Genomic DNA, 56,301 nt, shown 5'->3' with positions numbered 1-56,301 from the left:
ACCGACCATCCACGTCAACAATGTGGCGTTCTTCGGGCCGGTGCTGTCCAAGATCCCGCGCGGCGAGGAGGCGGGCAAGCTGTGGGACGCCTCGGTGGCCTTCGCGTCCTACCCGCACTTCTTCGAGCTCAAGCGCAGCCGCACGGAGAAGCCCGAATTCGACTAGACCGGTAGGGCGCTGCCCGCCTCCTCGCCGCGCGGGATCTTGGACAGCACCGGCCCGAAGAACGCCACATTGTTGACGTGGATGGTCGGTGTGCCGACGTCGTCGCCCACCGCGTCCATGCCGGCGTGGTGGCTCTTGCGCAGCGCCTCGTCGTAGGCGTCGCTGTTCGCGGCGTCCGCCAGCTCCGAGGGCAACCCCACCTCCGCCAGCGACTGCTTGATCACGTCGTCGAGATCTTTGTTGCCCTTGTTGTGGATCTGGGTGCCCATCGCGGTGTACAGCGGCGCGAGCACCTCGGCGCCGTGAGCCTGTTCGGCGGCGATCGCCACCCGCACCGGACCGAAGGCCTTCGACAAGCGTTCGCGGTATTCGTCGGGCAGGCCCTCGCGGTTTTCGTTGAGCACCGCCAGGCTCATCACGTGAAAGTTCACCTCGATGTCGCGAACCTTTTCCACCTCGAGGATCCAGCGCGAGGTGATCCACGCCCACGGACACAGCGGATCGAACCAGAAGTCTGCTTTGTTCTTCGCGGCGGCGGTGTCAGGCATGGCTGATCCTCTCGTTGGTGGAAAGTCCGATCTGCACAACCGTAGGCCGCTGCGTCCTGTTCCCGGTTTGCCCGACCCGTAAGTTGGACACGTGGCACTTCCGAACCTCACCCGCGACCAAGCCGTCGAGCGCGCTTCGCTGATCACCGTCACCAGCTATCAGATCGACCTCGATCTCACCGACGGTTCCGGGCCTGGTGGCCCACCCGGCGAACGGACTTTCCGCTCGATTACCACCGTGGTGTTCGACGCGCTCGCCGGCGCCGACTCGTTCATCGACATTGCCGCCGACACCATCCGCAGCGCCACCCTCAACGGGCGGGACCTGGATGTCTCCGAATACGACGAGTCGACCGGCATCCCGCTGCGCGGGCTGACCGACCGCAACGTCGTCGTGGTAGACGCGGACTGCCGCTACTCCAACACCGGAGAGGGCCTGCATCGGTTCGTCGACCCGGTCGACAACGAGACCTACCTGTACTCGCAGTTCGAAACCGCCGATGCCAAGCGCATGTTCGCCTGTTTCGACCAACCCGACATGAAGGCGACCTTCGACGTGCGGGTGGCCGCGCCTACGCATTGGAAGGTGATCTCCAACGGCGCGGCGGTGTCGGTGACCGACGGCCTGCACACCTTCGCCACCACACCACGGATGAGCACCTATCTGGTCGCGTTGATCGCCGGCCCGTACGCCGAGTGGAACGACTCCTACACCGACGAGCACGGCGAGATCCCGCTGGGGATCTATTGCCGATCCTCGCTGGCCCAATACATGGACGCCGAGCGGCTGTTCACCCAGACCAAGCAGGGATTCGGCTTCTACCACAAGCACTTTGGCCTGCCCTACGCGTTCGGGAAGTACGACCAGCTGTTCGTCCCCGAATTCAATGCCGGCGCAATGGAAAACGCGGGCGCGGTGACCTTCCTGGAGGACTACGTCTTCCGCAGCAAGGTCACCCGGGCCTCCTACGAGCGGCGCGCCGAGACCGTGCTGCACGAGATGGCGCACATGTGGTTCGGCGACCTGGTCACCATGGCGTGGTGGGACGACCTGTGGCTCAACGAGTCGTTCGCGACCTTCGCATCGGTGCTGTGCCAAAGCGAGGCAACGGAATTCACCGAGGCGTGGACGACGTTCGCCACGGTCGAGAAGTCGTGGGCCTATCGGCAGGACCAATTGCCCTCGACGCATCCGATCGCCGCCGACATCCCCGACCTGGAAGCGGTCGAGGTCAACTTCGACGGCATCACCTACGCCAAGGGCGCTTCGGTGCTCAAGCAACTCGTCGCCTACGTCGGGTTGGAGCACTTCCTGGCGGGACTGCGGGATTACTTCCGCGCGCACGCCTTCGGCAACGCCACGTTCGACGACCTGGTCGCCGCGCTGGAGCAGGCGTCGGGTCGTGACCTGTCCGACTGGGGTCAGCAGTGGCTGAAAACGACCGGGCTGAACACGCTTCGACCGGAGTTCGACGTCGACGCTGACGGTAAGTTCACCAGGTTCGCGGTGACCCAGAGCGGCGCCGCCCCGGGCGCCGGTGAGACCCGGGTGCACCGGCTCGCGGTCGGGATCTACGACGACAGCGATTCCAGCGGAACCGGAAAGCTGGTGCGGGTACACCGCGAGGAACTCGACGTTGAGGGCCCGGTCACGGAAGTCCCTGCACTGGTTGGTGTTTCGCGGGGCCAGTTGATTCTGGTCAATGACGACGACCTGACATATTGCTCGTTGCGGCTGGACGCCGAGTCGCTGCGCACCGCGCTGGAGCGCATCGCCGACATCGCCGAGCCGCTGCCGCGCTCGCTGGTCTGGTCGGCCGCCTGGGAGATGACGCGCGAGGCCGAGCTACGAGCACGCGACTTCGTGGCCCTGGTCACTGGCGGCGTGCACGCCGAATCCGAGGTCGGGGTGGCCCAGCGGTTGTTGCTGCAGGCGCAGACGGCGCTGACGTCCTACGCCGAGCAGGGCTGGGCGCGCGAGCAGGGCTGGCCGCAATTCGCCGACCGGCTGCTGGAGTTGGCGCGGGCCGCGCAACCCGGCTCGGATCACCAGCTCGCCTTCGTCAACACGCTGTGCTCGTCGGTGCTGTCGGCCGACCATGTGGCGACGCTGGCCGACCTGCTCGACCGCGACCCCGCCCAGTTGGGCCTGGCCGGCCTCGTGGTCGACACGGACCTGCGGTGGCGGATCGTCACGGCGCTGGCCACCGCCGGCAAGATCGACGCCGACGGGCCCGCCACGCCGTTCATCGACGCCGAGGTCGAACGCGACCCGACCGCCGCCGGCAAGCGGCACGGCGCCCAGGCCGCGACGGCCCGACCCCAGTTGCAGGTCAAGGAGGATGCCTGGACGACGGTGGTCGAGGACGACACCCTGGCCAACATCAGCGCCCGCTCGATCATCGCGGGCATCGCCCCCGCCGGGCAGGCCGAGTTGCTCAAGCCGTTCACCGAGCGCTATTTCGAGGCGATCTCCGGTGTCTGGGCGCGCCGGTCCAGCGAAGTGGCCCAGACGGTGGTGATCGGCCTGTACCCGCACTGGGATATCAGCGACGACGGCATCGCCGCCGCGGACAGGTTCCTGTCCGACCCCGAGGTGCCCGCGGCGTTACGCCGCCTGGTACTCGAGGGCCAGGCCGGAGTGAAGCGTTCGTTGCGGGCGCGCCGTTTCGACGCCGGCGAGGGCTCGGCCCCCACCGACTAAGGCGGAGCCTAGGCCGGATGGTGGCGACCCGCTACGCCCGGCTCCACCGCGCTTGCGATCGCCACTAGGCCGGATGGTGGCGACCCGCAGCGCCCGGCTCCACCGCGCTTGCGATCGCCACTACGCCATATGGTGGCGACCCGCAGCGCCCGGCTCCACCGGGCTTGCGATCGCCATCAGGCCGGATGGTGGCGACCCGCTACGCCCGGCTCCACCGGGCTTGCGATCGCCACTAGGCCGGCGAAATGCCGGCGCTGAGCACGCGGATCGCGCTGACCAGGCCGTCGACCAGGTCGCCCCGCTCGAACGCCGAGGACGCCGCCGCCACCCCCAGCGGCGCGGCCGACTCGGCACCACGGCCACGGACCTGGGTGCCGTAGACCACCTCGATGACCCTCTGGTCGGGCGAGACGGCCAGCAGCACCGCGTTGTCCGGCGTCGGAACGTGGGCCAGGAGTTCGCGGGCCCGCGCGGCGGTGTCGCTGCCCAGGTCGCCCAGATAGATCGCGAACCGCGTCTTGGACGCCCGCGAGCCGAACTTCAGCGCGTCATCCACGGCGACGAGATCTTTGGTCGAGAACGGGAACTGCACCGAGAGCTCGCCGGGCTCGGTGACCCCGGAGATCCGTCCGCTGGTGGTGATGACCCAGCCGCGGGGCAGCTCGGCGGGTTCTCGCGTCGCTACTTCACCACGTGCCACTGGCGCCACCTCCAACTGAGAACTCCGACGTGCCGTGCCCACCATGTCCGCCGTGCGCGTGGCCGACGTCTTCGCCGGTGGCAGCCCACAGGATGGGCGGGTGCGTCCACTTCTCGCCCAGCTTGTAGGACGCCGGGTGCGGACCCTTGCGGGACCAGATGAGCACCGACAGCGCGACTACCAGCAACAGCGGTATTCCGACGATGAACAGGTGGAGATGCATCTGACTCACGAGCCAAACCGTATCCCACGAACCGATCTACCGGCGCGACCGGACACCGGATTGGCGGTCAGGCCGCGCCTTCGCCGAGATAGCGGGCCCAGGCGGGATCCAGTTCCTTGACCGTCGACAGCAGCCGCCAGTGTTGCCCCGTCGGCGGCTGCGGCGGCCGGCGCAGCGCCCAGCCGAGCTCGCTGAGCAGCTTGTCACCCTTGCGGTGGTTGCAGGTCGAGCAGCACGCGACGCAGTTCTCCCAGGAATGGTCGCCGCCGCGGCTGCGCGGCAGCACGTGGTCGACGGTGTCCGCCTTCGCCCCGCAGTAGGCGCAGCAGAACCGGTCGCGGTGCATCAGCGCGGCCCGGGTCATCGGGACGCGCGCGCGATAGGGAACGCGGACGTAGGACCGCAGCTGGATCACCGAGGGCACCACGATGGAGCTGGTCGCCGAGTGGATGACCGGGCCGGCCGGATCGTGGTGCACCACGTCGGCCTTGCCGCAGATCACCATGACGATCGCGCGGCGCATCGGCAGCGCGGTCAGCGGCTCGTAGGTGGAATTCAGCAGCAGGACCCGCCGACGACTCCAGATGGACGCGCTCTCCGAGCGGGCGGGTGGATGGATTTCAACACTGTGCAGGGACGACGCGGTTGTGGGCCCGGTTAACCCTGCCGCGGCTACCGGACTGCGGTGGCTGCGGCGTCTCTTGCCCTGCGCCATAGATCCTCCGCGAACAGTCCACCATGATTCGCCGACAATCGCACCCCTATTGCAGGTGAAACGCCGTGTCCAGCCGGTGAACAGCGGGCATGGGGTCGGGCCGGCTGGGCTCGGCGCCGCCGCGATGCACCACAATGGACGGCGATGGATCAGGTCAGCTTTTACGACGCGATCGGCGGCGCCGAGACGTTCCACGCGATCGTGTCGCGCTTTTACGCCCAGGTCCCTGAGGACGAGATCCTGCGTGAGCTGTATCCGCTGGACGACCTGGAGGGTGCCGAAGAACGGTTGCGGATGTTCCTCGAGCAGTACTGGGGCGGCCCGCGCACCTACTCCGACCGGCGCGGACATCCCCGGCTGCGGATGCGTCACGTGCCGTTCCGGATCACTCCCCTGGCACGTGACGCGTGGCTGCGGTGCATGCACACCGCCGTCGCGTCCATCGATTCGCAGACACTCGACGACGAACACCGTCGCGCGTTGCTCGACTATCTGGAAATGGCTGCGCACTCACTCGTCAACGCGCCCCTGTGAGGGCGAACCTATCGGCCCACGAAACGAAGCGGGGTGGAATGGAGTCCAAGCCGTGGTGGTCAAGCGCGGTGTTCTATCAGGTGTACCCGAGGTCCTTCGCCGACAGTGACGGCGACGGCGTCGGCGATCTGGACGGGGTGACGGCGCACCTGGACCACCTGGAGCGACTGGGTGTGGACGCGATCTGGCTCAATCCGGTCACCGTGTCCCCGATGGCCGACCACGGCTATGACGTCGCCGATCCGCGTGACATCGACCCGCTGTTCGGCGGGATGGCCGCCATCGAACGGCTGATCGCCGCCGCGCACGAGCGGGGCATGAAGATCACCATGGACGTGGTGCCCAACCACACCAGTTCGGCGCATCCGTGGTTCGCCGCGGCGCTGGCCGCCGGGCCCGGCACCGACGCGCGGGAACGCTACTTCTTTCGCGACGGCCGCGGCGAGCTCGGCGAGCTGCCGCCGAACAACTGGGCCTCGGTGTTCGGCGGCTCGGCGTGGACGCGCGTGGTCGAACCCGACGGCAACCCCGGCCAGTGGTACCTGCACCTCTTCGATGCCGAGCAGCCCGACCTGAACTGGGAGCACCCGGACGTCTTCGACGACTTCGAGAAGACGCTGCGGTTCTGGCTGGAGCGCGGCGTGGACGGTTTCCGCATCGACGTGGCGCACGGCATGGCCAAGCCGGCCGGCCTGCCCGACTCCCCCGACGTCGAGTCCAGGGTGCTCAGCCACACCGACGACGACCCGCGCTTCAATAACCCGAGCGTGCATGACATCCACCGCGACATCCGCAGGGTGGTCAACGACTATCCCGGGGCGGTGACCGTCGGCGAGGTCTGGGTCACCGACAACGTCCGCTGGGCCGAGTATCTGCGTCCCGACGAACTGCACCTGGGCTTCAATTTCCGGTTGACCAAGATCGACTTCGACGCCGCCGAGATTCGCGACGCGATCCAGAACTCGCTGGCCGCCACCGCCCTGCAGGACGCAGTCCCGACCTGGACGCTGTCCAACCACGACGTCGGCCGGGAGGTCACCCGCTACGGCGACGGCGAGGTCGGGCTGCGCCGCGCCCGCGCGATGGCCCTGGTGATGCTCGCCCTGCCGGGTGCGGTGTTCATCTACAACGGCGAGGAGCTGGGGCTGCCCGACGTGGACCTGCCCGACGAGGTGCTGCAGGACCCGACGTGGGAGCGCTCCGGCCACACCGAGCGCGGCCGGGACAGGTGCCGGGTGCCGATCCCCTGGTCGGGTCAGGAGCCGCCGTTCGGGTTCTCCTTCTCGTCCGAGACGTGGTTGCCGATGCCGGCGGAATGGGCGACGCTGACCGTCGAAAAGCAGAGCGGTGATCCCGACTCCACCTTGTCGTTTTTCCAGCGGGCGATCGAATTGCGAAAGCGCCGTGTGGAATTCGACGGCGTGGGCGTCGAATGGCTGGACGCGGCCGGCGATGCGGTGATCTTCCGGCGGCCCGGTGGGCTGGTCTGCGTGCTCAACAGCGGCGACTCGCCGGTGCCGCTGCCGGCGGGCGAGCTGATCCTGGCGAGCGCGCCGCTGCTGGAGGGCAAACTCCCGCCGGATGCCGCGGCCTGGCTGGCGTAGCCGGCCCGGCCGCCCCGCTGCAGCCACGGTGAGCATTTCCCGGCTGACTGCTCTATATGTGGTGGATGGCTTCCTACGAGTGGACAGTGATCGGCGCCGGCCCGGCGGGCATCGCCGCGGTGGGAAGGTTGCTGGATCACGGGGTCGCGGCCGAACGGATCGCCTGGGTCGATCCAGCCTTCGCTGCCGGAGACATCGGCCAGAAGTGGCGGTCGGTGTCGAGCAACACCCACGTCGCGCTCTTTCTCGAATACTTCAACGGCTCCAAGGCGTTTCGGTTCTCAGAAGCGCCACCCATGCCGCTCAAGGAGGTCGATCTCCAGGAGACCTGTGCGCTCGGCCTGCTGGCCGAACCCTTGGTGTGGGTCACCGAGCAGCTGCGTGAGCAGGTCGACGACTTCACCACGACCGCCACCGAGTTGTCTTTGCAGGACCGCCAGTGGCGGGTCCAGACCGAACAACGGGAGATCTTTTCCAGGAACGTGATCCTGGCCGTGGGCGCGGACCCCAAAAAACTTCGCCACGCCGATCTCGAGGAGATCGAAGTCCAGGTCGCCCTGGATCCCGAGAAGCTCGCCCAGGAGCCGCTCGAGGGGGCGACGGTCGCCGTGTTCGGCTCGTCACACACGTCGATGATCGTCCTGCCCAACCTGCTGCGCCATCCCGTCAAGCGGATCATCAATTTTTACCGGAGCCCGCTGAAATACGCTGTCTATCTTGACGATTGGATACTGTTCGACGACACGGGGCTGAAGGGCCGGGCGGCTGTTTGGGCGCGGGAGAACATCGACGGGGTGCTTCCGGACCGCCTGGAGAGGTGCTGGGTGTCCAGCCCGCAATTCGCGGAGAAACTGGCGCAATGCGACCGGGTCGTCTACACCGTCGGCTTCGAACGCAGGAAGTTGCCCGAGACCCCGCAATGGGGCCAGCTGGATTACCACCGGACCAACGGGATCCTTGCCCCCGGACTGTTCGGGGTTGGCATCGCGTTCCCCCAGTACGCCGAAGACCCCTACGGGTACGGGCAGTTTCGGGTGGGCCTGAAGAAATTCATGGACTATCTCGACGCCGTCCTGCCGCTGTGGCTGCTCTACGGCCCCTGATCTTCGCGGACGGTCCCGGCCCGCGGCGGCTTTAAACTCAGCCTGATCCGTTTGCGACGTCGCCCGCGACCGGGCGCGTCAGCCCAGCAGCAGCGCGGGATCGCCGCGGCGGCGATACACCGAACCGAACCGGGCGTCGAGGCGCAACCACGTCGGCAGTATCCGGACCCGGATCAATTCGTCGGCGCCGACCGCATCAGGCGACTGCGGCAGAAAACCCATCGCGGTCAGCGCGAACACGCAGCGCATCGGCAGCCCGACCTGAACGTCGGCCGAACTGACCTGAATGACCTCCTGGTCGAGCAGCGACACCGGCGGCCCGTGAGAACTGCTGTGCTCCTTGGCAAGTTGGGCTCCGCGTTGCGCGAGGTTCAGCATCACCCGGGCCGGGATGTCCTCGAGGTGGGTGAAGCCGGATTCCGGCGGCAACGCACCCCGCCACGCCGAATCCATCGCGAAGCCCGGATCGACATGCCCCGAGTCGTCCATCGCGGACAGGCCACGCGCCAGCGCGTCGGCGCCCACCGACAGATCGGCGGGCCGCACCTCGCCGACCACTACCCGGCTCGCCAGCACGTCGAAACCCGTTGCGACCCAGGCGGTCAGCAGACCCGGCGACCGGGTCCGGAATCGGATGATCGCGGCGTCATCGAGTCGCAGGGCGCGGTCGACGAACGCGGCCAGATCCTTGCGGTGTGCGGCCCTGGCATCGGCACCCAGCCAAAGTCCGCGGTCGGCTACCTGATCCACCGTTGTAGATACTCCCGATGCTGTGGCGAGAGTCGCACCAGGCGCTCCTCCTCGATGTGGACGGCGGCCAGTTGCGTCTCGGCGATGACGGCGGGCTTCGACGCCGGGTCCGCGGAGACCGATCGCACCTCATAGCCCAGCGTGAAGTCGACGGCCCGCAGCCGCTTGGTCCACATCGTCACCTGCAGCGGTGAATCGATCAGCCGCAGCTGGCCTTTGTAGGTCACCTTGACCTCGGCGATGAGCAAACCGATGGTCATGATGTCCACCTCGAACGCTTCGCGCAGGAACTGGACGCGCGCCTCCTCGAGGATGGTGACCATGGTGGCGTGGTTGATGTGCTGATACATGTCGATGTCCGACCAGCGCACTGGCACGGGCGCGACGAAGCCGAAGCTCAACTTGATGATCCTCTTCCACTGGTGCGGGTCATGCGACGTATTTGTCGGGCGGCGACGGACAGCGTCGCGAGATCCTTGTTTCCGCTTTCCTGGATCTCGATGAGTGTTCGGCGGGCCCGCTCGACCCGGGAGGCACTCAGGTGTTCCCACTCGGCGATCTTCTCTTCACCACTTTCGTCCGGCTCGCCCACGGCGAGCACATCGAAGCACAGCGACCGCAACGAAGCATAGATGTCGTCACGAATCGCCAACCGCGCCAAGGAGTGCCAGCGGTCTCGCCGCGGCAGTTCGGATACCGCCGTCAACAGCCTGTCGGTGCCCAGCCGGTCCATGAGCGCGAAATAGGTGTCCGCGACCTCGGCGGCGTCGATGTCGTTGATGTCACCGATGTCGATGATGTCGAGCAGGCTGAAGCGGTAGAGGCCGGCGGCCACCATGTAGGCCAGGTCTTCCGGCGCGCCCTGCGAGGCGAATTCGGCGGCTTCGGACTCCACGATCGCCTTGTCGTCGCCGCGCAGCCACTCCGACATGCGCGGCGTCAGCGCCTGGACCTTGGCGGCGAACCGGTTGATCTCGGCCCCGACCGCCAGCGGCTGCGGACGGTAGTTGAGCAGCCACCGCCCGGCACGGTCGATCAGCCGCCTGGTGTCCAGCGTGAGCCGATCCGACAGTGCCACCGGCAAATTCGCCGCGCGGATGCGCCGCCAGATCTCCCCCACGCCGAAGATCGCGTCGGTGGCGACGTAGGTGCGCACCGCGTCGACCGACCCGACGCCGACGTCTTCGGTGATCCGGAACGCGTAGCTGATCCCCGCGGCGTCCACCAGGTCGTTGATCAGCATGGTGGTGACGATCTCGCGGCGCAGCTGATGCGTGCGAATCTCCGCAGTGAACCGTTCCCGCAACGGCTTTGGGAAGTACAGCGGCAGCCGGGACGCGAAGACGTCCTGTTCGGTCAGCTCGGTTTGGAGCATCTCCTCCTTGAGGCCCAGCTTCACGTGCGCCATCAAGGTGCACAGCTCCGGTGAGGTGAGCCCGATGCCGGCCTCGGCGCGGCGCCCGATCTCCTTCTCCGTGGGCAGCGCTTCCAGCTCGCGGTGGATGCCGCGCTCGTCCACCAGGTACTGGATCAGCCTGGCGTGCACGGGAAGCAGGCTGGCCGCGTTGGCGCGGCTGGTGCCGATCAGGTCGTTCTGTTCCTCGTTGTCGGTGAGCACCAGCTGCGCGACCTCGTCGGTCATCGATTCCAGCAGCGGCTTGCGCTCTTCCGGCTTGACCTTGCCCGCGGTCACCAGGGCATCGATCAGGATCTTGATGTTGACCTCGTGGTCCGAGCAGTCCACGCCGGCCGAGTTGTCCATGGCATCGGTGTTGATCCGGCCACCCGCCAGATCGAACTCCACCCGGCCCAACGCCGTCACCCCGAGGTTGCCGCCTTCGCCGATCACTTTGGCGCGCACCTGGTTTCCGTTGACCCGCACCGGATCGTTGGCGCGATCGCCGACGTCGGCGTCGGACTCGGACTCCGCCTTGATGTAGGTACCGATCCCGCCGTTGAACAGCAGATCGACCGGCGCCTGCAGGATCGCCTTGATCAGATTGGGTGGTGTCATCTCGGTGACCCCATCCTCCGAGCCGTCGATGCCCAACGCCTCGCGAACCTGGGGGCTGACCGGAATCGCCTTCTGCTCACGGCTGTACACCCCGCCGCCCTCGCTGATCAACGACGTGTCGTAATCCTCCCAGCTGGAGCGCGGCAGGTCGAACATCCGCTGGCGTTCCTCCCAGGAAGCCGCGGCATCGGGATCGGGATCCAAGAAGATGTGCCGGTGGTCGAAGGCGGCGAGCAGCCGGATGTGCTTGCTCAGCAGCATGCCGTTGCCGAAGACGTCGCCGCTCATGTCGCCGATTCCCACCACGGTGAAATCCTGCGCCTGCGTGTCGATGTCCATCTCCCGGAAGTGCCGTTTGACGGCCTCCCACGCGCCCTTGGCGGTGATGCCCATGGCCTTGTGGTCGTAACCGACCGATCCACCGGACGCGAACGCGTCGCCCAACCAGAACCCGTAGGACTTGGCGACATCGTTGGCGATGTCGGAGAAGGTCGCGGTGCCCTTGTCGGCCGCGACCACCAGGTACGCGTCATCGCCGTCGCGCCGGATGACTTCGGGTGGCGGGTTCACCTTTCCGGTCGCATGGTCGACGTTGTCGGTGACGTCGAGCAGGCCGGAGATGAACAGCTGATAACAGGCGACGCCCTCGGCGCGGCTGGCGTCGCGGTCGGCGGCGGCGTCGCCGGTGGGCAGCGGTGGCCGCTTGAGGACGAATCCGCCCTTGGCGCCGACGGGCACGATGACGGCGTTCTTGACCGCCTGCGCCTTGACCAGGCCCAGGATCTCGGTGCGGAAGTCGTCTCGACGGTCCGACCAGCGCAGGCCGCCGCGGGCCACCGGGCCGAACCGCAGGTGCACGCCCTCGACCCGGGGCGAGTAGACGAAGATCTCGTATTTCGGGCGGGGCAGCGGCAGCTCGTCGACCAGCTGGGCGTCCAGCTTGATCGCTAACACATTGCGCGCCCGGGCCGAACCTTCGCGTGTAACAAAGTAATTCGTGCGCAACGTGGCCTGCACCAGCGACGCGAAGGCACGCAGGATGCGGTCGGTGTCCAGGCTTACCAACGCGTCGATGTCGGCGGCCACCGCCGCGGCGGCCGCCTGCGCATCGCGGGTCGACGACGGCTCGGGGCTGGGGTCGAACAACGCCTCGAACAGCGCTACCAGCGATCGCGCGGTCGAGGGGTGCTCGTTGAGCACCGACTCGATATAGGACTGGCTATAGGGGAAGTTGGCCTGCCGCAAGTACTTTGCGTAGGCCCGCAACAACACGACCTGCTGCCAGCGAAGGCCGGCACGCATCACCAGCTCATTGAACCGGTCGATCTCAAGGCGGCCCTGCCAGATGGCGGTGACCGCGTCGGCGAACCGCTCGGCCATCGCGTCGCGCTCGGCTTGCGTCGAGGCCAGCCGGACGGTTGGGTGCGGTGAGATCTTGAACTGATAGATCCACACCGGCAGCCCGTCGGACCGCTCGACGGTGAACGGCCGCTCCTCGAGCACCACCACGCCCATGCTCTGCAGCATCGGCAGTAGCTGGCTCAGCGAGGCGGTGCGTCCGCCCAGGAACCAGGTGAGCTGGGCGGACCCGTCCTCGTTCTCGGTGAACACCAGCTTGACCGAGTTGTCTTGCAGCGCATTGATGATGGCGATGTGATCGATCGCGTCGGCCGGGGTGACGGCCTGCTTGTAGACCTCGGAGAAGGCGGCCGCGTAGTACTCGGCGTCGGCATGGCCCACCGAACCTTCGGCGGCGGCGGTGATGAGCCGGTCGGCCCAGGTCCGCGCGGCTTCGCTCAGCAGCGCCTGGATGCGGATCCGGTTGTCTTCGGAGACGTCGACCGGCGTGGCGTCGGGGCCTTCGGACGGCAGCCGGACCATGAAATGCATGAGGGCCCAAGGTGATTCGCTGACCCGGGCGGTGAATTCCAGCCTGGTGCCGCCGAATTCATGCACCAGGATGTCCTCGATCTGCAGGCGCACCGCCGTGGTGTAGCGGTCACGCGGCAGATACACCAGGCAGGAAACGAAGTACTGCAGCCGGTCGGCACGCAGGAACAGCAACGCGTTTCGTTGTGGGCCCAGGTCCACCACCGCTTTGGCCATCGCCAGCAGCCGTTCGGCGCTCAGCGTGAACAGCTCCGAACGGGGAACGGTCTGGATGACGTCGAGCAGTAGCTGGCCCGGGTGGATCGGGTCGTTGTCGGCCATGGCCAGCGCCTCACGGACCCGGCGCGAAATCGTCGGGATCTCCAGGACGTCGGCGTTCATGGCGGCCACCGTGAACAACCCGACGAAGCGATGCTCGATCACGGCGCCATCGACGTATTCGCGGACCGCGATGGCATACGGGTAGGCGCCGTAGCGCAGGTAGCTGCCCACCACGGATTGCGCCAGGACCAGCAGCCGGTCCTCGTCGGTCAGCCGGGGGCGCGAGCCGGTGCGGGTCCGCAGGACGCCCAGGCCCGGCGACCCGTCGCCGGAGACCTGGCCGTCGTGCACGTGGCAGCGCTGGTAGCCGAGCAGGAGGAAGTTGCCGTTGCCCAGCCAGCGCAACAGCGCCGCGACGTCGTCGCGGTCGGGGGCCGAGAAGTGGCCGTCGGCATTGGTTTCCACCTGCGCGGCCAGGTCGTCCAGGGCGGCGATCAGGGTCGAGGCGTCGCTGGCGACCTGTTGCACGTCGGCGAGCACCTTGGGCAGCAGCCGCTCGACCTCGGTGAGCCCCTTGCTGTCGACCGACGGCAACAGCTGCACGTGGATCCACGCCTCACCCTCGTATTGCGATGCGCCCTCGGCTTTCGCCTGCACACGCAGCAGCTCGCCCTCCGGGCTGCGCAGCACGTCGAACACCGGCGTCATGATCGCCGTGTACGGGACGCCGAGCCGGTGCAGCAGCACGGTGACCGAATCCATCAGCATGCCGCCGTGGTCGGTGACCACCTGCAGCGCGGGCCCGAACCCGGCGGGGTCGTCGGCCGGGTACACCGCGACGCGGCTTTCGCCGGCGGGCCGGTGCAGGCCGAGGCGATAGTGGGCGCTCAGCATGGCCGGGGTCACGATCGCCGCCGGCACGGTCAAGTCGATGGGCCTGGTTTCCGCGCCGCCCGACTCGTCGCTATGCGGACCGCGATAGCTCTCTACGTAGGCCCTCGAGATCCACTCGGGAATGTCTCGCTGCTGGGTGAAGGTCGTCCACGGCTCGAGATCGTGTCTGGCTTCGGGATCGATCGTCATGCCGATAGCTCCCAACTGGCGACGGTGGTCAGTGCGCTCGGTCGCCCCGCTGGGTGGCGGTGCGGGGCAGAGCTGACACTAGTCGCGCGTCAGCTTGCGGTGGGTCACTCTGTGCGGCCGTGCCGCATCGGCGCCGAGGCGTTCGATCTTGTTCTCCTCGTATGCCCCGAAGTTGCCCTCGAACCAGAACCACTTCGCCTCGTTGTCGTCGTCGCCCTCCCAGGCCAGGATGTGTGTGCAGGTGCGGTCCAGGAACCACCGGTCGTGCGAGATCACCACGGCGCAGCCGGGGAACTGCTCGAGGGCGTTCTCCAGCGAGCTCAGGGTTTCGACGTCGAGGTCGTTGGTGGGCTCGTCGAGCAGGATCAGGTTCCCGCCCTGCTTGAGCGTCAGCGCCAGGTTGAGCCGGTTGCGCTCGCCACCGGAGAGCACCCCCGCCGGCTTCTGCTGATCCGGTCCCTTGAATCCGAACGCCGACACGTAGGCCCGCGACGGCACCTCGGTCTGGCCGACCACGATGTGGTCCAGCCCGTCGGAGACGACTTCCCACACGTTCTTCTTGGGATCGATTCCGGCGCGGGTCTGGTCGACGTAGCTGAGCTTGACGGTCTCGCCGACCTTGACCGTGCCGCTGTCCGGCTGCTCGAGGCCGACGATGGTCTTGAACAACGTGGTCTTCCCGACCCCGTTCGGGCCGATGACGCCGACGATGCCGTTGCGCGGCAGGGTGAAGGACAGGTCCTTGATGAGGGTGCGGCCGTCGTAGCCCTTGTCGAGGTGGTCGACCTCGACCACCACGTTGCCCAGCCGCGGACCGACCGGGATCTGGATCTCCTCGAAGTCGAGCTTGCGCGTCTTCTCGGCCTCGGCGGCCATCTCCTCGTAGCGCTGCAGCCGGGCCTTGCTCTTGGCCTGGCGCGCCTTGGCCCCGGAGCGCACCCACGCCAGCTCCTCGGCCAACCGCTTTTGCAGCTTGGCGTCCTTGCGGCCCTGCACGGCGATCCGCTCGGCCTTCTTCTCCAGGTAGGTGGAGTAGTTGCCCTCGTACGGGTAGGCGCGGCCGCGGTCGAGTTCGAGGATCCATTCGGCGACGTTGTCCAGGAAGTACCGGTCGTGGGTCACCGCCAGGATCGCCCCCGCGTAGGACGCGAGGTGCTGCTCGAGCCACTGCACGCTTTCGGCGTCCAGGTGGTTGGTCGGCTCGTCGAGGAGCAGCAGGTCGGGCTTGGACAGCAGCAGCTTGCACAGCGCGACGCGGCGCCGCTCACCACCGGACAGGTTGGTCACCGGCTCGTCCGGCGGCGGGCAGCGCAGCGCGTCCATGGCCTGCTCCAGCTGTGAGTCGAGGTCCCACGCGTCGGCGTGGTCGAGCTCCTCCTGCAGCCGGCCCATCTCCTCCATCAACTCATCGGAGTAGTCGGTGGCCATCAGCTCGGCGACCTCGTTGAAACGGTCGAGCTTGACCTTGATCTCGCCCAGGCCTTCTTCAACGTTGCCGCGGACGGTCTTGTCCTCGTTCAGCGGCGGCTCCTGCAGCAGGATGCCGACGGTCGCGTCGTTGGCCAGGAAGGCGTCGCCGTTGTTCGGCTTGTCCAGGCCCGCCATGATCCGCAAGACGCTCGACTTGCCGGCGCCGTTGGGCCCGACGACACCGATCTTGGCGCCTGGATAGAAGCTCAGTGTGACGTCGTCCAGGATCACCTTGTCGCCGTGCGCCTTGCGGACCTTTTTCATCGTGTAGATGAACTCAGCCATGCCGCGGTTGTGCCTTTCTGGTTGCGAAGTGATCTCGCGGACCATCCTAGGCATCGTCCGGCGGCGCGACCGCCGCCGCTAAGCGGTCAGCGGCAGCGGACCGGTGTCGGCGGACTCGGTGTCCTCGGTGCCGGCGTCCTCACCAGCGGCGTCGGACGCATCCGCCGGCGGTGCGGCGGCCTCGGTGGCGGTCGGACCGGTGTAGCCCGGGCGCTCGATGCGCACAATCGCGCGGGACACATCGGGCCCGACCGCGGTCGCGCGCATCTCCAGCGACGACCGACGGTTGCCGTCACGGTCCTCGTACTCGCTGGTGTACACGTGGCCCACCACGATCACCGGCGCACCCTTGCCCAACGCGGCCCCCACGCCGGTGACCAACTTGCCCCAGCAGTTGACGTTGATGAAGAGCGAGTTGCCGGGCTCCCAGCCGCCGTCGGCGGTGCGCCGCCGGGAATTGCTGGCGACGCGGAACTTGATGACCTCCTGGTTGCCGACCTGACGGCGTTCGGGGTTGTTGACGATGTGACCGACGACGGTGAGCGACGTTTCGAACATGGGCTGATCCCTTCTCGTTTGCATTGGCTATGGCTGCCAGTAGGCGCGGCGCCACCGACGAACACCGCCGGAACGACCCGGAGACGGGCCGCCGCTGTGGAAGAAACCGGGACTGTGGATCAGTCGGGATCGGCCGGGCCGGACCGCTGGGCCCGCTCGCCCCGCGCCAGTTGGGCCAGCATCGCGTTGTAGGCCATCAGCTCGGCGTCGTCGTCGCGTTCGGCGGCCCGGTCCAACCGCTTGGCGGTGCGACGATCACTGCGCGCCCACTGAATGAGCAGCGCGAGCATCACGATCACCAGGGGAAACTCCCCCGCCGCCCAGGCGATGCCCCCACCCAGCCGCTGATCGCCGAGCAGGTCGGTGTGCCAGCTCAGATCGAGCGAGCGGTAGTAGTCGGCGCCGAGGACCTTCTTGGTGCCCATCAGCACCACGCCGAAGAAGGCGTGCAGCGGCAGGGAGGCGAAGACCACCGCCACCTTGGCCAGCGGCGGGATCGGTCGCGGCGTCGGGTCCACCCCGATCACCACCCAATAGAACAGGTAGCCGCTCACCAGGAAGTGCACGTTCATCGCCAGGTGCCCGGCGTGGCTGCTCGCGGTGACGTCGAAGAGGTTCGACAGGTACAGCCCGTAAAACCCGGCGATGAACAGCACGGTGGCCACCACGGGATTGGTGAGGAACCGGGAGAAGCGGCTGTGCAACGCGGCCAGCAGCCATTCCCGCATGCCAGGCGGATCGTCACGGCCGGCGGCGGGCAGCGCCCGCAACGCCAGGGTGACCGGCGCGCCGAGCACCAGCAGGATCGGGATCAGCATCGACAGGCACATGTGGACCACCATGTGCATGCTGAACATCGCCGGCATGTAGCGGCCGACGCCTGACGACGTCGCGAACAGCAACACCGCGCAGCCGAGCAGCCAGGAAGAGGTCCGGCCCGGCGGCCAGTGATCGCCGCGCCGGCGCAGCCGCACCAGCGCGGCCACATACAGTGCGGCGAAGACGACTGCCGCCGAACCGAAGATCAGGTCGAAGCGCCAGTCGAACAGGATGCGCGCCACGGTGGGCGGTCCGTCGAAGTCGTAGCCGATCTCGGCTTCGGGGATCGACGGCAACCGGGCCGGGGGTGGCGGCGGCGGGGTGCGGCCCAGCCCGACGGCGATGCCGAAGGTCAGGCCGAAAATGGCGGCCTCGATCAACGTCAGCCGCAGCAGCGCGCCACGCCCGTGGCTCGGATCCGCTTGCAGCGCAGCCACACTCACGCGTCGCTGACGCCAGCCCAGCACCCCCAGGAAGCACAGCGCGATGAACTTCGCGGTGACCAACCGCCCATAGTCGGTGCTCAGCAGGTCGGAGGGCTGCACGCGGACCAGCGCGTTGACCAGACCGCTCACCGCCATCGCCACCCAACACCACAACGCGATCATCGAGAAACGCCTGGCGGCCAGCCCGAGGTGACCACCGCCCCGCAGGGCATGCGCAAGCAGGGCGAGCAGGCCACCGGCCCACAGGCTGGCGGCGACCAGGTGGATCAGCAGGCCGTTGGTGGCCAGGTCGTGCGAACCCCCGGCGGACGAATGACCGGTCAGGCCAAGGGGAATCAGCGTCGCCACCGACGCGGCGACCAGCACCGGCGTCCACGACCAGCGCAGCACCGACAGGCTCGCCACCGTGATCACCGCGGCCAGGATCGCGGTCCAGCGCCAGGCCGAGGCGTTGGTGATCAGGCCCGCCAGCGACCACATCCGCGCCGCGGGAATGTCGGCGACGGCATGGCCGGACACATCGGAGATCGTCAACGGGACCAGCAGGGCGGCGCATACCGCCCACACCCCCGACGCCACCGTCCCCAGCCGCAGCGCCCGGTAGCCGTCGGCGTCGAGGACGCCGTTGCGCTGCGGCGGTACCAGGAACGCGGCGAACAGGAACGAGCCGACCGCGAGCACCGCGCCGATCTCGCCCGCCGCCCGCACGAACGGCAACCCCAGCGTGGTCACCGGACCCGGGTCGGGCAGGCCCGTCACCGTCAGCGAGCTGGCCAGCGAGAGGGCCCCGATGCCGGCGGCGGTGCAGCCCGCCAGCACGGCCACCCCGGCCAGCACCGGCCACACCAGCGTGCGGCGCTGGGCGAAGGCCTCGGTCGAGGCCCTGCCAGCCAGCGGGGCGACGGTCATACGTCCAGGGTATGGGGCGGCCCCGACCGGCTACCGAGGCTGGCTGGCCAGAAGGTCCTGGCGGGCCTTGGCCTCGCGGGCCACGAACTGATCGCGCGCGATCCGCCCGGCGTAGTCGAGGTCGTGCAGGATGTCGCGCAGCTCATGCAGGAAGACACGACGCCTTTCGGCCAGGTCGGGCGCGGCCGCGATCAGGTCCTGATCCTCGACGACCTGGCGCGCGGTGGCGAACAGCAGCGTCGAGACCGATTCGCTGCTGCGGATCCGGGTCTGCGCCACGTACTGTCGCCCGACGCCCAACGCCAAGTCGGTCAGTTCCTTGTGCCCGATGTCCGCAGGCGCGTCCCGCAACACATCGGCGACGATCTCGTAGGCCTCGAAGAACACCCGCAACATCGCGTCCGCCATCAACGGACGCTTGGCGAACAACAGCGCGTCGATCTCGTCGCCCCCGGCCGCGACGTGGGCTTCCCAATTGTCGTGCCAGGCCATCTCTTCGGCGATGTTGTCCCGGAATGTCGCCGAGTCGGCGAAATAGAAGTCGAACTTCAGCAGATGGCGCAGCCGCATCGCCTGGGCCCAGAACGCGGCCATGCGGTCGCCGTCGGCGTGGCGGGCGTGCGCCAGGGCGAGCTCAACGATCGAGGTCTCCAGAAAGGCGTGGATCACCGAGTTGCGGTAGAAGGCCGCGGCGTGCTGTTCTTCGGGCGCGATGCGCCACACCGGTTCCCGGCCGCCGTCGACCCGGGTGATGGGATGTCCGTTGGACAGTGCGTCGACCGCCGCGCGTACCCCGTCTTGCGTGCGCAGCCGCAACGCGCTGGTGGACATCGGATTGTGTTTGCGTTCCAGGTAATCCAGCGAATCCTGCAGGGTGTGGTGCAACTGGCCGAGGGTCAGCGCCGCCCCGCGCGTGGTCAGCAGCAGCGCGCATACCAGACCCGTCGCCGTCACCGGCGTCGCCTGCAGTATCCGCCAGGCGACCTCGAATGACATCTTCTGCAGCGCAAGGCGTTTGGCGTCCGGATCCTCGGCCAGCGGGCCGTGCGGCGCGCCCAGGTAGTGGCGCATCGACACGGCTTCCGGGAAACGGACGTAGATCTTGCCGTAGTTGCGTTCACCCTGCGCCCGGATGAAGTTGTACAGCCAGCCCACACCTTCGGGTGTCTTCTCGCCGCCGCGGGCGTAGGCGGCGTACTCCGCGGTCTCGTGCAGCTGGTCGAAGCTGATCGAGACCGGTTGCAGCAGAATGTCTTCGCTGCGGCCATCGAGGTAGGCGTCGGCGACGTAGGCCAGCAACCCCAGCTTGGGCGGCAACATCTTGCCGGTGCGCGAGCGGGTGCCCTCGATGGACCAGCTCAGGTTGAACCGCTTTTCGACGATGTAGCCGACGTATTCGCGCAGCACGTACTTGTAGAGCGCGTCGTTACCGATGTTGCGGCGGATGAAGATGACCCCGGAACGTCGCAGCAGCGGGCCCATGGCACCGAACGACAAGTTGATACCGGCGAACACGTGCACCGGCGGTAATCGGTTGTCCTGCATGGCGACCGGCACCACCGCGCCGTCGATGTAGGACCTGTGCGAAAACAACAACACCGCCGGGTGGGCTTCCAGGCCCACCCGCATCGCCGCGACCTGATACTCGTCATAATCGATCTCGGGGTCGAACCCGCGGCTGATCATCCTGCCGAGAACCCCGACGAGGTCGACCGATGCCCGGCTCCAGCCGGTAGCGAGTTCGTCGAGCATCTTTCCGGCTTCCTCGACGGTGGCGCCGGGAATTGTCGCCAGGCCGCGCCGAAACCGGTTGGAGGCCAAGATCTCTGGTTTCACCAGCCGCGGCGACTTGTACTGCGGTCCGAGGATCCGGTACTCGACGCGTTCCATCGCCAAGATGGCGCGGCGGATGACGAATTGGGCGAAGTCGTACCGGTCGTCTCCGACGGTGGTGTCGCGCCATTGCCGGCGCAGCTCGGCGACCGTCGCGGCTTCGCCGGCCACCACCCGTGCCCGCTGGGGCGCGGTGCGCACGATCCGTTCTTGCTGGCGCTGGTTGGGGTGGTACGGATCCCGGCCGGGCAGCAGGCCGGCCAGCTTGGCGACCCGGCCGCGATCCGGCTCCGGCAGCCAGAACACCCGCACCGGCACGATGGAACGGTCTTCCCGGGATTCGAGCTGTTCGGCCAGCGCCGTCATCACGTCCGGCGGCGCATCGAGCGCCGGCAGCTTGACCAGGTCGAAATTCGCGCCCGGGTGCCCGGCGCGTTGTTGCTCCATCCACGCCGTCACCAGGTCCATCTCGACCGGCGAGGTCATTGACGCCAATATCAGCGAGTCAGTCCCGGCAAGGATGGCGCTGGTATCCGCGGCCGGTTCGGTCACGGATGCCCTCGGTGCGGCGATTCCGGTGACTCGGCGTTGCCGGGCGCCGCCTTGGTCGCGGGCCGTTGCGCCTCGCCGTCTTTGCGGGCGGCCTCGGATTCATGCGGAGTCGCCTTGGGTGCCTTGGCTTTCGACGCGGCCTTCTTCGCCGGCGCCTTCTTTGCGGGTGCTTTCTTGGCGGGTGCCTTCTTGGCCGGCGCCTTCTTGGCGGGTGCCTTCTTGGCGGGTGCCTTCTTCGCCGGCGCGTTCTCGGCGGGTGCCTTCTTGGCGGGTGCCTTCTTCGCGGGTGCCTTGGCGGTCCGGCTCTGTGCCTTCTCGGCCGCCTTCTTCTCCGCGTACAGGTCGACCTCGGGCAGTTCGTCGACGGGCCAGTTGGCGAGCGTATCCAGGTAGAGCTGGCGCACTTCGGCGATGCGGTCCGGCAGCGCGTCAAGCGTCCAGTCCTGCACCGAGATCGGCGGGAAGACCGCGACGTCGACGGTGCCCGGGTTGATGACGGTCGAGTTCCGGGCGGCGACCAGCTCGGCGTTGCGAATCACGATCGGAACGATCGGGATGCCGGCGGCCATCGCGAGACGAAATGGACCCTTTTTGAAGGGGCCGACCTCGTTGGTGTCCAGCCGGGTGCCCTCCGGCGCCATCACAATGGAAAGCCCGTTCTTGGCCCGCTCCTCGACAATGCGCATCGTCTCCAGCGCGGAGGCCGAATCGTCTCGGTCGATGAAAACCCCGTCCAACGCTTTGCCGAGCAGGGCCATGATCGGGTTCTTCTGTAATTCCTTCTTGGCCACGGCAACCCAGTTGTCGTTGACCAGCGCACCCGCGATCACCGGATCCACCTGATTGCGGTGGTTGTAGATGAAAACGGCCGGACGTTGCGCGGTCAGATTCTCTCTCCCGACGACATTGAGGTGCACTCCCGTGGTCGCCAGCACGGTTTGGGAAAAAATGGAAGTAAAGAAATTGGCGCCCCGCCGCCGGCTACCGGTCAGCACGCCCATTGCCACTGCGCCCGCGCCGACGGGGACAATCGAGCCCAGTCCGGCAAGGGTACGCACCTGCCGTCGCAGACCCACCGGACCTCGGCTGCTGAATCTCAGGATGGGCCAACCGCGGCGCTTGGCCACCGCCGCCATTTTCCCTTCGGGATTCGTCGGCCGGGGATTGCCGACCAGATACATCAGGGCGACGTCCTCGTCACCGTCGGCGTAGAAGTAACTGTCCTTGAGATCGATGCCGTGCTCGGCGGCAAACCGTTGTACCGCAGCGGCTTTGCCGGGACCCCAGAGAATCGGCTTCTGGACGGACCCGGTGAGCAAGCCGTCCTCGGTGGTCTCGAACTTGTTGGTGAGCATGTTGGGGATGCCGAGGAACCGCGCGACGGGATTGACCTGGATGGTCAGCGCCGACGAACTGAGCACCACGGTGTGGCCGCGGGCCATGTGGGCGCGGACCAGCTCACGCATCTCCGGGTAGATCCGGGATTCGATGCGCTGGACGAACATTCGCTCGCCGATCTCTTCCAGGTCGTCGAGCAGTCGCCCGGTGAGCGCCTTGGCGGCCTTGCCGATGAGGTCCTCGAACTCGATACGACCGAGGGTGTGGCTCAAGCCGGCCTGCACCATACCGAGCAGTTCACTCACTCCCATGTCGCGGCGCAGCAGCCGCTCCTGGGTCAGGATGACCGCGGTGAATCCGGCGACCAGCGTGCCGTCCAAGTCGAAGAACGCGCCGATCTTCGGTCCTTCGGGGCTGGCCATGATCTCGGCCACCGAGCCGGGCAGCCGCAGGTCCGCTCCGGCCGTTTCGTCCTTGTCCCCCTGCTGCTTCGAGTTGCTCATGAGCCGGCCACCGATCGAGTGGACACCGCCGACTCGGTGAACGAGGCGGGCACCGCCTGCGGTGGCGGGTCGCCTCCCAGCGCCAGGATCTCGTCGAAACCCTCCAGCAGGCATTGGGCGAACAACGCCTCGTTTCGCACCGCGGCCCGGTCGTAGCGCACGGTGATGGTGCACCACCCGCCCCGCGAGATCAGCACCACCATCATCGCCACGCCGGGCAGCGGACCGATACCGTACTGCCGCAACACTTTTGCTCCGGCGATGTAGGTGTCGCCGGGATAGACCGGGACGTTGCTGGCCTGCACGTCGGAGCCGATCACCGACCCGGTGATGCCTTCGAGCACCGCGGTCGGCAGGACGCTGAGCACCGGCGCCAGCGAGCCGATGATGTTCATGGCGGGCTCGTCGCGGCGCTGCGTCATCTGGGCGCGAATCTTTTTCATCCGGGAGACGGGGTCCACGGTGCCGATCGGCGCCGCGAGGTTGACGCCCGTGAACCGGTTGCCGCCGGCCGTGTCCGCTTCGGCCCGCAGGTTGACCGGCACCGCCATCGGCAGCGTGCTGATCGGCACGCCGAACGCCTCGTGGTAGCGGCGCAGGGCGCCGCACAATCCGGCAAGGTAGGCATCGTTGATCGACCCGCCGCCGGCTTTCGCGGCCTTGTGCAGGTCGGCGAGCGGGATGTCGATCGCCTCGCTGCGGGTGGCCAGGCTGCGCCGCCGCAGCAGTGGCGACGGCTCGGCGGCCCGGTTGAGCACCCGCATGCCCGACATGGCGTACCCGACGATTCCCGAGACGGTGGCCGTCGGTTCCAGGACCGCCCGCCCGGCCGCCGATACCGCCCCGGACAGCGCGCTCATGACGCCGCCGACCACGGCGAACGGCAGGTGGTTAATGCCCTGGCGCATCAGGTCATTGGACGTCAGGTCCTGCGGCACGGGCAGCGGCAGCGTCGGCTTGGCCGGCGGATCGCGCTCGAGGTCATAGATTTCGGCGAACATCTGCACCCCGCCCACGCCGTCGGTGACGGCGTGGCTGACATGCAGCAGCGTTGCGGCCTTGCCGTCGGCCAGGCCCTCGACGAGGGTGGCCGTCCACAACGGTCGCGAAATGTCCATCGGCGACTGCAGGATGAGGTCGGCCAGATCGAATACCTCACGCGGCGTGCCCGGTTCGGAAACACGCACCCGGCGCACGTGAAAATCCAGGTTGAAGTCGGGATCGACCACCCAGCGCGGCGACGCCGTCGGCAGGGTCGGCACGACGACCTTTTGGCGCAACCGCAGCACCCGTCGGGACGCGCTTTCGAATCGGTTCCGGAACTGTTCCCATTCCGGCGTGGTGTCCAGCAGCTCCAAGGCCATGATCCCGGACCGGGTGCGGGGGTTTGCCTCTCCCCTGTGCAGTAGGTAGTCGACCGGCCCGAGTTCGTCGGACAACTTGATCGCCTCGACGGATTCAGTCATGGTCATCAGCTCGACGCGCCAACGTTGTCACCGTCGCTCAAGCCTCCTGCCTTTAGGACCACCGACCCGAATGGTCTACCCAACGCTAGTCGGGTTACCACGCTGGTGAAAGGAGCGGCGAGCACCGGGCCGCCGATTCAGCTGGCCTCCGGCCGACCCTCAGCTGGCCGAAGTGGCCGACAGCGGCAGCGAATCCAGCAGGGAGCTGACGCGCCGTCCGTACACGACACCGAGGAAATCGGCGACGGCGTCAGCGGCCAGCCGCGATCGGACCGTCGGCGTGATGTCGAAAGCGTGGTGGGCGTTGCCGAGTTCGGCGTGCGCCACCGTGGCAGCCCCGGCCGCGCGCAACGCCGCGCAGAAAGCGCGAGCCTGGCCGCTGGGCACCAACTCGTCCTTCTGGCCGTGCAACACGAAGAAGGGCGGCGCGTCGGCGTGCACGTAGGAGACGGGTGATGCCGCCGTGAAGCGCTCGGGCGCCTCGGCGTAGCGGGCCTTCATCACGAACTGTTCGAGGAACGGCAGCATCAGTGGGTGCATGTTGTCGAAGTCGGTGAAGTCGTAGACGCCGTAGTAGGGCGCTACCGCTTGCACGCTGGTGTCGGCCTCTTCGAAACCGGGCTGGGAGGCGGGGTCGTTCGGCGTCAGCGCCGCCAGGGAGGCCAGGTGCCCGCCCGCCGAGCCGCCGGTGATCGCGATGAAATCGGGGTCGCCGCCGTAGTCGGCGATGTTCTCCCGGACCCACGCGATCGCCCTTTTGACGTCGATGAGGTGTGCGGGGAAGGTGGCGCGCGGGCTCTTGCTGTAGTCGATCGAGACGCAGATCCAGCCGAGTTGGACCATTCGGCTCATCAGCGTGTAGGCCTGCGGACGCCGGCCGTTGAGCGCCCATGCCCCGCCCGGCACCTGGATCAGCACGGGTGCGCGGCAACCTGGCGCCAAGTCGTCGCGCCGCCAGATGTCCAGCAGGTTGTCGCGCGGGCTCGGACCGTAGGAGATGTCGGACGTCTGCGACGCATACCGGCGGTGCGGCCCGGGCCTGCCGAGCAGTCGACCGCGCGGGGCGCACAGCGCGCCGACGGCGGCGGGATGACATACCTGTTCGCGAAACTCGGGGCCGAACGACTCCTCGAGCGCGGCGGTGAGGGTTCGATCAGCCCGCTGGGCGGCCAGCGTCGTGCCTACCCGGCCGACGGACGGATGCGAGACGCGGGACAGCGCGTGGCCGGTCACCACGTGCGGAGGAAACTCCGTGAAAAGCCAGCCGGCGAAGCAGCCCAGCGCGAACGGCCCACCGCGCAGCACCAGGTTACCGAGTTGGTAGACATCCCGGGCTTCGGCTGCCAGCCGTGCCACCTGGGCCCCCGCCCACGAACACGGCGAGGTCTGCTTGCTGGCCACGCTCATTGCCACGTCACCTCTGGAACGTTATGCACACGCCTCGTTGCGGTTAACGGCCCATGACCGGCCGATGTTGTCCGTGTGTCGAGGGTCCCAACGATAACCGATAAACGCGGCGCGGTAAGGGTTTTCGCGCGCGTGGCGGCGGGGAATCGGGTCGGCAGGCGCGGTTGGATAGACTGACCTGCACATTGCCTCCGTAGCTCAGGTGGATAGAGCAAGGGCCTTCTAATCCCTAGGTCGCACGTTCGAGTCGTGCCGGGGGCACCGAGATTCGTGGTGACTTCGGTTATTGCCCGACGCGGCGCCGCAGGTCCACCGACGGCGGGGTCCGCGCGCCGCCCGGTCGGTGGGGCGACGATGTCCAGTCGCAGACCGGGCGCCTACCGGCTGGGAAATCAGTCCTGCTGACTACCTAACCGATTGGCGGCGGGCCGGCAAGTGAGACACCGAACGCCCCACCGACGGTGATCGATCACCTAAATCAACTGGTCGTGGTGCTAGACCTCGATCGTCTGACTGACGTAGTTCTCCCAGGTGGCCATTTGGGCCGCGTCGACGAGGAGGCTTTGGAAGTCCGGGTCAGCATTGAGGCTCTGCTGGACCTGGCCATATGTGGCCCAGTCCTGGGTAGTCGACATCAAGCCGATGGCGTTGGTGCCCTGACCTCCGATCATGTTGACCAGCGCGGTGACGTTCTCCGCGCCATGTTTGCGGGCAAGCCCGGTCGCTCGCTTCAGCTGCTTCTGAATGTCGTCCCAGGAGACCCCAGGGTTCGGATGGACGATCGTAGTAGCGACGATGGCCATGGCTGGACCTTTCGCTAGATGGGAAGAGAACGTTAATAGTCTCCGGCGCGTCGAAGTGAGCCGTCTAGAGTAGGCGGCTACTCCATTTCCGCGGGTGCGCGCAGGTTGCACCCTCACCCGGGGTTTCAACCGGCCGCGGCTGGGAACAGTGATTGATATTGGCAAACGCGGATAGCTGACCACGAGAGTCGGCCATTTGCATCGTTGAGCAGGGAAATTATCGAGGATGTTGGCTAGGGTCAATAAGAGTTCAGCAAGCATATTCAGGCAAAAACAACAGCTTATGGCTGCTTGCTTGAATCCGAATCATAAATACATTCAAGAATGTCCTGAATGCAATTCCATACACGAAACGCAGAACCAGGATGAGGAGTATTGCGCTGGTTGCAAACGCAACGGCGCAATGCCGGCAATGGCGGAGAAATAACTCGGTCGGACCTCAGGCCAGGTCCGTTGGGCGGTCGGCACGCTCCCCGACTGTCGAGGAAGCTCTCCGAATCATCGCGGGGATTGCGGACATCGCCGCTGATCGTTTGCAGCGTGAGAAACATTGCGCCATAGACCAATCGGTGAGCGCTTAAGCCGTCGGCCAAGAATTGCCTGGGGCACGCGAGTTTGCCGGCCGGCACGCCGGTCCGGGCATATGTCCCGCGTTAGCTGGGCCCTGATCGGACCGTGCCTTTCCGGCCCCGATATGTCAGCATTGGTGCGTGAACGCACGCCGATTAGCGCGTGTACTGGCCGCCACGGTGCTGACGGCTTGCTCGTCGCCGTTGTGTCCGCCGATCTCCGCGTCTGCCTCGCCCTGTCCGGACATCGAGGTCACGTTCGCCCGCGGCACCGCCGAGCCACCCGGTGTCGGCGGGGTCGGACAGGCGTTCATGGACTCGCTGCGCTCCCAGGTCCGGGGCCGGTCGCTCGGGGTGTATCCCGTCAACTACCCCGCGGATGGGGATTTCGCACCGTCGGCGTCGGCGGGCGCCGGCGACGCGCACGCCCACGTTCAGTCCATGGTGGCGAACTGTCCTAACACCAAACTGGTGCTCGGAGGCTATTCGCAGGGCGCGATGGTGATAGATCTGATCACCATCGCCCAGGCACCGATCGCGGGCTTGATCCCTCAGATATTGACGGCCGACGAGGCCGACCATGTTGCCGCCCTGGCCCTCTTCGGAAATCCGTCGGCCAGGTATCTGGGGGCGCCGGTGAGCGTGGTCAGCCCGTGGTACGGGGCGAAGGCCATTGACTTGTGCGCGCCCGGTGATCCGGTATGCACTCCGGGCGGCCCGCTGGCCCTGCCGTCACACGACGAGTTGTTCTCGGCGGCGGATCTGTCCTACCAAGGATCCGGAATGCCAAGCCAGGCAGCAACTTTCGTGGCCGGACGGCTCTGAGGTCGCCGAACTGGCCACCATGGTGACCGGCGCGTGCCGCACGGTCTTGAGCGACTTGCCGGACGTGAGAGCTGCGCTAATGGTGGCGCTCGTTCGTCTTTGCCGAGGCGCATCTCCAACCGGCGGGCGCTAGCAACGAAACCCGTTGCGCCCCATGTGCTATCGAGGCTACGACGCGGGCGCATACTGCCACACCGCCTCGTGATGTCCGGGCGACGCCGGGTCGCACGACCAGGTGAGGCCGGCGGCGTCATGCGTGGTGACATTCGGAACCGGACAGGGCCGGCCGGCCAGCGGTCGATCGAGGCTGGCAACACCGACCCCCAGGCCGATCAATCCGGCCGTCGCGACGGCGACCAGCATCAGCCGCACGTACCCGAGTCGGCGATCGCGCGTCCTCGCGTACGCCCGGTAGGCAGGCGCCCTGTAGCGCATGGTCCTGGAGCTCGCGGTCCGCATGAGGTGCTCCTTGCGTCGATGCCGATGGGGATTGCTCGTTCGAGCTGACATGAGCTTGGGCGCCGGCGCTTGGCGGATCCTCTACGCATCCTTGGCCGCGGAGTGCGCGTGGCGAGTCCAGCCGGTCAACCGCCGCCGGGCTCGATCATTGGTCGCGATCGCCGAAAGCGATAGCGCATGCGCTATCGGATTCGGGAATCACTTTATGGTCACCGGATGGTGCCTCCGGGGCCGAAGTGACCGCCGGGACGCAAGATGAATTGGTGCGGCACCCCGACGCAAGCCGCACGAAGCGCGATCTAATGACCTTTGCGATTGGCGCGCTGGCGCAGGTCACGGCGCATTTTGGCGATCGCGTTGATGGCCACGAACCCGCACGCGCAACCGCGGCAAATGGCAATCGGGTGAGGGTCCCATAGCGTCCGCGGACCCACAAAACTCGAAGTCGCTGTCAAAAGTTTGCGCTTTAATCGAACTGGGAACAGCGTGTCAAAACGAGCAGATGGCGCTTACGGGGAGATCATTACTTACAGCGTCTTCTCTTCGAGGGGTTGGCGAAATATGGCGTCGAATGACTGGCAGCCGGTAGTGCGCGTCGGGGAGCCGAGGTTCATAGCCGGCGTTGGCAATCGAATCAAAGTCGAAGTCAAAACTCGGGGTTGGCTAAGCCGCGACTGGCGCTGTTACTTCGGAACGCAAGTCTCGCAGCAACAACTTGATGCCCGGTATTCCTCCTATCCTTGTTGGGATGAAATCCAGCGGATCGAGGGTTCGTGCGCCGAGCACGATGCCGAGCGATACATCGAAATGATCGATGCCGCAATACATTACGCCAACACCAAGTTGCGTAGTGATGCGCTGCCGGTGGCCGTTATGCGCGGAGCGCGCACGGAACGGCGCGGGTGTGCGGTGCGGGAGCGCCAGGCCGAACTCGATGAGCTGGCGAAGAAGTTAGCGAAACCCGAGCTGTAACGCGGCCCGAGCAACGTCCGTGGCGCGGCAAGGGCGGCGCCCAGCTCCGACATCCGGCCCGTGAGCGGGCGCCCACCCCTTGTTTCACCAGGTCGACCCGGGCGTCCGACCGGCGCGGGCGAAAAGCAGCAGATAATGTTTTGATAAACACAGCATTGCTTGTAGATTCCGATATCAGCTGCGGGCCCCGCAAACGTTTACGCCTTTGCGCCAGCGGTCGAATGCCCGCCTTTTCCTAACGGTTCTCGATATTCACGCTCGCACCGGCCGACTCGGGGTGCGGGGCGCGAAGTAGTCTTACCTCGCCCAAGACGCTGCCGCCGTTAAACCGGTGCGCCCAGGCGGATCCGCCACCAAGACCCGAAGCCGGAGGTGCCCGATGGCCCAGTCCGAACCGATCCTGTTCAACGTCACCAACCGGGTCGCGCTCATCACCGTCAACGATCCCGATCGGCGCAACGCGATCACCGCCGAGTCGTCGGGCCTGCTGCGAGAGGCGGTCGAGCGGGCCGAAGCCGATCCCGAGGTGCATGCCGTGGTGGTCACCGGGGCCGGCAAGGCGTTCTGCGCGGGCGCGGACCTCAGCGCCCTGGGCGCGGCGGGCGGCGGCGCCGCCGAGGCGGGCCTGCAGCAGCTTTACGACGGCTTCATGGCCGTCGGCGGTTGCCGGCTGCCCACCATTGCCGCCGTCAACGGCGCCGCGGTGGGCGCGGGTCTCAATCTGGCCCTGGCCGCCGACGTGCGCATCGCCGGACCCGCCGCGGTGTTCGACGCGCGATTCCAGAAGCTCGGTCTACACCCGGGCGGGGGCGCGACGTGGATGTTCCAGCGAGCCGTCGGCCCCCAGGTGGCGCGGGCCGCGCTGCTGTTCGGCATGCGCTTCGACGCCGACGCCGCCGTACAGCACGGCTTGGCGCTGAGCGTCGCCGACGATCCGGTAGCCGCGGCGCTGGAGCTGGCCGCCGGCCCGGCGGCGGCACCGCGCGACGTGGTGCTGGCGACCAAGGCCACCATGCGCGCCACCGTCAGCCCGGGATCGCTGGACAACGAGCAACACCAGCTGGCCATGCGCGCCGAGCTCGGCCCGCAGTCCTATTCCATCCAATCACCGGAATTCGCAAAGCGATTGGCCGCCGCGCAACGCCGGTAGGCCTCCCCCGCACGCGCGCAGATTGGGATCGGTAGCGCGGCGGACCGGCTGCACTTGCTGCGACGACGCCGACCGAAGTGGCGCCTGAGCAAAGGAATGCAGCGTGCACATCCACCACACCTTCACCCGGCTTGTCGCCGGGGCCCTGCTAACTAGTGGGCTCGCCACGGCGGGACTCGCGCTGACGGCGGGTACCGCGCAGGCCCGGCCGGCGCCGCCGCCGCAAGCGCATTGGTGCCCGAACCAGCCGTGGAACCCGGCCTGGGGCGAGAACAAGTACTGGAACCAATGTTGGGACACCGACAACCCTCCGCCGTACCCGCCCCCGCCGCCGTTTCATCAGCCGAACTTCAACTGTGGCCTGTTCTGGTGCCCCGTGCCGCCGCACTCGTGACCCGGCGCTCACAAGTCGAGCAACGCGGTCTCCGGTGCCTCGATCAGATCCCTTAGTTCGCAGACACATTGGGCGGCTTGCGCCCCGTCGGCGATGCGATGGTCGAACACACATGTCAACGACATCGTCGGGCGCACCACGATCTCGCCGCCCCGGACGACGGGCCGCGGCTTGATCGCTCCCATGCCGAGGATGGCGGCTTCGGGATGGTTGATCACCGGCACCCCGTCGTCCACACCCAGCGCCCCGAAGTTCGTCACGGTGAACGTCGAGCCGCGCAGCTCCCCCGGTCCCAGGCTGCCGGCACGCGCGCCGGCAATCAATTGGGCTGCCCTGCTTGCCAGTTCGCGGGTCGTCATCGTGTGGGCATCGGCGATCACCGGGACCAGCAATCCACGCTCGGTGGCCGCGGCGATGCCCAGGTGCACACGGTGCTCGACGCGCACCCGCGGTCCCTGCGGCGAGTCCACCCAGGTCGCATTCAACATCTCGTTGTGGCGCAACGCGATGACCAGCAAGCGCAGCGTCAGGACGAAGGGTGTGATGGTCTCCTGCTCCGCGCGGAACCGGTCGGACAGCCGCAGCAGCTCGGCGCAGTCGACCTCGACACCGACTTTCGCCGGTGGAATCTCCTTGTGCGACAGCGTCATTTTCTCCGCCATCCGGGCCTGCACACCCTGGACCGGCCGCACGTCGGCGCCATGGCCGTTCCCGCCGGCCGCCGCCAGCACGTCCTCCCGAGTGATGATGGCGCCCGCGCCACCCTGCACCGAGTTGAGATCCACCATCAGCTCTTTGGCCAGCTTGCGCACCGGAGGCGCGGCCAGCGGGCGGGTGGTGCGCCGGCTGATGTCGATGCCGGAGTCGGCGCCATAACCGACCAGCGTCGGTGGCGCCGTCTCGGCGGCCGGCGAATCGCCGCCCAGCGGCGCTGTGTCGATCCGCAGCAGCACCGCCCCGACGTTGAGGACATCGCCTTCGGCGCCGTTGCGTTCGACGATGCGACCCGCGTACGGGCTGGGGATCTCCACTTCGGCCTTGGCCGTCTCCACCGTGCACAGCACCTGGTTGAGCTCGACGTCCTCGCCCACCGCCACGTGCCACTGCGTCACGGTGATTTCTTCCAACCCCTCGCCGAGGTCGGGGACCCGAAACGACTTGACCCGCTCGTCGTTCATGGCTGCCCCAGCACGCGCTCGACGCAATCAAGCAGCCGGTCGGGTCCGGGCAGCCACCACTTCTCCAGCCGCGCCGGCGGGTACGGGGTGTCAAACCCGCACGCGCGCAACACCGGGGCCTCCAGCTCGTAGAACAACTCCTCCTGGATTCGGGCGGCCAGGCCGGCCCCGTACCCCAGGCTCCGGGGGCCCTCGTGCATCACCACGCAGCGTCCGGTCCGGTGGATCGACGCGGCGACGGTATCGAAGTCCAGTGGCACCAGCGAGCGCAGATCGATGACATCCAGGCTCCAACCGCGTTGCCGCTGAGCCTCTTCGGCTGCTCCGACGGCCGTGCCGACCAGGCTGCCGTACGTCACGACGGTCACGTCGGTACCCGGCCGGCGCACCATCGCCCGTCCGATCGGTGGTTCGGGCCGGGTGACGTCAACCAGCCCGCGACGCTGGTAGCGGCGCTTGGGCTCCAAGTACATGACCGGGTCCGGGCAGGTGATCGCGTGCCGCAGTAGCCAATACGCGTCGGCGGGGCTGGACGGTACTACCACCTTCAGGCCGGCGGTATGGGCCCAATACGACTCGGTCGAGTCCGAATGATGTTCGGCGGCACCGATTCCCCCGAACGAGGGGATGCGCACCGTCACCGGCATGTTGATTTCGCCGCGGGTGCGGGTGCGGTACTTGGCGAGGTGGCTGACCACCTGATCGAAGGCCGGGTAGGAGAACCCGTCGAACTGGATCTCGGGTACCGGCACGAAGCCGCGCAACGCCAGCCCCACCGCGATCCCGATGATGGCCGATTCGGCGAGGGGCGTGTCGAAGCAGCGTGCTTCGCCGAACGCCGCGGCCAGCCCCTCGGTGACCCGAAACACCCCGCCCTCGACCGAGACGTCTTCGCCGAACACCAGCACCCGATCGTCGGCGGCCATGGCGTCGTGCAGGGCGCGGTTGAGCGCCTGCACCATGGTCAGCGACTGCGCGCCCAGCACGATGTGTTCTACTGCCGCGGTGAGCGTCTCGTCGTGGCCGGCCGGGCGATCAGCGAGCTGAGTCATGGATGCCTCTCAATCGCTTCGGTCGAGTTCGGCCCGCAGCTGCTGGCGCTGTGCCTCTAGCCCCGGTGTGATCTCGGCGTACACCGAGGTGAACACCTCGTCGATGTCGAAGTCGGGCGCGTCGAACACCGCGTCGCGCAATTCGGCCCGCATCCGCTTGGCTCGGGCCGCGACGCGTTCCTCCAACCGGTCCGACCACAGACCTTGGCCCTGCAGGTAGCTGCGGTACCGCGCGATCGGTTCCAGCGCCGCCCAGCGATCCACTTCCTCTTGCGTCCGGTATCGACTCGGATCGTCGGATGTGGTGTGCGGGGCCAGGCGGTAGGTGACCGCCTCGATCAACGTCGGCCCACCGCCGGCCCGGGCTCGGGCGGCGGCCTCGGCCGTCACCGCGTAGCAGGCCAAAACGTCGTTGCCGTCCACCCGGATTCCGGGCATTCCGTAACCAATCGCCTTGTGCGCCAGCGAGGGTGCGGCGGTCTGTCGGGATATCGGCATCGAGATCGCCCACTGATTGTTCTGCACGAAGAACAGGCAAGGCGTGCCGAACACCGCCGCGAAGTTCAACGCCTCGTGCACGTCTCCCACGCTGGTGGCGCCGTCGCCGAGGAAGGCCACCGTCACCGAATCCTCGCCGAGGCGTTGGGCGGCCATGGCCGCGCCCACGGCGTGCAGGGTCTGGGTGCCGATCGGAATCGACAGGGGGGCACAGCATTTCTTGGTGAACTCGAGGCCGCCGTGCCACGTTCCGCGCCACGCCGCCCCCACATGCCCCGGCGGGATGCCGCGCACCAAAAACGCGCCGAGCTCCCGATATTGGGGGAACAACCAATCCGTCTTGCGCAGGCACGCCGTGGCGCCAACCTGAGCGGCTTCCTGACCGCGGCAGGACGCGAACAGCCCCAGCTCCCCCTGCCGCTTGAGGTTGACGAATTCGCCGTCCAGCTCGCGGGTGACCACCATCATCTCGTAGAGCCAGCTCAGCGTCTCCGCGGGAAGCTCACGGCTATAGCGGTGTTCGGGCGTCGGTGTGCCATCGGGAGCGACGAGTTGCACCGGTTCCAGCTCGACAGCCATCGGCACCGAAGACATTTGCGCCACACCGCCTCCCTCGCCGGGTGCCGCGAGCGGGAGTCGATCGCCAGCTACACGAAAGGCTTCGCTCGCCGCGACACTGACGTACCCACCATTATGCGCTCGAACGAGAAGAGACCGCGTTGATTGCGACGACGGCACAACGTGTCGCGCCTCGCCCACGCCGCGTTCGGGGAGCCGTCAGTCGGGGACGGACTCGCCCGCCCTGCGCAACGTCATGTGCGCGTGCTTGAGCACCGGCGAGTCGACCATCTGTCCCTCGAACGCGAAGACGCCGCGTTCGGACCGCGCCGCGGTCAGCACCCGCCGCGCCCAGTCCAGCCGCTCCTCGCTGGGGCGGTACGCCTCGCGCACCACCGGAATCTGGCTCGGGTGGATGCACACCGTTCCGGCGAAACCCAGCGCGACGGCGTCCTCGGCCTCGGCCCGCAGGCCATCGAGGTCACGGATGTCCAGGTGCACGGCGTCGAGCGCGACCCGACCGAAGGTGGACGCCGTGAGCAGGGCCGTCGACCGCACGTGGTGCGCGACGTCGCGGTAGGTGCCGTCGGCCTTGCGGCTGGAGCTACCGCCGAGCGTGGCGACCAGATCCTCGGCGCCCCACATCAGCGCGACGGTGCCCGGTGCCGCCGCGATTTCGGTGGCGAACACCGCACCGCGCGGCGTCTCCAGCAGCGCGATCACCTCGCGGGGCGCCAGCGCCGTCACCTGCGCGGCCGATTCCGTCTTGGACAGCATCACGGTGGTGTAGGCGGTGCCGGCCAGGGCTTCGAGATCCAGCGGGTATTCCGCGGTGCCGGCGGCGTTGACCCGCACTACGGTGCGCTCGGGATCCAGCGGCGTCTCCTGCAACGCCTTGCGCGCCGCGGGTTTATCCGCTTCGGCCACGCCGTCCTCAAGGTCGAGGATCACCACGTCGGCGGCAGCGGCGGCCTTGGCGAAACGCTCGGGACGGTCGGCCGGGCAGAACAACCAGCCGGGGCCGGCGGCTTGCAGGTTCACTTGACCTCCTGGCCGGCAGGGCGTTTCTGCACCAAGGTGGTGCGCACCGCCCGCGCGACGACCTCGCCGTCCTGGTTGCGTCCGGTGTGCTCGAGGGTGACGATGCCTTCGCCGGGCCGGCTCTTGGATTCCCGCTTGGCCGTGCAGACGGTTTCCGCGTAGAGGGTGTCGCCGTGGAAGACGGGCTTGGGGAAGGACACCTCGGAGAAGCCGAGGTTGGCCACGATGGTGCCAAGCGTCAGCTGCGACACCGACAGCCCCACCAGGGTGGACAGCGTGAACATGGAGTTCACCAGCCGCTCGCCGCGAAAGCCGGGTTGCTCGGCCGCCCAGGCCGCGTCCAGGTGCAGCGACTGGGTGTTCATGGTGAGCGTGGTGAACAAGACGTTGTCGGCCTCGGTGATCGTGCGGCCGGGCCGGTGCAGGTAGGTGGTGCCGATCTCGAACTCGTCAAACCACAAGCCCCGCTGGACAACTGATTTGGCCGGTTCGCTCATGACAGTCCCAGTGATCGCGCGATGAGCATCAGCTGCACTTCGGTAGTCCCTTCACCGATTTCGAGGATCTTGCTGTCGCGGTAGTGGCGGGCGACCGGATATTCGTTCATGAAGCCGTAGCCGCCGTGAATCTGCGTGGCATCGCGGGCGTTGTCCATCGCTGCTTCCGAGGCGATCATCTTCGCGATTGCCGCCTCCTTCTTGAAGGGCTTGCCCGCCAACATCTTTGCAGCAGCATCGTAGTAGGCCGTGCGGGCCACGTGGGCACGCGCCTCCATCCGGGCGATCTTGAAGCTGATCGCCTGGTAGGCGCCGATCGGCTGGCCGAACGCCTGGCGTTCCTTGGCATACTTGACGCTTTCGTCCACGCAGCCCTGCGCCGCCCCGGTTGCCAGCGCGGCGATCGCGATGCGGCCCTCGTCCAGGATCGACAGGAAGCCCGAGTAGCCGGTGCCCCGGGCACCCAGCAGGTTCTCCTGCGGGACGCGGGCGTCGTCAAAGCTCAACGGGTGGGTGTCCGACGCGTTCCAGCCGACCTTGCTGTACACCGGTTCGACCGTGAATCCCGGTGTGCCACTGGGCACGATGATCGAGGAGATTTCTTTCTTGCCGTTCGCATTGGTGCCGGTGACGGCGGTGACGGTGACCAGCGAGGTGATGTCGGTACCCGAGTTGGTGATGAATTGCTTGCTGCCGTTGATCACCCACTCGCCGTTGTCGAGCCGGGCGGTGGTGCGCGTTCCGCCGGCGTCCGAGCCGGCCCCGGGTTCGGTGAGCCCGAAGCCGGCCAGCGCCCGGCCGGCGGTCAGGTCCGGCAGCCACTTCTGCTTCTGCTCTTCGGTGCCGAACCGGTAGATGGGCATCGCGCCCAGGCTGGCGCCGGCCTCCAGGGTGATCGCCACCGACTGGTCGACCTTGCCGAGTTCCTCGAGCGCCAGCGACAGCGCGAAGTAGTCGCCGCCCATGCCGCCGTACTTCTCGGGGAACGGCAATCCGAACAGGCCCATCTCCCCCATCTTGGCGACGACCTCGTACGGGAAGCTGTGCTCCTCATCGTGTTTGGCCGATACCGGAGCGACGACGGTGCGCGCGAACTCCGCGACCGTGTCGCGCAGGTCCTGGTATTCCTTGGGTAGGGTCCCCGCGGTAATGGATGTGGTCATGACGCGTCCTCACTCGAATCGCTTGCCGCGCCGGATTCAGCGGGCACCAGCCGGGCCAGCACCTGGTCCACCGTCACCTGATCGCCGACGGAGACCAGCACCTCCACCTGTCCGGAAACCGGTGCGGCAAGCGAATGTTCCATTTTCATCGCCTCGACGACGACCACCACGTCGCCTTCGGAAACGTCGGTGCCCGAGGATGCCTGAACCGCGATCACGCTGCCGGGCATCGGGCTGACGATCTCGGCCCGCTGCGCGCCCGCGGCGCGATGGATCTTGTTCTCCTCGGCCTCACGCAGGTGCCAGATGCCACGCTCGTCGGCGATCCACAAGTGCCGGTCGGCTTCGGCCCAGTGGTATTCCCGGCGCAGCCCGTCCAGCGTAACGCTCATTCGCGATTGCTCGACTTGCGCTGCGGCGGAATATGTTTCACCGTCACCCACCCGAACACCGGCGGCCTCGGGTGGCCCCCACACCGACACCGTCTCGGTGCGTAGCGGGGTGCGCATGTCGGTGCGAACCGGTGCGGGCCTGCCGCCGACCCGCCAACCCGTCGGCGCCGCCCACGGATTACCCGCGAAGCGGCGAGCCCGCAACGCCAGCGCCGATTGCCGGTAAAGACCCGCCGCCGCGAGCACGTCATCGGGGGCCGGCACCGGAGCGAACTCGGCCAGCCGCTCATCGAGCAGCGCGGTATCAAGGTCACCGGCACGCACGCGTTCGTCGGCCAGCAGAAACCGCAGGAATTCGATGTTGGTCTGCACGCCCAGGATCGCGGTCCGGCTCAATGCCCGGTCGAGTTTCGTCAGCGCCTCGTCGCGGTCGGTCCCGTGGGCGATCACCTTGCTCAGCATCGGGTCGTAGTCACTGCCGACCAGCGTGCCCGCCCGCAGCGAAGAATCCACCCGCACACCGTCACCGGACGGCTCGAAGACCTGCAGCACCCGCCCGCCCGTCGGCAGGAATCCCCGTGCCGGATCTTCGGCATACACCCGGGCCTCGATCGCGTGCCCGCGCAATTCGACGTCGTCCTGGGCGAACGCCAGCTTCTCCCCGGCGGCGACCCGTAGCTGCCACTCGACCAGGTCCAGCCCGGTGACCGCCTCGGTCACCGGGTGCTCGACCTGCAGGCGGGTGTTCATCTCCATGAAGAAGAACTCGTCGGGCCGGGCCGCGGAGACGATGAATTCGACGGTGCCCGCACCGACGTAGTCGACGCTGCGCGCGGTGTTGCAGGCGGCCTCCCCGATGCGCGCCCGGGTCGCCTCGTCAAGCAACGGCGACGGCGCCTCCTCGATCACCTTCTGGTGGCGGCGCTGCAGGCTGCATTCGCGCTCGCCGAGGTGCACGATGTTGCCGTGCGTGTCGGCGAGCACCTGGACCTCGATGTGCCTGGGGCGCAACACGAATCGTTCGAGGAAGAGGGTGTCGTCTCCGAAGGACGAGGCGGCCTCGCGCCGCGCGCCCACCAGCGCCTCGCACAGCCTGCCCGGTTCTTCCACCAGGCGCATGCCCTTACCGCCGCCGCCCGCCGACGGTTTGATCAGCACCGGGTATCCGACCTCGTCCGCGGCCGCGACCAACTCGTCGTCGCTCAGGCCGGATTTGGCGACCCCGGGAACCACCGGGACGTCGAAGGCGGCGACCGCGTTCTTGGCGGTGATCTTGTCGCCCATCACCTGGATCGCCCGGGCCGGCGGCCCTAGGAAGACCACCCCGGCCCGCTCGCAGGCGGCGGCGAAATCGGCGTTCTCCGAGAGGAATCCGTAACCCGGATGGATCGCCTGAGATCCGGTACGGACGGCCGCCTCGACGACCCTGTCGATGTTCAGATAGCTCTCGCGCGCCGCCGCGGGGCCGAGTCGCACCGCCTCGTCGGCCTCGAGCACGTGGCGCGCGCCGTCGTCGGGATCGCTGTATACGGCGACCGAGCGGATGCCCAGTCGGCGCAGGGTGCGGATCACCCGAACCGCGATCTCGCCCCGGTTGGCCACCAAAACGGTTTCGAACACTGCACTCACATCCGGAAGACGCCGTAGGAGACGGGTTCCAGCGGCGCTTGCGCACACACCGAAAGGGCCAGCCCGACAAAGGTTCTGGTATCGGCGGGATCGATAATCCCGTCGTCCCACAGCCGGGCCGTGGAGTAGTAGGGGTTGCCCTGACTCTCGTATTGTTCGCGAATGGGCGCCTTGAACGCCTCTTCCTCGTCGGTCGACCACGGCTTGCCCGCCCCGGCGAGCTGCTCGCCGCGCACGGTGGCCAGCACCGACGCGGCCTGTTCGCCGCCCATCACCGAGATGCGGGCGTTGGGCCACATCCACAGGAAGCGTGGCGAATAGGCCCGGCCGCACATCGAATAGTTGCCCGCCCCATAGGAACCACCGATCACGACGGTCAGCTTGGGCACCCGCGCGCAGGCGACGGCGGTGACCATCTTGGCGCCGTGCTTGGCGATGCCGCCGGCCTCGTAATCGCGACCGACCATGAAGCCGGCGATGTTCTGCAAGAACAGCAGCGGGATCTTGCGCTTGTCGCACAGCTCGATGAAATGCGCGCCCTTCAAGGCGGATTCGCTGAACAGCACGCCGTTGTTGGCCACGATGCCCACCGGGTGGCCGTGGATGTGGGCAAACGCGGTCACCAGGGTCTTGCCGTAATTGGCCTTGAATTCGCTGAATTCGCCGCCGTCGACCAGCCGCACGATGACCTCGTGCACGTCGTAGGGCACGCGCGGGTCGGGCGGCACCACGTCGTAGAGCTCGGTCTGCACGCACCTGGGTGCGACCGGGGATCGCACCTCCCACGGGCTGGACCCGCGCGGGCCGAAGGTGGCCGCGATCGCACGCACGATCCGCAGGGCGTGTTCGTCGTCGTCGGCGAGGTGGTCGGTGACACCGGAAACGCGGGAATGCAGGTCACCACCACCGAGGTCTTCGGCCGACACGATCTCGCCGGTCGCCGCCTTGACCAAGGGTGGACCCCCCAAGAAGATCGTGCCCTGCTCGCGGACGATGACGGCCTCGTCGCTCATCGCGGGCACGTAGGCGCCGCCGGCCGTGCATGAACCGAGCACCGCGGCCACCTGTGGAATCTCCTTGGCGCTCATGGTCGCCTGGTTGTAGAAGATGCGACCGAAATGCTCGCGGTCGGGGAACACCTCGTCCTGCCGTGGCAAGAACGCACCCCCGGAGTCCACCAGGTAGATGCACGGGAGCCGATTCTGCAGCGCCACCTCTTGGGCGCGCAGATGCTTTTTTACCGTCATCGGGTAGTAGGTGCCGCCCTTGACCGTCGCGTCGTTGGCGACGATCACGCACTCCCGCTCCGAGACCCGGCCGATGCCGGTGATGATTCCCGCGCCCGGAGATTCGTCGCCGTACATGCCGTCCGCGGCCAGCGGGGAGAGCTCCAAGAAGGGGCTACCCGGGTCGAGCAGGCGGTCCACCCGTTCGCGAGGCAACAGCTTGCCGCGGCTGACGTGGCGTTCCCGCGCGCGCTCGTTACCGCCCAGCGCCGCCGCGGCCAGCTTGGCGTTCAGCTCGCCGACCAGCCGGCGGTGCTCGTCGGCGAACGACGCCTCGGCCTTCGCGGGCGAGGTCACCACGTTGTCCATCGCCGCAGCAGCCTCCTTGCCGTCGTGCGGTCAGGCAATTCTTGAGTTAATGCTCATTAACTCAAGGGGAGAATACCATCGTCGTCGTTGCCGGTCCAGAAACGATCGCACCAATCGGAAAACGCGAGTTAATCGCGAATAACTCGTGCTACGTTAGGGCCAGTTAACCAACGGAGGTTCGTCATGACAACGTCCGCCTCCGACGGTCAGGCGGGTGCCCCCGACGCTCCAAATCGCCGGAGTCAGTTGAAGTCTGACCGCCGCCTACAACTTCTGTCCGCCGCCGAGCGGTTGTTCGCCGAGCGCGGGTTCCTCGCGGTGCGGCTGGAAGACATCGGCGCCGCGGCCGGCGTCAGCGGTCCGGCGATCTACCGTCACTTCCCGAATAAGGAGTCGCTGCTCGTCGAATTGCTGGTGGGTATCAGCACCAGGCTGCTCGCCGGTGCGCGGCGGGTGCGGGCCGACAACGCCGATGCCACCGCCGTGCTGGACGGGTTGATCGACTTCCATCTGGACTTCGTGTTCGACGAACCCGACCTGATCCGCATCCAGGATCGCGACCTCGCGCATCTGCCCGAGGCGGCCGAAAAGCAGGTGCGCAAATCCCAGCGTCAGTACGTCGAGGTCTGGGTGGGGGTGCTGCGGGAGCTCAATCCCGAGCTGGCCGAGGCCGACGCTCGGCTGGCGGCGCACGCCGTGTTCGGTCTGCTGAATTCGACCCCGCACAGCATGAAGTCCTCGGACGCCTCGCGCAGCAAGACGGTCCGCACGGCGCGGTCGCGCACCGTCATGCGGGCGATGACGGTGGCCGCGCTCGCCGCCGGAAATCGGTGCCCCTGAACATCGCGCCGTAAGGTGACTCAGGGCTTTAACACTTCAGTACAGGTACCCTGCAAGCCATGAGGTGGACATGAACGATTCACGTCCCACCGAGCGGTTTAGCACGTCGCAGCCGGGGCCGCAGCAGCCGAGGTATTCGCCCTCCGCCGATCCCGCGTACGCCGACCAGACGCCGTACGGGCCGAGCTATGGCGGGACGACGTCATCACCGTGGGCGCCCAGTCCGAACGAGGCGAACACGACCAAGCGGCTGCCGGCCTACTGGCAGCAAGACCTGCCCCCGGCGAGCGAGCTGCCGCCCGGCATGGCTCCCCCGCCGCCCGACGCTCCGAAATCGTCGCGGTGGTTGTGGATCGGCGCCGGCGCGGCCGTGTTGCTGGCCGTCGCCTTGGTGATCGCGTTGGTGCTCGCGAACGACGCGATCAAGACCCAGACCGCGGTCCCGCCGTTGCCGGCGATGCCCGAGCCCAGCACGCCGACCACGACGACGTCGCCGCACCGGACCCCGTCGCTCATTCCGGCACCGATACCACCGACCAGCGTTCCCGCCCTGCCCCCCGAGACGACCGGGCCGGCGGCAATGCAGGATGTCGTCTACACCGTCTCGGGCGAGGGCCGCGCGATCAGCATCATGTACATCGACACCGGCGGCCTCATCCAGACCGAATTCAACGTGGCGCTGCCCTGGAGCAAAGAGGTCAGCCTGTCCAAGTCGGCCAATCACCCGGCCAACGTCACCATCGTCAACATCGGCCACAGCGTCACCTGCACGTTGACCGTCGACGGGGTGCAGGTCAGCAAGCGCGTCGGCGGCGGTCTGACGATCTGCGACGCCCGCGGCTAGCCGGCCGCGCCCGCTACGACGGCTCGGCCGCGGGTTGGGCGACCGCGGAGGCGCGCAGCGGGACCCGGACCGCCAGCATCGCCACCAGTCCGGCGACCAGCACCAGCGAAATCCCACCCAGGCCGGCCCGCACGGCGCCGAAGACGTCGACGAACACCGAGAACAGCCAGGGCGCGACGAACGCCACCGCCCGCCCGGTCATGGTGTAGAGGCCGAACGCGACGCCTTCCCGGCCGTGCTTGGCCATGTGCAGCAGCAGGGCGCGCGACGACGACTGCGACGGGCCGATGAACATGCACAGCAGCAGCCCGCACACCCAGAAGGCCACCGGGCCGGACAGCACCATCAGGGTCAGTCCCAGGACGATGATCGCGAGCAGTGAGGCCACGATGACGGGCTTCGACCCGACCCCGTGGTCGACGAACCCGCCCAGCACCGCCCCCACGGCGGCGACCACGCTGGCGGCCACCCCGAAGATCAGCACGTTGGCCTGGGAGATGCCGTACACGTTGACGCCGAGCACCGCCCCGAAAGCGAAGATCGCCGCCAGCCCATCGCGGAAGAGGGCGCTGGCGAACAGGAAGTACACCAGGTTGCGGTCGCGCTTCCACTCCCCGCTGACCTCGGTCCACAACTTTCGATAGCCGCCCAGCATGCTGGTCGGCTGATACTCCTCCGAGGACGCGGTGAGCCGCTGCGCGACGAACAGCAGGGGCAGCGCCAACACCGCGAACCAGATCGCGGCCACCACCATCGCCTCGCGGACGTAAAGCCCGTCCCGCAAGGGAACTCGCAGCAGACCGCGCGTCGCGTCAGGACCGCCGCCGGACCCGGAGATGAACCCGGTGTAGATCACCAGCAGCAGCAGAACGCTTCCGACATAACCTGACGCCCAGCCGAACCCGGATATCCGCCCGGCAGTCTGCGGCGTCGAAAGCTGACGCAGCATGGCGTTGTACGGGACGCTGGCCAAATCGCCGCACGCCGCCGTCGCCCCCAGCAGCACCAGGCCCGCCCACAGGTAGCCGGGACGGTCGCGGATGAAGAACATCGCACCGGTCAGCGTCACCGCTGTGGCGGTCAGCACACTGAGCGCTACCCGCCTGCGGTGCGGGGATTCCACCCACACGCCGACGGCCGGCGCGAGCACGGCGACCGTCAGCCCGGCGATGGCCGCCGCGCGGCCCAACCAGCTCGCCGGGGTGGTGGTACCGGGTATCCCCACCCCAACGCTGCTGGTCAGATAGACGGAGAAGACGAAGGTCGCCACGATCGCGTTGAGGCCGGTCGAACCGCAGTCCCAGAGCGCCCAGGCCAGCACGCGCGATCGCGCGGGCGTGGCGGGATGCGACTCCGGCTGGCTCATGCCCGGCACTCTATAGGCGCCCGCGATCGCCCGCGGGCCGCGTTGCGCCCGCTGTCTACGATTGGCGCATGCCGTTACCCGCCCCAAGCGCCGAGGCGCGCGCCGTTGTCACCGGAGCTTCGCAGAACATCGGTGAGGCACTCGCCACCGAACTCGCCGCACGCGGACACCACCTGATCGTCACCGCACGTCGCGAAGACCTGCTCAAGGACCTGGCCGCCCGGTTGACCGGCAAGTACGGCGTCACCGTCGACGTGCGCCCCGCCGACCTGGCCGACCCGGGCGAACGGGCGAAGCTGTGCGACGAGCTGGCCGCCCGCCCCATCTCGATCCTGTGCGCCAACGCGGGCACCGCGACCTTCGGTCCGGTCGCCACGCTCGATCCGGCCGGCGAGAAGGCGCAACTGCAGCTGAATGTCCTTGGGGTGCATGACCTTACGCTGGCCGTGCTGCCGGGAATGGTCGAGCGGAAGTCCGGCGGCATCCTCATTTCCGGTTCGGCGGCTGGTAATTCGCCGATCCCCTACAACGCCACCTATGCGGCGACCAAGGCGTTCGCGAACACCTTCAGCGAATCGCTGCGCGGTGAGCTGCGCGGGTCCGGCGTCAACGTGACCCTGCTGGCGCCGGGCCCGGTGCGGACCGATCTGCCCGACGACACCGAGGCCTCGATCGTCGAGCGGCTGGTGCCGGACTTTCTGTGGATCTCGACCGAGCACACCGCGCGCGTGTCGCTGGATGCGTTGGCGCGCAACAAGATGCGCGTCGTCCCGGGTCTGACGTCAAAGGCCATGTCGGTGGCCAGCGGGTACGGCCCGCGCGCCATCGTGGCGCCCATCGTGGGCGCGTTCTACAAGAAGCTCGGCGGCGGGTAGTTCCGGCGGCGGCGTAGCGGCGGCGTAGCGGCGGCGGCTCCCTGGGCGTAACGCAGCGGCGATTATCGGCCCGATTTTTCGCCGTGGCGTTACGGGCGCGACGAACGGCCAGCGCTACTTCCGGCGGCGGCGCCCGGTGCCGAAAATGTTTTTCACCACTTCACGTATCGCGGTGTTGATGCCGCTTTTTACCGTCGGGTTCTGCAGCACTTCCTCCCACATCGAGGGACCCTTTGGCCCCGCCGGCTCCGCCGGCTCCGGCATCGGCGGGACCGCCTCATTCGACGGGACCGGCGGATAGTCCGACTGGGTTTGCGGCGCCCGTGACGCGGGTTGCGCCGAGGGGCCGGCCTGTGGCCGCGCCGGTTGGGCAACGGTCTCGCCGTAGGTCGCCTGCAGCGCACTGCTTTTCGCCGCCGACTTGATCGCGTCGTTGCCGATCGAGGCCATCAACGAGCGGGGCACTCGCATGCGGGTCCACGCGACCGGCGTCGGCGCACCCTTCTCGGACAGCACCGTCACCACCGCTTCGCCGATCCCCAGCGACGTCAACGCCGATTCCAGGTCGTAGACATCGGTTTTCGGGTAGGTGCGGACGGTCCTGCTCAGCGCCTTCTGGTCGTCGGGCGTGAACGCGCGCAACGCGTGCTGAATGCGCGCGCCCAACTGGGACAGGATGTCGTTGGGAATGTCGGTGGGCAACTGGGTGCAGAAGAACACCCCGACGCCCTTCGACCGGATCAGCTTCACGGTCTGCTCGACCTGCTCGAGAAAAGCCTTGGACGCGTCGGCGAACAACAGGTGCGCCTCGTCGAAGAAGAAGACCAGCTTCGGCTTGTCCACGTCGCCGACCTCGTCCAACACCGTGAACAGGTCGGCCAGCAGCCACATCAGGAAGGTCGAGAAGATGACCGGGCGCAACGACTGACCGCCGAACTCCAGCAGCGAAATGATGCCGCGGCCCTCCTGAACGCGTAGCAGATCCCGCGGGTCGAGCTTCGGCTCGCCAAAGAACGTGTCGCCGCCCTCGCCCTCGAGGTTCACCAGTGCCCGCAGGATCACCCCGGCCGTCGTGGACGACACTCCGCCAAGGGATTTCAGGTCTTCCTTGCCCGCGTCGCTGGTCAGGTGGGTGATGACATCACGCAGCTGGTTCAGGGTCACCAGGGCGCTGTTGTTCTCCTTGGCCCAGTGGAAGATCAGCCCCAGCGTCGACTCCTGAGTGGCGTTGAGCCCCAGCACCTTTGACAACAGCACGGGGCCGAAGCTGGCCACCGTAGCCCGGATCGGCACACCGACCCCATCGGTGCCCAGCGACAAGAACTCGACCGGAAAACCGGTCGGCTCCCAGTCGTCGCCGGTGTCTTTGGCCCGCGCGGCCGTCTTGTCGTCGCCCTTGCCGGGCTGGGCAAGCCCGGACAGGTCGCCCTTCACATCGGCCATCAGCACGGGAACACCCGCGGCGCTGAGCTGCTCGGCGATCAGTTGCAGCGTCTTGGTCTTGCCGGTGCCGGTGGCGCCGGCCACCAGGCCGTGCCTGTTGATGGTGGCCAGCGGGATACGGATCTGTGCCGTCGGATCGGCCGCCCCGTCGATGACGACCGTGCCCAATTCGAGTGCCTGGCCACCGACGGCGTAGCCCTCGGCGATCCGCGTCGCGGCCGTGGCCGCTGAATCGGTGCTCATCGTGCTGCGCCCCTCTTCCCCGGTGATTCGGCATGCAGTTCGACAACGCTCACCCTACTTCTCCAGTTGAGACGCGGGCGAGGACCGGCGCGGGCGTCACCTGCGCGTAGTGCACTGGGTGGCGACCCGCAGCGCCCGGCTCCGCCGCGCTTGCGATCGCCACTGGTCCGACGGTGGCGACCCGCAGCGCCCGGCTCCGCCGCACTTGCGATCGCCACTAGTCTGAGCGCTGTGCGAGACGAACTGGTGTGGATCGACTGCGAGATGACCGGGCTTGATCTGGGCTCGGACAAGCTGATTGAGATCGCGGCGCTGGTGACCGACGCCGATCTGAACGTTCTCGGCGACGGGGTCGACGTGGTGATCCATGCCGACGACGCCGCGCTCGCGGCGATGGGCGACGTGGTCAGCGAAATGCACTCGCGCTCGGGGCTCACCGACGAAGTGCGGGCATCGACCGTCGACCTGGCGACCGCCGAGGCGATGGTGCTCGACTACATCGGCGAACACGTCAAGCAACCCAAGACGGCGCCGCTGGCCGGAAACTCCATCGCCACCGATCGCGCCTTCATCTTGCGCGACATGCCCGCCCTGGACGCCTACCTGCACTACCGCATGATCGATGTGAGTTCGATCAAAGAGCTCTGCCGCCGCTGGTACCCGCGGATCTACTTCGGTCAGCCGGTAAAAGGCCTGGCCCATCGCGCTTTGGCCGACATCCACGAGTCCATCCGCGAGCTGCAGTTCTACCGCCAGGCCGCGTTCGTCGCGCCGCCGGGCCCGTCTACCAGCGAAATCGAGGCGATCGTCGCCGCCCTCGATGGCGGAAAAGACGCACCGGGACCAAACGATTCGGCCTCCGCGCCGCCGACCGGCTAGTATCGACGTCGCCGCTCGTTGACCGACATCGTGCGCAGGTCGGCTTGCGGCCGTGGTGGGTGTAGTTCAGTTGGTAGAGCGTCAGGTTGTGATCCTGAATGTCGCGGGTTCGAGTCCCGTCACTCACCCCACAGGTCAGGGAGCATCACCGCTCCCTGACCTTTTATGGTGTTACCGACTCGGCGCGATGCCGATGCACCCGTGAGTGGAAGGTAGTGACGAGACAACGCCCCGCCCCGCCCCGACCCCGGCGCCTGCGCCCGGGGGCAGCGGCCGTCGTGGGGGTCGCGCTGTTCCTCGCGGGTTGTGGCGGGTCGAGTCACACCACGACGACGGTGATGTCGACACTGCCACCAGAAACCAAGACGGTGACCAAGACCGTCGCCCCGCCACCCCCGCCGGGGCCCAAGACATCGATCGAGAACAACGGCACCTACATCGTCAACAAGGACATCGCGGCGGGCACCTACCGCAGCGATGGCGCCAAGTCCGGGTGCTATTGGGCGAGGCTGCGCAGCTTCGATACCAACGACATCATCGACAACAACGTCGGCGACGGCCCCCAGGTGGTCCGGATCCTGCCGACCGATACCGCGTTCATGACTCGAAGCTGCGGGAGCTGGCACAAGATCGACTGACCGCTACGTCAGGTGTTGGCGTTGCCCGCCTTCCACTGCGGCCACGGGATGTTCCAGTCGCCCAGCCCCTCGATCCCGGGCAGCGTCGGCCCGACCGTGTGCACCACCTCGACGATGTCACCGCTCTTGCTGTGGTCGTAGAACCACTCGGCGTTGCTGGGACTCACGTTCAGGCAGCCGTGGCTGGTGTTGGTGTGCCCCTGCGCGCCCACCGACCATGGCGCGGAATGGACGAAAACGCCGCTGTAGGACATCTGCGTGGCCCAGTCGACTTCGGTGCGGTATCCGTTGGGCGAATTGACCGGAACCCCGTAGGTCGAGGAGTCCATGATGATGTGCTTGAACCGGGCGCCAATGATGTAGACGCCGTTGGCCGTTGGGGTGCTGTCCTTGCCCATCGACGTCGGCATGGTCTTGACAACATCGCCGTTGACCCGCACGGTCACCGTCTTGGTGGTGTCGTCGGCCGTCGAGATCACCTCGTCACCGATGGTGAAGTGCGTCTTGACGTTGTCCTCGCCGAACATCCCGTCGCCCAGGTCCACCCCGTAGGTGTTGACCGCCACGTCGATGGTGGTCCCTGACTTCCAGAAATGTTCTGGGCGCCAACGCACTTCGCGGTTGTTCAGCCAATAGAACGCGCCCTCGACCGGAGGGTTAGTGGTGATGTTGATGGCCTTCTGGGCCGCCGCCCGGTTGGCGATGTTCTCGTCGAAGCGGATCGCCACCGGCTCACCGATGCCCACCACCTCGCCGTCGGCCGGGCTGACGTAGGGCATGGTCAGGTGGGCGGGTGAACTGGTCTCGAACGACATCTGCTTGCTGGCCGCGCCGCCTAGGCCGGTTGCCTTCACGGTCAACGTGTAACGCCGGTTGTAGCCGAGCTGCTCGGTGGTCGACCACCGCAGGCCGTCGGGACTCAGCTGCCCGCTGATCGACCTGCCGTTCTCGTTGACCATGCTGACCGAGGCGAGCACGCCGTCGGCAACGCTCACCGTGACGGGCGCATCCACCGTCACACCGACGGCGCCGTCGGTCACCGAGGCGGTGAGCTTCGGGACCAGCAGGTCGGCCAGCGGGGTGCCCTTGTCGAAGATGACCTTCGCCGGTGCCGCCGCGTGGTTGCCATCGCAGGCGGCGGTGAGCACAGCAATCGGAACGATGGCAGCCACCAGCCATGATCGGCGTTTCCGCAAATGCGCCATCCAGTGACCTTCCATTCAATTCTCCAGATGGTCACCGCTGACCAGCGAGGTAGCTGCAGGCATTCTAATGGCATCTGCCGACGCTCCCGTGCCAGCTGAGCCGGGGCGTCCGTTCGGTGTCATCGCCGCAATGAAATCGTCATTTCCGGCGCGGCCAACAGCCAGCGGCACCGACTACGCCGGCAAGTTGGACTCTTCGTGCAGTTCGGCGTCGCCCCTGTCGCGGGCGCTGACGGCCTCGACGCGCGCGAGCTTGATGATGGCCGCGATCATCACCAGCGCCGCTGCCGTCAGGGCGATCATGCCGGGTCGACCGGTCTCAAGCGTCTCGCCGAGGACGACGACGCCCAGCACCGCCGCGACGACGGGCTGCGACACCTGCAGCGTGGGCATGGACGCGGTCAGCGGCCCGGCGCGAAACGCCGCCTGGCTCCACACCACGCCGCCCAGGGCGACAAGGATGCAGGCGTAGAGCTCCGGGGCGCGCATCACCGCGGCTGGCCCCTCGCCGAGCCGAGCGACGACCTCCTTGGTGAGCGCCGCAAAGGTGCCCCACAACGCCCCGGACACGAAGGCGAACAACATGGCGGCCACCGCGCCGCCCCGAATGCGGCCGGCCACCACACAGCCGATCAGGAGCGGCCCCAACACGATGGCCACCACCGCCCAGGTGCGAAGCGATGCGCCGCTATGGCCGGCTTGCGGATTGCCGACGACGACCACCACCGTCACCGCGGCGGTCAACAACGCGGCCCACACCCACTCGCCTGCGGTGACGGCCCGGTGCGACAGCCTGGCGTTGAGGGGCAGCGCGAAGAGCACCGAAAACATCAGCAGCGCCTGGACCAGCAGCACCGAACCCTCGCCCAGGGCCGCGACTTGCAACGCAATGCTCGCCGCCAAGAGCAGCGTGCCCCACCACCAGCGTTGGCTGCGAAGCAAATTGGCGAACAATTCGACGGAGCCTACCGCCCGGTCGGTGATCCGCTGGGCCGTGCGTTGCTGCAACACGTCGCCCGTGGCAATGCATAATGCGGAACTCAACGCGAGGAGAGCGGCGATCAGTGTGTGCGACATGAAAATCTCCGTGGGTGTCCGGCGTTTCGGACTTCGCGGTAGTGGAAAACCATTGGTGCGCAATGCATGTTCGCGGGTCAGGTGCGCTCGGCGGCGGCCCTGTCAGTCCACCTTCTGGTCAATGACCGGCCCCCGTTCGGAGCGTCGCGGGCCCAGCGGCCCCGCCCCACCGCGACCTCGCCCTCTTCACCGGTTGCGGACCGTTCCCGCAGCCACACCATCGGCCGCGGAGCCCACCAGGTCCAGCGGCCCAGCAGGTGAATGAAGGCCGGTACCAAGACCATTCGGACCAGGGTGGCATCGACGAGGACGCCGAGCGTGAGGCCCAGGCCCAGCATGCGCATGAACGACACGTGCGCGGGGATCAAGGCGGCGAACGAGATCGACATGACCACAGCGGCGGTGGTGACCACCCGGCCGATCCCGGCGATACCCAGCGCCGTGCTCTCGTCGGTGGCGGCGCGCGCCTCGGCGGCCGTCGGCGGCGTCTCCCGGATGGCCTGCGAGGCCAGCCAGTATTCGTGGATGCGCGAAACCAGGAACACCTCGTAATCCATGGCCAGCCCAAAGGCGATGCAGAACAACAACACCGGGATGTTGGCGTTCAACGTCCCGTTGGGTGTGGTGCCCAGCGCGCCCAGGTGGCCGTCCTGGAAGATCCACACCATCGCGCCGAACGCCGCGGTCAGTGACAGCACGTTGCACACCAGCGCCTGCAGCGGCAGCACCGCGCTGCCGGTCAGCAGGAAGAGTAGGGCAAAGGTGATCAGGGCAATCAGCCCGAACACCAGCGGCAGTCGCTTGGTGATGGCGTCGACACTGTCGCGGTTGATCTGCGCCAGACCGGTCACCAGCACCGAGTGGCCGGCCGGCCCAGCGACCTGATGCAGTCGGTCGAGTTGCGTGTTCGAAGCCTTCGAATACAGCGGCGCAGTGCTCGACACCGTCAGAAACGCTGCGCCGTTGGCCATGCCGGTGGCCTCGGCGGGCGGCGCCACCCGTTTCCCGCCCACGAACGTGCCGGCCGGCGCGCTGACCGCGGAGACGTCGGCCACCCGGGACAGCTCGGCGGCGTAGCGCTCCAGGTCGGCGGGGGTCATGCCGCGAACGTCGGGGACGACGACGGAGACCCCGGTGCCTAGCCCGTTAGCGAAATCGTTGTCCAACATGTCGGCAACCTGGCGCGCAGACGCCCCTTTGGGCAGCACCCGTTCGTCAGGGAAACCCCACTTCACCCCGAGGAACGGCGCACCGAGCAACAGCAGCAACACCACGACACTCAGACCGACCGACATGGCGTGGCGCAACACGTAGCGCGTCGACCGGTACCAGAACTGTGTCTCGAGCGGCTGGTGCGCGTGATCGCGGAACGGCCGCTGCCCGTGCAGCACGCGATGCATCACCCGACGGGCGTTCAGCGAGTCCAACCGCGGCCCCAGCAGCACGATCGCGGCCGGCGTCACCACGACAGCGGCGAGTGCCACGATGATCGCCGTGACCACGATCGTGTAGGCCGACGACTTGAGGAAGTACATCGGGAACAGCGCCATCACCGCCATTGACAGCCCGACGGTGGTGGCCGAGAACAGAACGGTTCGGCCGGCGGTGGCCATGGTCCGAAACAACGCCTGATCCCGGTCCTCGGTTCGGGCCAGCTCCTCGCGATAGCGAGTGATGATCAACAGGTTGTAGTCGATCGCCAGGGCCAGACCCATCGCAATGCTCAGGTCCAGCGCATACGTCGACACGTCGGTGACGTAGGTGATCAGTCGCAGCACCGACATGGTGCCGACGATGGCCAATGCGCCCAACACGATCGGCAGCGTCGCCGCCACCACACCGCCAAGCACCCACACCAGCACCGCGAAGCTCAACGGAATCGCGATCGACTCCATCAGCATCAGGTCGCGCTGGTTCTGCTGATTGATCTGGGCGTACGCCACGGCCATCCCACCGGCGCGAACGGTGACGCCGTCCCGGTCGTGGACCACCTCACGCATGAGCGCGCTGGCGTACTCCTGGGCCTTGTTCTCCCCGCCTCTCAAGTCGGCCACGATCATCCCGGACTTGTTGTCCTTGCTGACCAGCTGGGCCGCGGTCTGGGGCGGCGAGGTCCACGCCGAAGAAACGTCGATGACCCAAGGCGATCGTTTCAGGTGGTCGACGATGTCGGTGGCCACCTGGCGCGCTTTGTCGCTGCGGGCGCCCGCGGGCGCGGTCAGCGCGATCAGCATCTTCTGCTCGGTTTGACCGAACTTGTCCCTGAGCAGTTCGGTCGCCCGCGCCGATTCCGAGGTCGGGTCCTGGAATCCGCCGGCCGACAGCCTGTTTACCACCGGAATCCCGAAGATCCCGCAGACCACCAGGACGAAAACGGCGGCCGCGATGATGCGTCTGGGCGCCGCGATGGCAAGTCGAGCGATTCCTCGCAGCACTGGCGTCCTTTCTTTTCCGGCGCCTCCGGCCTAGCTCTATACCCATACAGGGACCGTTTGACGCCCCCTCGGCACTCATTTCCGCCGATGCGTCGGAGACGCACGCGTGGCTTATGTAACAGTAAGACGGCCGCGTTAGCGCAATTGATTCCGTCACACCGGTGATCCGCCTTACACCCCTGCTCCTACTATGACGGCTTGTGGGCGGCGTCACCAACGTCGTTGCGACGTTTCACCACCCGGGACTCGGGTACCGAAGAAGGGCGGCATTCCAGTAAACGAGCTTTGTTGGATTCGGAGTGCACATCACGAATTCAGCTGGGCCAGTAGCGAATTGGATGAGCGATGAATGCAACAAAGGACGCCATCAGGATCAAGCATCCGACCGAGAAGGACTGGCAGGCCGTCTACGAGAACCAGGCGCGCGCATATGGGATTGCCGTGGACCCGCACGACGTCGCCGCCTGGACGCGGCGGGTCAACCTGCAAGACATCCTGATCGCCGAAGACATGTCCGATCCGGAAGAGCCGCACCTGGTCGGAACTTCCCTTTACTACCCACTGCGGCTCACCGTGCCAGGGGGCGCCAGTCTCGACGCCGCCTGGTTGTCGATGATCGCAGTCGCGGCGACGCATCAGGGACAAGGAATCTGGCAACAGCTCAGCATCCAGGGCTTCGCAATATTGCAGGAGCGTGGTTATCCCATTCTTTGCGGCGTTCCCACCCAGCCAACGGTTTACGAAATCCTTGGGGCCGGGGTGGCCAGCTATGCCAGGACCTACGACATCGAGCCGCGTTTCACCCAGCTGCGCAACAAGCCCGACCGAAATCGGGCTCGTGAGGTCGACGCTGCCCAGGCGGCAAGCCTGCTGCCCCCGCTCTACGAGCGGTGGCGCGCCATAACTCCGGGTGCGCTGAGCCGAGATGATGCGTGGTGGGACGACATCCTCGAAGACAGGATCACCCAGCGGGACAACGGATCGACGCTCAATTTCATCGTTCATCCGGACGGTTTTGTGACCTACCGCGTCGTGGGAGCGTCGCCGCACGCCTATCGGCGGCCATTCGGCAGCGTGATCGTCCAAGACTTCTGCGCGGTCACGAACGAAGCCCACGACGAACTGCTGGCGACTCTGGTGGGCTCCAAAACGTTCGACAACATCGTGATGGAGGTCCCGGTCGATGACCCGCTCCCACTCAAACTCAAAGACCAGCTCGCCGCGAAAACGATAGGCATGAGCGATTTCCTGTGGCTGCGAATCATGAACGTGCCCGCCGCGCTCGGCGCCCGCGGGTATTCATCCGACGCCGACATCGTCCTGGACATCACGGACCCGCTCAGCGTCGCTGGTGGACGATTCCGGCTGCAGACACGCGATGGTGTCGGCGAGTGCACACCACACGACGGGCCCGCGGACGTCCAGATAAGCCTCGGTGATCTGGGAACCATCTACATGGGGGCTCACCGCCCGTCGGAACTTCACCGGGCGAACCGCATCACGGAACTGCAGCCGGGCACGCTGCGCACCCTGGACGCCATGTTCGCCACCGACCGGGTGCCTTATTGCGGCACGCTCTTCTGATAACCGTCCAGCTCGCCAATCAGGTTGCGGCGAAAACTATTCGAAGACATTACGGGTGGCGCGTCTAGCCGCGGTGACGCCGACCCCGGTCGAGCGGGTAATGCTCGAGACGCGCCGGACCGCTCCGAACCATGCGGATCACCCGCGGCCGAGCGGCTATCCTGGGAACCGGTCGGGATTTCACTGGACGGCACGACGCCTGTTATTGTCGCCTACGCGGTCTCGGCCGTTTAGAAGCGCCGTTAGCTCAGTTGGTAGAGCAGCTGACTCTTAATCAGCGGGTCCGGGGTTCGAAACCCTGACGGCGCACCAGCTCACCGAGTAGTTCAATATTTGGTGGCTTCTCCACTTCAATGGGGGGTTCACCCGATGGGTAGCGATCTCCGAGCAATCTCTTTCCCGACGATCGCGCGGGTCCTACCATCCCTGCGGTGGGGTTTTTCAGAGGGCACTTGTGAAAACTGACCTGAAGTGGGTCGAGCCCTTCGAGGGCCACTATCACGCCAACATCGACGACCGCAGCGAATACCGGGTGCACGTGGTCTCGACGGGCGGCTTCCGCGCCGAACGGGTGGACGACGGCTTCGTGCACCACGACCTGGGCCGGGCCGGCACCGCCGCCGAGGCGCAGGCGATCTGTCAGGACCTGCACACCAGGGCCCTGCGCCGCGCCGCATGGGAGGCCTACATGGCCGAGCACGACCCGCCGGGCTGGGAGTGACCCCCTCACCGGTTGACCGGAATTTTGCCGCCGTATCCCACCGCGACAGCCCCTCCTGCAGGTAATTTCTTGCTGGCACCGATCGGCGCCAGAAGCGCCGATAGGCCCCTTGGGACGAGCTGCGTCGAAGGAGCTGCAATGGGGTTCATCCGGCCCAACCTGCCCGTCGTCGACATGGCCGAGTGGACCAGCCGCTCCCGCGCCGAACGGATCGTGCCGATGGCGCGCCACATCGCCGAGCACGGCTTCGGCACCCCGCTGGTGATGCACGTGACGTACGGCGTGAAGATCGCGCTCTACATCCTCGGCGGTTGGCTCTTCGCGTGGTCGACCTCCGGCATCGGCGGCTTCAGCCACGTCGGCGAATGGTGGTCGGAGCCGATCGTGTTCCAGAAGGCCGTCCTGTTCACGATGCTGTTCGAGGTCGTCGGCCTCGGTTGCTGCTTCGGGCCCTTGGCGGGGCGCTACTTCCCTCCGATGGGGTCGATCCTGTACTGGCTGCGGCCCGGCACCATCCGGTTGCCGCCGTGGCCCAATCGGGTGCCGTTGACCAAGGGCAGCAACCGAACCCCGTTCGACGCGTTGCTCTACGGCGTCCTGCTGGTGCTGCTCCTGACCGCGCTGGTGTCCGACGGCGCCGGACCGATTCCCGCGCTGGACACCACGATCGGAGTGCTGCCGTGGTGGCGCACCGTCGCGATTCTGGCGGTCCTGGCCGTGCTCAGCTTGCGCGACAAGGTGATCTTCCTGGCCGCGCGCGGCGAGGTGTATGCGCCGCTGGCGCTGACGTTCCTGTTCGCCGGGGCGGACATCATCGTCGGCGCCAAGGTCGTCTTCATGGTGATTTGGCTGGGTGCGGCGACCTCCAAACTCAACAGGCACTTTCCGTTCGTGATCTCGACCATGCTGGCGAACAATCCGTTCATCCCCTCGGGGCCGCTCAAGCGGTCGATGTTCAGACACCACCCGGACGACCTGCGGCCCAGCGCGCTGGCGGGATTCATCGCGCACTTCTCGACCGCAGTCGAGGGTCTGGTACCGCTGGTGCTGCTGTTCTCACACGGCGGCTGGCCGACGGCCATCGCGGCGTTCGTGATGATCGTGTTCCACCTCAACATCCTGCTGGCCTTCCCGATGGGCGTGCCGCTGGAGTGGAACGTCTTCATGATCTTCGGGGTGCTATGGCTGTTCGTCGCGCACGCGCGCCTGGGCCTGTCCGACATCGCCCACCCGTTGCCGATCGCCGCCCTGTTCGCCGTCATGGCCGGCACGGTCGTCGTCGGGAATCTCTATCCGCGCAAGGTCTCGTTTCTGCCCGGCATGCGCTACTACGCCGGCAACTGGGACACCACCCTGTGGTGCGTGCGGCCGTCGGCCGACGAAAAGTTCCGCGTCGGCTCCCGCGCCCTGGGCCCGATGCAGCACCAGCAGCTCGAGCGGTTGTACGGCAGCAAAGAGGAAACCCTGATCCCGCTGCACCTGGCCTTGGCGTTCC

General features: G+C 67.2%; 44 protein-coding genes, 3 tRNA genes and 2 pseudogenes. 20 read left to right on the top strand and 29 right to left on the bottom strand.

Features of this window, described 5'->3' with window-relative positions:
• Window positions 1-166 (top strand): annotated as a pseudogene (locus tag A5646_RS20075) (Rv2466c family mycothiol-dependent reductase); the annotation flags it as partial.
• A gap of 14 nt (window positions 167-180) precedes the next feature.
• On the opposite strand, the pseudogene A5646_RS20070 reads toward A5646_RS20075, so the two are convergent.
• Window positions 181-714 (bottom strand): annotated as a pseudogene (locus A5646_RS20070) (DsbA family protein); the annotation flags it as partial.
• Between the two features lie 91 nt (window positions 715-805).
• Here A5646_RS20070 and pepN point away from each other — a divergent pair.
• Window positions 806-3,418, top strand: a complete 2,613-nt coding sequence (pepN, locus tag A5646_RS20065; protein ID WP_067023759.1) for an aminopeptidase N — start codon at window positions 806-808, stop codon at window positions 3,416-3,418.
• 232 nt (window positions 3,419-3,650) lie between these two features.
• Here the strand turns inward: pepN and A5646_RS20060 are convergent, their stop codons facing one another.
• The 3 genes from A5646_RS20060 to A5646_RS20050 form a co-directional block, all read right to left on the bottom strand.
• Window positions 3,651-4,118 (bottom strand): DUF5130 domain-containing protein, encoded by a 468-nt coding sequence (locus A5646_RS20060; protein ID WP_066860241.1) that lies wholly within the window; start codon window positions 4,116-4,118, stop codon window positions 3,651-3,653.
• A complete protein-coding gene (locus A5646_RS20055; RefSeq protein ID WP_066860244.1) occupies window positions 4,105-4,341 on the bottom strand; it encodes a hypothetical protein in 237 nt (78 codons plus the stop codon). The genes A5646_RS20060 and A5646_RS20055 overlap by 14 nt, the downstream gene beginning before the upstream one ends.
• A gap of 67 nt (window positions 4,342-4,408) precedes the next feature.
• Complete coding sequence (locus tag A5646_RS20050; protein ID WP_066860247.1) at window positions 4,409-5,056, bottom strand: HNH endonuclease; 648 nt, start codon at window positions 5,054-5,056, stop codon at window positions 4,409-4,411.
• Window positions 5,057-5,200: 144 nt separating this feature from the next.
• On the opposite strand from A5646_RS20050, the gene A5646_RS20045 reads away from it, so the two are divergent.
• From A5646_RS20045 to A5646_RS20035, 3 genes are all read left to right on the top strand, one after another.
• Window positions 5,201-5,590, top strand: a complete 390-nt coding sequence (locus tag A5646_RS20045) for a globin (protein ID WP_066860250.1) — start codon at window positions 5,201-5,203, stop codon at window positions 5,588-5,590.
• Window positions 5,591-5,628: 38 nt separating this feature from the next.
• Window positions 5,629-7,194 (top strand): glycoside hydrolase family 13 protein, encoded by a 1,566-nt coding sequence (locus A5646_RS20040; protein WP_066860253.1) that lies wholly within the window; start codon window positions 5,629-5,631, stop codon window positions 7,192-7,194.
• Window positions 7,195-7,280: 86 nt separating this feature from the next.
• Entirely contained in the window at window positions 7,281-8,297 is a 1,017-nt protein-coding gene (locus A5646_RS20035; RefSeq protein WP_067023764.1) for a pyridine nucleotide-disulfide oxidoreductase, read from the top strand.
• A gap of 78 nt (window positions 8,298-8,375) precedes the next feature.
• On the opposite strand, the gene A5646_RS20030 is transcribed toward A5646_RS20035, so the two are convergent.
• The 10 genes from A5646_RS20030 to A5646_RS19985 all read right to left on the bottom strand — a co-directional run bounded on the left by A5646_RS20030 (window position 8,376) and on the right by A5646_RS19985 (window position 25,881).
• Complete coding sequence (locus A5646_RS20030; protein ID WP_067023755.1) at window positions 8,376-9,047, bottom strand: hypothetical protein; 672 nt, start codon at window positions 9,045-9,047, stop codon at window positions 8,376-8,378.
• The gene (locus A5646_RS20025) at window positions 9,035-9,448 is read right to left on the bottom strand and encodes a thioesterase family protein (protein WP_067023752.1); all 414 of its coding nucleotides are present in this window, start codon (window positions 9,446-9,448) and stop codon (window positions 9,035-9,037) included. Before A5646_RS20025 ends, A5646_RS20030 begins: the two co-directional genes overlap by 13 nt.
• Complete coding sequence (locus tag A5646_RS20020; protein WP_067023749.1) at window positions 9,445-14,295, bottom strand: NAD-glutamate dehydrogenase; 4,851 nt, start codon at window positions 14,293-14,295, stop codon at window positions 9,445-9,447. Before A5646_RS20020 ends, A5646_RS20025 begins: the two co-directional genes overlap by 4 nt.
• Before the next feature lie 78 nt (window positions 14,296-14,373).
• Complete coding sequence (gene ettA / locus A5646_RS20015; RefSeq protein WP_066860374.1) at window positions 14,374-16,050, bottom strand: energy-dependent translational throttle protein EttA; 1,677 nt, start codon at window positions 16,048-16,050, stop codon at window positions 14,374-14,376.
• Between the two features lie 78 nt (window positions 16,051-16,128).
• On the bottom strand, window positions 16,129-16,608 hold the full coding sequence (locus A5646_RS20010) for a single-stranded DNA-binding protein (RefSeq protein WP_066860266.1): 480 nt from the start codon (window positions 16,606-16,608) through the stop codon (window positions 16,129-16,131).
• A gap of 119 nt (window positions 16,609-16,727) precedes the next feature.
• Window positions 16,728-18,782, bottom strand: coding sequence for a cytochrome c oxidase assembly protein (locus tag A5646_RS20005; protein ID WP_067023745.1), 2,055 nt, complete (start codon window positions 18,780-18,782; stop codon window positions 16,728-16,730).
• 30 nt (window positions 18,783-18,812) lie between these two features.
• On the bottom strand, window positions 18,813-21,167 hold the full coding sequence (locus tag A5646_RS20000) for a glycerol-3-phosphate 1-O-acyltransferase (protein ID WP_067023743.1): 2,355 nt from the start codon (window positions 21,165-21,167) through the stop codon (window positions 18,813-18,815).
• Window positions 21,164-23,008 carry an HAD-IB family hydrolase/lysophospholipid acyltransferase family protein gene (locus A5646_RS19995; RefSeq protein WP_067023740.1) on the bottom strand — a complete coding sequence of 615 codons (1,845 nt, stop codon included), beginning with the start codon at window positions 23,006-23,008 and terminating at the stop codon, window positions 21,164-21,166. The genes A5646_RS20000 and A5646_RS19995 overlap by 4 nt, the downstream gene beginning before the upstream one ends.
• Window positions 23,005-24,474, bottom strand: coding sequence for a wax ester/triacylglycerol synthase family O-acyltransferase (locus A5646_RS19990; RefSeq protein WP_156765662.1), 1,470 nt, complete (start codon window positions 24,472-24,474; stop codon window positions 23,005-23,007). Before A5646_RS19990 ends, A5646_RS19995 begins: the two co-directional genes overlap by 4 nt.
• Before the next feature lie 159 nt (window positions 24,475-24,633).
• Window positions 24,634-25,881, bottom strand: a complete 1,248-nt coding sequence (locus A5646_RS19985; RefSeq protein WP_066878372.1) for an alpha/beta hydrolase — start codon at window positions 25,879-25,881, stop codon at window positions 24,634-24,636.
• A gap of 187 nt (window positions 25,882-26,068) precedes the next feature.
• On the opposite strand from A5646_RS19985, the gene A5646_RS19980 reads away from it, so the two are divergent.
• Window positions 26,069-26,142, top strand: a tRNA-Arg gene (locus A5646_RS19980).
• 233 nt (window positions 26,143-26,375) lie between these two features.
• Here the strand turns inward: A5646_RS19980 and A5646_RS19975 are convergent.
• Complete coding sequence (locus A5646_RS19975) at window positions 26,376-26,684, bottom strand: hypothetical protein (RefSeq protein ID WP_066860288.1); 309 nt, start codon at window positions 26,682-26,684, stop codon at window positions 26,376-26,378.
• Between the two features lie 710 nt (window positions 26,685-27,394).
• On the opposite strand from A5646_RS19975, the gene A5646_RS19970 reads away from it, so the two are divergent.
• Window positions 27,395-28,078, top strand: a complete 684-nt coding sequence (locus tag A5646_RS19970) for a cutinase family protein (RefSeq protein ID WP_066878370.1) — start codon at window positions 27,395-27,397, stop codon at window positions 28,076-28,078.
• A gap of 168 nt (window positions 28,079-28,246) precedes the next feature.
• On the opposite strand, the gene A5646_RS19965 is transcribed toward A5646_RS19970, so the two are convergent.
• On the bottom strand, window positions 28,247-28,537 hold the full coding sequence (locus A5646_RS19965; protein ID WP_156765349.1) for a hypothetical protein: 291 nt from the start codon (window positions 28,535-28,537) through the stop codon (window positions 28,247-28,249).
• A 561-nt stretch (window positions 28,538-29,098) separates the two neighbouring features.
• On the opposite strand from A5646_RS19965, the gene A5646_RS19960 reads away from it, so the two are divergent.
• The 3 genes from A5646_RS19960 to A5646_RS29125 all read left to right on the top strand — a co-directional run bounded on the left by A5646_RS19960 (window position 29,099) and on the right by A5646_RS29125 (window position 31,053).
• The gene (locus tag A5646_RS19960) at window positions 29,099-29,509 is read left to right on the top strand and encodes a hypothetical protein (RefSeq protein ID WP_066860297.1); all 411 of its coding nucleotides are present in this window, start codon (window positions 29,099-29,101) and stop codon (window positions 29,507-29,509) included.
• Between the two features lie 379 nt (window positions 29,510-29,888).
• Window positions 29,889-30,659 (top strand): enoyl-CoA hydratase, encoded by a 771-nt coding sequence (locus A5646_RS19955; protein ID WP_066860300.1) that lies wholly within the window; start codon window positions 29,889-29,891, stop codon window positions 30,657-30,659.
• A gap of 103 nt (window positions 30,660-30,762) precedes the next feature.
• A complete protein-coding gene (locus tag A5646_RS29125; protein WP_156748724.1) occupies window positions 30,763-31,053 on the top strand; it encodes a hypothetical protein in 291 nt (96 codons plus the stop codon).
• Between the two features lie 8 nt (window positions 31,054-31,061).
• Here A5646_RS29125 and A5646_RS19950 read toward each other — a convergent pair whose 3' ends face one another.
• The 8 genes from A5646_RS19950 to A5646_RS19915 all read right to left on the bottom strand — a co-directional run bounded on the left by A5646_RS19950 (window position 31,062) and on the right by A5646_RS19915 (window position 40,644).
• Window positions 31,062-32,231: a dihydrolipoamide acetyltransferase family protein gene (locus A5646_RS19950; protein ID WP_066860303.1), complete on the bottom strand. Its 1,170-nt coding sequence runs from the start codon at window positions 32,229-32,231 to the stop codon at window positions 31,062-31,064.
• Window positions 32,228-33,283, bottom strand: coding sequence for a 3-methyl-2-oxobutanoate dehydrogenase subunit beta (bkdB, locus tag A5646_RS19945; protein ID WP_067023731.1), 1,056 nt, complete (start codon window positions 33,281-33,283; stop codon window positions 32,228-32,230). Before bkdB ends, A5646_RS19950 begins: the two co-directional genes overlap by 4 nt.
• Before the next feature lie 9 nt (window positions 33,284-33,292).
• Complete coding sequence (gene pdhA / locus A5646_RS19940) at window positions 33,293-34,375, bottom strand: pyruvate dehydrogenase (acetyl-transferring) E1 component subunit alpha (RefSeq protein ID WP_197497860.1); 1,083 nt, start codon at window positions 34,373-34,375, stop codon at window positions 33,293-33,295.
• A 183-nt stretch (window positions 34,376-34,558) separates the two neighbouring features.
• Entirely contained in the window at window positions 34,559-35,380 is an 822-nt protein-coding gene (locus A5646_RS19935) for a CoA ester lyase (protein WP_066878363.1), read from the bottom strand.
• Window positions 35,377-35,877 carry a MaoC family dehydratase gene (locus A5646_RS19930; protein WP_066860317.1) on the bottom strand — a complete coding sequence of 167 codons (501 nt, stop codon included), beginning with the start codon at window positions 35,875-35,877 and terminating at the stop codon, window positions 35,377-35,379. Before A5646_RS19930 ends, A5646_RS19935 begins: the two co-directional genes overlap by 4 nt.
• Entirely contained in the window at window positions 35,874-37,040 is a 1,167-nt protein-coding gene (locus A5646_RS19925) for an acyl-CoA dehydrogenase family protein (protein ID WP_066878362.1), read from the bottom strand. The genes A5646_RS19930 and A5646_RS19925 overlap by 4 nt, the downstream gene beginning before the upstream one ends.
• Window positions 37,037-39,052 carry an acetyl/propionyl/methylcrotonyl-CoA carboxylase subunit alpha gene (locus A5646_RS19920; protein ID WP_066878360.1) on the bottom strand — a complete coding sequence of 672 codons (2,016 nt, stop codon included), beginning with the start codon at window positions 39,050-39,052 and terminating at the stop codon, window positions 37,037-37,039. The genes A5646_RS19925 and A5646_RS19920 overlap by 4 nt, the downstream gene beginning before the upstream one ends.
• A 5-nt stretch (window positions 39,053-39,057) precedes the next feature.
• Window positions 39,058-40,644, bottom strand: a complete 1,587-nt coding sequence (locus tag A5646_RS19915) for a carboxyl transferase domain-containing protein (protein ID WP_067023761.1) — start codon at window positions 40,642-40,644, stop codon at window positions 39,058-39,060.
• A 195-nt stretch (window positions 40,645-40,839) separates the two neighbouring features.
• Between A5646_RS19915 and A5646_RS19910 the strand changes: the two genes are divergently transcribed.
• Window positions 40,840-41,496 (top strand): TetR/AcrR family transcriptional regulator, encoded by a 657-nt coding sequence (locus A5646_RS19910; RefSeq protein ID WP_082984792.1) that lies wholly within the window; start codon window positions 40,840-40,842, stop codon window positions 41,494-41,496.
• Between the two features lie 64 nt (window positions 41,497-41,560).
• Complete coding sequence (locus A5646_RS19905) at window positions 41,561-42,340, top strand: MmpS family transport accessory protein (protein WP_082972523.1); 780 nt, start codon at window positions 41,561-41,563, stop codon at window positions 42,338-42,340.
• Between the two features lie 13 nt (window positions 42,341-42,353).
• Here the strand turns inward: A5646_RS19905 and A5646_RS19900 are convergent, their stop codons facing one another.
• Window positions 42,354-43,706 carry an MFS transporter gene (locus A5646_RS19900; RefSeq protein WP_066878356.1) on the bottom strand — a complete coding sequence of 451 codons (1,353 nt, stop codon included), beginning with the start codon at window positions 43,704-43,706 and terminating at the stop codon, window positions 42,354-42,356.
• Between the two features lie 68 nt (window positions 43,707-43,774).
• On the opposite strand from A5646_RS19900, the gene cmrA reads away from it, so the two are divergent.
• Window positions 43,775-44,581: a mycolate reductase gene (cmrA, locus tag A5646_RS19895; RefSeq protein WP_066860333.1), complete on the top strand. Its 807-nt coding sequence runs from the start codon at window positions 43,775-43,777 to the stop codon at window positions 44,579-44,581.
• Between the two features lie 114 nt (window positions 44,582-44,695).
• Here cmrA and A5646_RS19890 read toward each other — a convergent pair whose 3' ends face one another.
• Window positions 44,696-46,267 carry a helicase HerA-like domain-containing protein gene (locus tag A5646_RS19890; RefSeq protein WP_067023728.1) on the bottom strand — a complete coding sequence of 524 codons (1,572 nt, stop codon included), beginning with the start codon at window positions 46,265-46,267 and terminating at the stop codon, window positions 44,696-44,698.
• A gap of 231 nt (window positions 46,268-46,498) precedes the next feature.
• Here A5646_RS19890 and orn point away from each other — a divergent pair, with 231 nt between their 5' ends.
• The 3 genes from orn (at window position 46,499) to A5646_RS19875 (ending at window position 47,784) form a co-directional block, all read left to right on the top strand.
• A complete protein-coding gene (orn, locus tag A5646_RS19885) occupies window positions 46,499-47,146 on the top strand; it encodes an oligoribonuclease (RefSeq protein ID WP_067023725.1) in 648 nt (215 codons plus the stop codon).
• 55 nt (window positions 47,147-47,201) lie between these two features.
• Window positions 47,202-47,277, top strand: a tRNA-His gene (locus A5646_RS19880).
• A gap of 84 nt (window positions 47,278-47,361) precedes the next feature.
• Window positions 47,362-47,784 (top strand): hypothetical protein, encoded by a 423-nt coding sequence (locus A5646_RS19875; RefSeq protein WP_369806973.1) that lies wholly within the window; start codon window positions 47,362-47,364, stop codon window positions 47,782-47,784.
• A gap of 8 nt (window positions 47,785-47,792) precedes the next feature.
• On the opposite strand, the gene A5646_RS19870 is transcribed toward A5646_RS19875, so the two are convergent.
• The 3 genes from A5646_RS19870 to A5646_RS19860 all read right to left on the bottom strand — a co-directional run bounded on the left by A5646_RS19870 (window position 47,793) and on the right by A5646_RS19860 (window position 52,501).
• Window positions 47,793-49,004, bottom strand: coding sequence for an Ig-like domain-containing protein (locus A5646_RS19870; protein WP_066860342.1), 1,212 nt, complete (start codon window positions 49,002-49,004; stop codon window positions 47,793-47,795).
• Between the two features lie 159 nt (window positions 49,005-49,163).
• Entirely contained in the window at window positions 49,164-50,066 is a 903-nt protein-coding gene (locus tag A5646_RS19865; RefSeq protein ID WP_066860346.1) for a DMT family transporter, read from the bottom strand.
• A gap of 77 nt (window positions 50,067-50,143) precedes the next feature.
• Window positions 50,144-52,501 carry an MMPL family transporter gene (locus tag A5646_RS19860; RefSeq protein WP_066878352.1) on the bottom strand — a complete coding sequence of 786 codons (2,358 nt, stop codon included), beginning with the start codon at window positions 52,499-52,501 and terminating at the stop codon, window positions 50,144-50,146.
• 345 nt (window positions 52,502-52,846) lie between these two features.
• Here A5646_RS19860 and A5646_RS19855 point away from each other — a divergent pair, with 345 nt between their 5' ends.
• From A5646_RS19855 to A5646_RS19840, 4 genes are all read left to right on the top strand, one after another.
• A complete protein-coding gene (locus A5646_RS19855) occupies window positions 52,847-54,085 on the top strand; it encodes a GNAT family N-acetyltransferase (RefSeq protein ID WP_066878350.1) in 1,239 nt (412 codons plus the stop codon).
• Window positions 54,086-54,321: 236 nt separating this feature from the next.
• Window positions 54,322-54,397 (top strand) — tRNA-Lys (locus A5646_RS19850).
• 142 nt (window positions 54,398-54,539) lie between these two features.
• Window positions 54,540-54,806: a hypothetical protein gene (locus A5646_RS19845; RefSeq protein WP_066860358.1), complete on the top strand. Its 267-nt coding sequence runs from the start codon at window positions 54,540-54,542 to the stop codon at window positions 54,804-54,806.
• 138 nt (window positions 54,807-54,944) lie between these two features.
• Window positions 54,945-56,301 (top strand): DUF3556 domain-containing protein (locus A5646_RS19840; RefSeq protein ID WP_066882343.1); only part of this gene is annotated, 1,357 nt, incomplete at its 3' end.

Source organism: Mycobacterium sp. 1245499.0, from assembly GCF_001673615.1.
Lineage (GTDB): Bacteria > Actinomycetota > Actinomycetes > Mycobacteriales > Mycobacteriaceae > Mycobacterium > Mycobacterium europaeum_A.
Note: the sequence above shows the minus strand (reverse complement) of the source record. Positions and strands in the feature narration are given on the sequence as shown.

Coding starts and splice junctions, on each gene's coding strand:
- A5646_RS19865 (WP_066860346.1), bottom strand. CDS start 50,066: ATGTCGCACACACTGATCGCCGCTCTCCTCGCGTTGAGTTCCGCATTA.
- A5646_RS20010 (WP_066860266.1), bottom strand. CDS start 16,608: ATGTTCGAAACGTCGCTCACCGTCGTCGGTCACATCGTCAACAACCCC.
- A5646_RS19975 (WP_066860288.1), bottom strand. CDS start 26,684: ATGGCCATCGTCGCTACTACGATCGTCCATCCGAACCCTGGGGTCTCC.
- pdhA (WP_197497860.1), bottom strand. CDS start 34,375: ATGTCTTCGGTGCCGATGGCTGTCGAGCTGGAACCGGTGCAACTCGTC.
- A5646_RS19930 (WP_066860317.1), bottom strand. CDS start 35,877: ATGAGCGAACCGGCCAAATCAGTTGTCCAGCGGGGCTTGTGGTTTGAC.
- A5646_RS19990 (WP_156765662.1), bottom strand. CDS start 24,474: ATGACTGAATCCGTCGAGGCGATCAAGTTGTCCGACGAACTCGGGCCG.
- A5646_RS19985 (WP_066878372.1), bottom strand. CDS start 25,881: ATGAGCGTGGCCAGCAAGCAGACCTCGCCGTGTTCGTGGGCGGGGGCC.
- A5646_RS19900 (WP_066878356.1), bottom strand. CDS start 43,706: ATGAGCCAGCCGGAGTCGCATCCCGCCACGCCCGCGCGATCGCGCGTG.
- A5646_RS19870 (WP_066860342.1), bottom strand. CDS start 49,004: ATGGAAGGTCACTGGATGGCGCATTTGCGGAAACGCCGATCATGGCTG.
- A5646_RS19925 (WP_066878362.1), bottom strand. CDS start 37,040: ATGACCACATCCATTACCGCGGGGACCCTACCCAAGGAATACCAGGAC.
- A5646_RS19955 (WP_066860300.1), top strand. CDS start 29,889: ATGGCCCAGTCCGAACCGATCCTGTTCAACGTCACCAACCGGGTCGCG.
- A5646_RS20055 (WP_066860244.1), bottom strand. CDS start 4,341: ATGCATCTCCACCTGTTCATCGTCGGAATACCGCTGTTGCTGGTAGTC.
- A5646_RS19950 (WP_066860303.1), bottom strand. CDS start 32,231: ATGAACGACGAGCGGGTCAAGTCGTTTCGGGTCCCCGACCTCGGCGAG.
- A5646_RS19960 (WP_066860297.1), top strand. CDS start 29,099: ATGGCGTCGAATGACTGGCAGCCGGTAGTGCGCGTCGGGGAGCCGAGG.
- A5646_RS19965 (WP_156765349.1), bottom strand. CDS start 28,537: ATGCGGACCGCGAGCTCCAGGACCATGCGCTACAGGGCGCCTGCCTAC.
- A5646_RS19890 (WP_067023728.1), bottom strand. CDS start 46,267: ATGAGCACCGATTCAGCGGCCACGGCCGCGACGCGGATCGCCGAGGGC.
- A5646_RS19995 (WP_067023740.1), bottom strand. CDS start 23,008: ATGAGCAACTCGAAGCAGCAGGGGGACAAGGACGAAACGGCCGGAGCG.
- A5646_RS20020 (WP_067023749.1), bottom strand. CDS start 14,295: ATGACGATCGATCCCGAAGCCAGACACGATCTCGAGCCGTGGACGACC.
- ettA (WP_066860374.1), bottom strand. CDS start 16,050: ATGGCTGAGTTCATCTACACGATGAAAAAGGTCCGCAAGGCGCACGGC.
- A5646_RS19855 (WP_066878350.1), top strand. CDS start 52,847: ATGAATGCAACAAAGGACGCCATCAGGATCAAGCATCCGACCGAGAAG.
- A5646_RS20040 (WP_066860253.1), top strand. CDS start 5,629: ATGGAGTCCAAGCCGTGGTGGTCAAGCGCGGTGTTCTATCAGGTGTAC.
- bkdB (WP_067023731.1), bottom strand. CDS start 33,283: ATGACTCAGCTCGCTGATCGCCCGGCCGGCCACGACGAGACGCTCACC.
- A5646_RS19910 (WP_082984792.1), top strand. CDS start 40,840: ATGACAACGTCCGCCTCCGACGGTCAGGCGGGTGCCCCCGACGCTCCA.
- cmrA (WP_066860333.1), top strand. CDS start 43,775: ATGCCGTTACCCGCCCCAAGCGCCGAGGCGCGCGCCGTTGTCACCGGA.
- A5646_RS20005 (WP_067023745.1), bottom strand. CDS start 18,782: ATGACCGTCGCCCCGCTGGCTGGCAGGGCCTCGACCGAGGCCTTCGCC.
- A5646_RS20045 (WP_066860250.1), top strand. CDS start 5,201: ATGGATCAGGTCAGCTTTTACGACGCGATCGGCGGCGCCGAGACGTTC.
- A5646_RS20050 (WP_066860247.1), bottom strand. CDS start 5,056: ATGGCGCAGGGCAAGAGACGCCGCAGCCACCGCAGTCCGGTAGCCGCG.